General features: G+C 34.9%; 41 protein-coding genes and 2 pseudogenes (1 of these 43 running past the window's edge). 28 read left to right on the forward strand and 15 right to left on the reverse strand.

Annotated elements, in window-relative coordinates; genetic code table 11:
- Positions 1-467: 467 nt before the first annotated feature.
- The 9 genes from PQO00_RS16905 to PQO00_RS16945 all read right to left on the reverse strand — a co-directional run bounded on the left by PQO00_RS16905 (position 468) and on the right by PQO00_RS16945 (position 4971).
- Positions 468-734, reverse strand: coding sequence for a hypothetical protein (locus PQO00_RS16905; RefSeq protein WP_274186041.1), 267 nt, complete (start codon positions 732-734; stop codon positions 468-470).
- Positions 735-1124 carry a nuclear transport factor 2 family protein gene (locus tag PQO00_RS16910; RefSeq protein WP_274186042.1) on the reverse strand — a complete coding sequence of 130 codons (390 nt, stop codon included), beginning with the start codon at positions 1122-1124 and terminating at the stop codon, positions 735-737.
- A 12-nt stretch (positions 1125-1136) separates the two neighbouring features.
- Positions 1137-1550, reverse strand: coding sequence for an SRPBCC family protein (locus PQO00_RS16915; protein WP_274186043.1), 414 nt, complete (start codon positions 1548-1550; stop codon positions 1137-1139).
- 8 nt (positions 1551-1558) lie between these two features.
- A complete protein-coding gene (locus PQO00_RS16920) occupies positions 1559-1978 on the reverse strand; it encodes a VOC family protein (RefSeq protein ID WP_274186044.1) in 420 nt (139 codons plus the stop codon).
- A 129-nt stretch (positions 1979-2107) separates the two neighbouring features.
- Entirely contained in the window at positions 2108-2482 is a 375-nt protein-coding gene (locus PQO00_RS16925; RefSeq protein WP_274186045.1) for a DoxX family protein, read from the reverse strand.
- Between the two features lie 212 nt (positions 2483-2694).
- Entirely contained in the window at positions 2695-3075 is a 381-nt protein-coding gene (locus tag PQO00_RS16930) for a hypothetical protein (RefSeq protein ID WP_274186046.1), read from the reverse strand.
- Between the two features lie 34 nt (positions 3076-3109).
- Positions 3110-3559, reverse strand: coding sequence for an SRPBCC family protein (locus PQO00_RS16935; RefSeq protein ID WP_274186047.1), 450 nt, complete (start codon positions 3557-3559; stop codon positions 3110-3112).
- Positions 3560-3630: 71 nt separating this feature from the next.
- Complete coding sequence (locus PQO00_RS16940) at positions 3631-4506, reverse strand: alpha/beta fold hydrolase (RefSeq protein WP_274186048.1); 876 nt, start codon at positions 4504-4506, stop codon at positions 3631-3633.
- 48 nt (positions 4507-4554) lie between these two features.
- Positions 4555-4971: a VOC family protein gene (locus PQO00_RS16945; protein ID WP_274186049.1), complete on the reverse strand. Its 417-nt coding sequence runs from the start codon at positions 4969-4971 to the stop codon at positions 4555-4557.
- Between the two features lie 110 nt (positions 4972-5081).
- On the opposite strand from PQO00_RS16945, the gene PQO00_RS16950 reads away from it, so the two are divergent.
- From PQO00_RS16950 to PQO00_RS17070, 25 genes are all read left to right on the forward strand, one after another.
- A complete protein-coding gene (locus tag PQO00_RS16950) occupies positions 5082-6053 on the forward strand; it encodes a GlxA family transcriptional regulator (RefSeq protein ID WP_274186050.1) in 972 nt (323 codons plus the stop codon).
- 38 nt (positions 6054-6091) lie between these two features.
- Complete coding sequence (locus PQO00_RS16955) at positions 6092-8908, forward strand: substrate-binding domain-containing protein (RefSeq protein ID WP_274186051.1); 2817 nt, start codon at positions 6092-6094, stop codon at positions 8906-8908.
- A gap of 360 nt (positions 8909-9268) precedes the next feature.
- Positions 9269-10594, forward strand: coding sequence for a sugar porter family MFS transporter (locus PQO00_RS16960; RefSeq protein ID WP_274186052.1), 1326 nt, complete (start codon positions 9269-9271; stop codon positions 10592-10594).
- Positions 10594-12192, forward strand: coding sequence for a glycoside hydrolase family 32 protein (locus PQO00_RS16965; RefSeq protein ID WP_274186053.1), 1599 nt, complete (start codon positions 10594-10596; stop codon positions 12190-12192). Before PQO00_RS16960 ends, PQO00_RS16965 begins: the two co-directional genes overlap by 1 nt.
- Positions 12193-12203: 11 nt before the next feature.
- A complete protein-coding gene (locus tag PQO00_RS16970) occupies positions 12204-15359 on the forward strand; it encodes a TonB-dependent receptor (RefSeq protein WP_274186054.1) in 3156 nt (1051 codons plus the stop codon).
- Positions 15360-15371: 12 nt separating this feature from the next.
- Positions 15372-17120, forward strand: coding sequence for a RagB/SusD family nutrient uptake outer membrane protein (locus tag PQO00_RS16975; RefSeq protein ID WP_274186055.1), 1749 nt, complete (start codon positions 15372-15374; stop codon positions 17118-17120).
- Positions 17121-17351: 231 nt separating this feature from the next.
- Entirely contained in the window at positions 17352-18236 is an 885-nt protein-coding gene (locus tag PQO00_RS16980) for a carbohydrate kinase family protein (protein ID WP_274186056.1), read from the forward strand.
- A gap of 771 nt (positions 18237-19007) precedes the next feature.
- Positions 19008-21521, forward strand: coding sequence for a nitrite reductase large subunit NirB (nirB, locus tag PQO00_RS16985; protein WP_274186057.1), 2514 nt, complete (start codon positions 19008-19010; stop codon positions 21519-21521).
- 204 nt (positions 21522-21725) lie between these two features.
- The gene (nirD, locus tag PQO00_RS16990; RefSeq protein ID WP_274186058.1) at positions 21726-22103 is read left to right on the forward strand and encodes a nitrite reductase small subunit NirD; all 378 of its coding nucleotides are present in this window, start codon (positions 21726-21728) and stop codon (positions 22101-22103) included.
- Between the two features lie 14 nt (positions 22104-22117).
- Positions 22118-22702 carry a DUF4202 domain-containing protein gene (locus PQO00_RS16995; RefSeq protein ID WP_274186059.1) on the forward strand — a complete coding sequence of 195 codons (585 nt, stop codon included), beginning with the start codon at positions 22118-22120 and terminating at the stop codon, positions 22700-22702.
- A 14-nt stretch (positions 22703-22716) separates the two neighbouring features.
- Complete coding sequence (locus PQO00_RS17000; RefSeq protein WP_274186060.1) at positions 22717-24522, forward strand: ATP-binding protein; 1806 nt, start codon at positions 22717-22719, stop codon at positions 24520-24522.
- A gap of 277 nt (positions 24523-24799) precedes the next feature.
- Positions 24800-25465: a response regulator transcription factor gene (locus PQO00_RS17005; RefSeq protein WP_274186105.1), complete on the forward strand. Its 666-nt coding sequence runs from the start codon at positions 24800-24802 to the stop codon at positions 25463-25465.
- Positions 25466-26638: 1173 nt separating this feature from the next.
- Complete coding sequence (locus tag PQO00_RS17010) at positions 26639-28066, forward strand: MFS transporter (protein ID WP_274186061.1); 1428 nt, start codon at positions 26639-26641, stop codon at positions 28064-28066.
- A gap of 227 nt (positions 28067-28293) precedes the next feature.
- Positions 28294-31815: a nitrate reductase gene (locus PQO00_RS17015; RefSeq protein ID WP_274186062.1), complete on the forward strand. Its 3522-nt coding sequence runs from the start codon at positions 28294-28296 to the stop codon at positions 31813-31815.
- Positions 31812-33254, forward strand: coding sequence for a rubredoxin domain-containing protein (locus PQO00_RS17020; protein WP_274186063.1), 1443 nt, complete (start codon positions 31812-31814; stop codon positions 33252-33254). Before PQO00_RS17015 ends, PQO00_RS17020 begins: the two co-directional genes overlap by 4 nt.
- 154 nt (positions 33255-33408) lie before the next feature.
- A complete protein-coding gene (locus PQO00_RS17025; RefSeq protein ID WP_274186064.1) occupies positions 33409-34050 on the forward strand; it encodes a Crp/Fnr family transcriptional regulator in 642 nt (213 codons plus the stop codon).
- 262 nt (positions 34051-34312) lie between these two features.
- Positions 34313-35707, forward strand: coding sequence for a CmpA/NrtA family ABC transporter substrate-binding protein (locus tag PQO00_RS17030; RefSeq protein WP_274186065.1), 1395 nt, complete (start codon positions 34313-34315; stop codon positions 35705-35707).
- 27 nt (positions 35708-35734) lie between these two features.
- Positions 35735-36844 (forward strand): ABC transporter permease, encoded by a 1110-nt coding sequence (locus PQO00_RS17035; protein WP_274186066.1) that lies wholly within the window; start codon positions 35735-35737, stop codon positions 36842-36844.
- 185 nt (positions 36845-37029) lie between these two features.
- Positions 37030-37881, forward strand: coding sequence for an ABC transporter ATP-binding protein (locus PQO00_RS17040; protein ID WP_274186067.1), 852 nt, complete (start codon positions 37030-37032; stop codon positions 37879-37881).
- A gap of 6 nt (positions 37882-37887) precedes the next feature.
- A complete protein-coding gene (locus tag PQO00_RS17045; protein WP_274186068.1) occupies positions 37888-38718 on the forward strand; it encodes an ABC transporter ATP-binding protein in 831 nt (276 codons plus the stop codon).
- 315 nt (positions 38719-39033) lie between these two features.
- Positions 39034-40311 carry an alginate export family protein gene (locus tag PQO00_RS17050; protein WP_274186069.1) on the forward strand — a complete coding sequence of 426 codons (1278 nt, stop codon included), beginning with the start codon at positions 39034-39036 and terminating at the stop codon, positions 40309-40311.
- A gap of 183 nt (positions 40312-40494) precedes the next feature.
- Positions 40495-40683, forward strand: coding sequence for a hypothetical protein (locus tag PQO00_RS17055; protein WP_274186070.1), 189 nt, complete (start codon positions 40495-40497; stop codon positions 40681-40683).
- 1199 nt (positions 40684-41882) lie between these two features.
- Positions 41883-42011 (forward strand): AraC family transcriptional regulator, encoded by a 129-nt coding sequence (locus tag PQO00_RS17060; RefSeq protein WP_274186071.1) that lies wholly within the window; start codon positions 41883-41885, stop codon positions 42009-42011.
- A gap of 17 nt (positions 42012-42028) precedes the next feature.
- Positions 42029-42475 (forward strand): response regulator, encoded by a 447-nt coding sequence (locus tag PQO00_RS17065; protein ID WP_274186072.1) that lies wholly within the window; start codon positions 42029-42031, stop codon positions 42473-42475.
- A gap of 65 nt (positions 42476-42540) precedes the next feature.
- Positions 42541-42717, forward strand: a complete 177-nt coding sequence (locus tag PQO00_RS17070) for a hypothetical protein (protein WP_274186073.1) — start codon at positions 42541-42543, stop codon at positions 42715-42717.
- A 268-nt stretch (positions 42718-42985) separates the two neighbouring features.
- Here PQO00_RS17070 and PQO00_RS17075 read toward each other — a convergent pair whose 3' ends face one another.
- The 4 genes from PQO00_RS17075 to PQO00_RS17090 are packed head-to-tail and all read right to left on the reverse strand — an operon-like array spanning position 42986 to position 50665.
- Complete coding sequence (locus PQO00_RS17075; protein WP_274186074.1) at positions 42986-44413, reverse strand: DUF4998 domain-containing protein; 1428 nt, start codon at positions 44411-44413, stop codon at positions 42986-42988.
- A 15-nt stretch (positions 44414-44428) separates the two neighbouring features.
- A complete protein-coding gene (locus PQO00_RS17080) occupies positions 44429-45610 on the reverse strand; it encodes a DUF5000 domain-containing lipoprotein (protein ID WP_274186075.1) in 1182 nt (393 codons plus the stop codon).
- A gap of 21 nt (positions 45611-45631) precedes the next feature.
- Complete coding sequence (locus PQO00_RS17085; protein ID WP_274186076.1) at positions 45632-47524, reverse strand: RagB/SusD family nutrient uptake outer membrane protein; 1893 nt, start codon at positions 47522-47524, stop codon at positions 45632-45634.
- 12 nt (positions 47525-47536) lie between these two features.
- Positions 47537-50665: a TonB-dependent receptor gene (locus PQO00_RS17090; RefSeq protein ID WP_274186077.1), complete on the reverse strand. Its 3129-nt coding sequence runs from the start codon at positions 50663-50665 to the stop codon at positions 47537-47539.
- A gap of 704 nt (positions 50666-51369) precedes the next feature.
- On the opposite strand from PQO00_RS17090, the pseudogene PQO00_RS17095 reads away from it, so the two are divergent.
- A pseudogene (locus PQO00_RS17095) lies at positions 51370-51590 on the forward strand (hypothetical protein); the annotation flags it as partial.
- Positions 51591-52122: 532 nt separating this feature from the next.
- Positions 52123-54900: a glycoside hydrolase family 2 TIM barrel-domain containing protein gene (locus PQO00_RS17100; protein WP_274186078.1), complete on the forward strand. Its 2778-nt coding sequence runs from the start codon at positions 52123-52125 to the stop codon at positions 54898-54900.
- A 373-nt stretch (positions 54901-55273) separates the two neighbouring features.
- On the opposite strand, the gene PQO00_RS17105 is transcribed toward PQO00_RS17100, so the two are convergent.
- Together PQO00_RS17105 and PQO00_RS17110 are read right to left on the reverse strand one after the other, a co-directional pair.
- The gene (locus tag PQO00_RS17105) at positions 55274-55417 is read right to left on the reverse strand and encodes a hypothetical protein (protein WP_274186079.1); all 144 of its coding nucleotides are present in this window, start codon (positions 55415-55417) and stop codon (positions 55274-55276) included.
- A 615-nt stretch (positions 55418-56032) separates the two neighbouring features.
- A complete protein-coding gene (locus PQO00_RS17110; RefSeq protein WP_274186080.1) occupies positions 56033-57394 on the reverse strand; it encodes an NAD-dependent succinate-semialdehyde dehydrogenase in 1362 nt (453 codons plus the stop codon).
- 189 nt (positions 57395-57583) lie between these two features.
- On the opposite strand from PQO00_RS17110, the pseudogene PQO00_RS17115 reads away from it, so the two are divergent.
- Positions 57584-57671 (forward strand): annotated as a pseudogene (locus PQO00_RS17115) (DUF4202 family protein); its annotated part runs 56 nt beyond the window's last position; the annotation flags it as partial.

Genomic DNA, 57671 nt, shown 5'->3' on the forward strand with positions numbered 1-57671 from the left:
ATTATCGAATTCTTTTAGAATTTTGGCAATCTGGGTGGGTGAAAATTTACTTGTCTTCATAATTACTGTTTAAAGTTAAAACTATTTTTCTACTTTTAAACAGTTCGCTTTTAAGGGAAGCTTACACCGGCACTACCGTGTGTACACAAATATTTCATAATAAAAAGATTTGGACACGAATGGCACAAATTTTCACTAATCATTCTGTCTATCGACAGACTTCATACCTATAAAGGCTAGTGAATTCATATTCATGTCGAGTCCAATCTATACCACAAAATAATAGATTCGTGTGAATTTGTGCCATTCGTGTCTTTTTTATAGATGTGTACACACGGTAGCTGCCAGCAGGCAGGTTCGCTAGGCTCTGAATGACAAAAATATCATTATGTATGATTACGGGCATTCAGAAAAATAATAATAGATTTCTAAATAATGTAAAAGATAATTAACAATAATTAAAATCATTATGAATGTAATTTAAACTTTTTCCTTGACTTTTTTTGTTTAGGTATTTCGTTGGGTAGTATCTCAATTTTAAACCCATAGCTTTTGATAAGCATCATGATTGGTTTAATGTCAAAGACCTCGTTTTCCGTTTCCAAACGCAGAATGTTGTCACAATCCTCTAAATCTAAATTGATTTTGTAATCAGGAAAAGTTTTTTTGAGTTTTTTCTGAATTAAATCTGCTTTGCTTTCAGTATCTATATTTGTTCGGAATACTTCTACCATTTATCCAGATACTTTTTCAGTTTCCAGAATATACGATTGTATTTCCTTTATAACATTGCCTTTGGAGCCAGTAAACCGGTACACATCGCAAAAGGCATAGACCTTACCTGACATCCTGATTTCACCATTGGCCGAGGCTGTGCGTCCGTGGGTAATGATGTTGTGCAGTACCATTTCATCTGCAACATATTTCTTCATACTATGGACTTCCTTGGCAAAGGCATCCTTTCCCGCCAGTTTTTTGTTCCCATATATCAACCAGACAATGTCCTCACTAACGTGGTCAATGATAAATTCAGCATTGCCTTTTGCAAAAGCAGTATGGAACTCCTTTAAAAAAGTCTGCCGGGGGGAATTGCCACAACCTTCAGGTATCGTGATTTTGGACATTGATCTTTAGTTTTAATTTTCGACGTACTTTTTAAAATTGTTGATGATGGCCTGCCAACCCCCTTTTTGCATTTCGATGGGATTTGATTGTTCTGCATCAAAGGTGGTCGAGATTTTGGTCTTGCCATCCACATCCTCAAAAGTGGTGATGGCTTTTCTGCCATCTGCCATCGTATATACCATTTTTTCTTGGTCAAAGACTTCGTCATAAACCGCTTCAAAGTCAAACCCCATACTGCCGTCTTTGGCCTCCATTCGCGATTTTAGCGTTCCACCTACCTTGAGGTCATTTTGGGCTTTGGGACAATGCCAACTTGGATCTGCGAAATTCCATTTGGTAATGTGTTCGGGCTTATTCCAATAGTCCCAGACTTTTCCGCGATTAGCACTAATTGTAGTGCCCACTGTGATTTTTGTTGTTTCCATTTTCTTTGTTACTGTTCGTTATAATTGATCATCCATTTAACACCGAACTTATCGGTAAAGCTGCCAAAATAATCGCCCCAAAACTGGTCTTGCATGGGCATCTCGATTTCACCTTCTTTAGAAAGGCCATTAAACAGACGGTCGGCCTCCTCACGGCTCTCGGGATGCAGCGAAATATAATTATTGTTTCCTTGGTTTAATGTGTGACCCATAGATGGAACAATGTCCGAAGCCATTAGGATGGTGTCTTTACCAATAGGGAGACTGATGTGCATGGTACGGTTTTTTTCATCTTCGGGAAGGTTTTCTGTTCCGGGTGCGCCGCTCATCTTAAGGTTGGCAGTAAATTCGCCACCAAAAACCGATTTGTAAAAGTTGAACGCTTCCTCTGTGTTTCCGTCAAAGTTTAGATATGGATTTATTTTCATGATATTTATTTTTTATTGCGTTTGATGTCAATCGACAAAATAGTTTATGCATTCTTTTGTATAACGAACGATTTATTCTTTTTTCTATTCTAAACAAATTATATGGGTTGTTTTGAGTAATAATTGGTATTAGTCATTGGCTTTGATTTTAAGATTGTATGTGTACGAAAAGGCAAGAATGGCACCGATTACGATAGGCATTACCATGTATCCAATATGACCGTCCACTACAGCATGACTGATAAATGCGAATATCAAGTTGAACGTTAAACCTGCATACGCCCATTCCTTGACTTTTGGGTTCAGTTTGGGTATAATCAAGGCCGTTGCACCTAAGATTTTACATATAATCAAAGCATATGCAAAGTAGTCGGGATACCCTAATGCTTTGGTTCCTACTGTAGTATATTCAGGTGCAAACAGTAAAGTACCTAAAGGCATCATTCCTTCAAACAGGAAGATGATACCTGTTGCTATCCAAAAGATGATTTTGTTTTTTTTCATAATAAGTTCATTTAATATGGTTGTTATTTTTCATTTTTTTCAACCTCAAAAAACCAAGATTTGATTCATTTTAAATAGAACAAATCCGACACGGATTATTAAGGAGGTGTTGTCTATATAATACAAAGCTAGAAGAATATTTTTTAAGAAAAGGGTATGAAAACGGCAGTTGTAAGGGGCACTTACGTCATTTATTTTGGGTGGTTGCTATCTCACTTACATAGGGCACCTCTAATTTTCTTAATCTTTTGGATAAGCGCTTCCTTTTCATGAGAGACAGAGCGTGGTTCAAGTGATGGGTCGGCCTTAAACTTTAGGTCAAAATTAAGAAATAGCTCTTTTATAGGTTTCACTTTTTCATCATAAGGCCGATTGGTTTCGGTGGTTTGGGAATCTGGGATGCCGTTTCCGCAAATTATGATGTGCTCGGCTGCTTGTCCTGCCGTCCAACTTCTTTCAAAAGGAACTGCATTCAAGGTTTCTGCCCCAAATTTGCTTAGTTCCGTGATAAGGAGGTTGAAGGTCATTTCAATGTCGTTTACAAGAAGTTCATATTTCCTATGTTTTAAATTATTAAATCTATAGCGGTTCATTGTTTAGATTATTTATAGGATAGCAATAAAGTGCTTATGCATCGGGAATCTCAGGTTCTACTAATTTCTTCAATTTTTCCAAGGATTCCTGCCAACCTAGGTAGCACATTTCCAGTGGGATAACTTCGGGGATTCCTTCCTGTACGATATGTAGTTCCGTACCGCAAGAGACTTGTTTTAGTCGAATGGCGGTTGTCATATCTCCTGGCAGGTTCGGGTCGTCAAATCGGCTGGTATGTACAATCAGCTCATTGGGTTTAATTTCTTTGTATTCACCTCCAAAGGAATGGCCGTTGCCCGTTGAGAAATTGACAAACGACATTTTATAGCCACCCCCTTTACGGAACGCCATTTGGTGTACTATGCCTAGAAAGCCATAAGGTGGCAACCAATTACTGTAGGCATCACTATTAGAAAAGGCTTTGAATACTTTGTCTGGCGACGTGGCCAGAACGCGATGTAAGGTTACTGTGTTTTTTGACATGATGTTTTAATTTTAAATGAATAAATGTTTTCTCTTGTATCGCTATATGCTTTGATGATCCATAATTATTATTAAAAAGTAGGTGGTGCTGCGCTCAGGTCGGCATCCAAAAAATCTGTCACCATAGGGATCAGCAAATCTGTCTTTTGCATCATCCCGATATGTGTCGTGCTGGGCAGAATGGCCAATCGTGATTTGGGTAAACCATGTATATCACCCATCTTTCCACCACCTTTGGCACGGAACAGGTCTAGGGCATGTTCATACCGTACGCCATCAGCATCGCCAATGACCATAAAAATCGGTGCTTTAATATTTTTTACTTCGTTTGACCAGTCATAGGGAACAAGGTCGATACTAATGACCTTTTTTACAAAATCAGGGAAACGTTCAGGGGCGTTTCCAAAGCTGAGATATTGTTCCTCTATTGGTGTGCCCTTGAACATTTCTGGCGTGAAAGTTGGATACATAGCCTCTACATCGGGCCACCATCCATCATGAGCGTAAGTGCCAGAAAGCACTACTAGCCTTCGTAATTGCTTGGGATGGCGAATAGCTATTTGGAAGGCGACACCACCACCCATACTATAGCCCAAAATATCGGCTTTCTTAATTTTAAGGTGTTTGAGCAGGCCCGACACATCATCGGCCATATTTTCGTAACTAAACTTTCGTTCTGTGTCTTTTGTACGACCATGACCTTGCATTTCTACAACAACTACTTTTCGGTCTTTCACCAATAACGGGACGATATGCGACCAATTTAGGGGTATGTTCATATAGGAGCCATGTATCAGTACAATGGGCTTGCCTTTCCCATAGACCTCATAATATAGTTGAAGTCCATTTACAGGAGCATAACCAGATTCGATAGGTTTTACCTTTTTCTGGGTAAAACCAAGTTGCATAGTGAATAGTATGAGAATTGATAAAAGTGTTTGTTTCATGATTTCTTATTTTTACTTTTAAATAGATAGAACAAATCCGACAATGAATTACATGCTTCCTTGTTTTTTACAATGGAACAACCATTGATGGCCATATTGGTCCGTAAGCCCTCCAAAGAGTTCGTTCCAATGGTTTTTTTTTAAAGGGTGGGTAGCCGTACCGTCTCTTTCCAGTTTTTTGTAATAGTCCCTGATTTGATCCTCATCTGTACTATCAATCAAAATGGAAACAGTGTTGCCTGTTACTAAATCTCCATCCCTCAAATCAGTTCCCATTAAAAGGATATGGTCCTTTTTTAAACTTGCATTAACCACAAGCTTTTCGAAATTATTGGGGAATTTGTCGCCTTCTGGGGTTTCCGATACTGTTTGTACCTCTAGTTCACCTCCAAGACACTTTTGGTAAAATTCCATTGCTTCCTTGCAGTTACCATTAAATGTTAGATATGTAATGATTTGATTCATTCCTTCATTTTGTCTGGTACAAAGATGAGAAGGAAATCAATAATTATTAGGTTGTAAAAACGGCTATTAAAGGGGTTGATTCCGCCAAACAAATTCACTAAGTTTACAGGATGAAAACGATTTATACTTTAGTACCCGAAACGGCAGTCCCTTCAGGAGTCACCGGACCACGCTATCTGTTTATCACCGCTAACCGTTTTTTGCAAGCCGTTGGCAAAGACCCCTTGTTCCATGTACAGCTTGTGGGAGAAAAAAGAGAAGTGAGGCTGCAGGATGGCGTTTATTCCGTTACTACCGATTTGTTATTGAACGAAGCTGGGCAGGCCGATTTGGTTATCATACCACCCATATTTGGCGATATGCAAGAAGCCGTGCAACGGAACGAAACAACGCTTCCCTGGATTGTTAATCAATATAAGAACGGTGCTGAGGTGGCCTCCCTTTGTGTAGGTGCCTTTTTGTTAGCTTCTACGGGTTTGTTGAACGGTAAAAAATGTTCTACCCATTGGGCGTATTACAATGAGTTCAAGGAACGATTCGCTGAAGTTGAAGTCGTAGACGGAGGCGTTATTACCGAGGAAAACGGCATTTATTCAAGTGGTGGAGCTAACTCGTTCTGGAACTTATTACTTTATATTTTGGAGAAATATACGGATAGGGATACGGCAATTTTGGCTTCAAAATATTTTGCCATTGACATCGATAGGGAAAGCCAGGCAGCCTTTATGATGTTCACTGGTCAGAAAGACCATAGTGATGAGGAAGTGAAACGGGCCCAAAAATATATTGAGGAAAACTATCAGGAAAAGATAACGGTGAACGACCTGACCAAAATGGTAGCCGTTAGTCGAAGGAGCTTTGAAAGACGTTTTAAACAGGCTACCAACAATACTGTAATTGAATACCTGCAACGCGTAAAGATAGAAGTTGCCAAACGCAGTTTTGAATCGACACGAAAGAACATTTCCGAGGTCATGTTCGATGTTGGTTACTCGGACTCCAAGGCTTTTCGTAACGTGTTCAAAAAAATTACGGGATTGACCCCGATAGAATACCGAAATAAGTATAACAAAGGCACATAGAAGATTCTATATGTATCTTCATTAATCACAACAGTAAAATGCAAAAAACATTTGAAACTCATTATTTATTTAAAAATTTATACTTTAGAAAACAATACTATAATATAAAAATGATGAATATTCGCCTGTCCAATACCTCAAAACCTTTTATTTTATTAGGTTTATTTTTTGTTTTTGGATGTGTTAATGATTCTGAAACCAAAAAGTACAAAATAGGTTTTTCACAAACAGGTATTAATGATGAATGGCGGAAATCCATGAATCAGGCCATGGAAATTCAAGTAGGTTTTTATCCAGAATTGGAACTTAAAATTCTGGATAGCGATGATAATATAGACAATCAAGTAAAAGACATAGAGCAACTAATTGCTGAAAAAATTGATATATTGATAGTATCGCCTATAAAGTCCAAGCCTATTACACCAATTGTTGAAAAAGCTTTTAAAAGTGGTATCCCAGTTTTAATTGTTGATAGAAAAACCGATGGCGATAATTATACCGCTTATTTAGGTGGCGATAATTATGAAGTAGGAACAAATGCTGCCAACTATTTAGCATCATTAGCAAATAAAAATAAAAAAATAATTGAAATTAAAGGACTTGCAGGGTCTTCACCAGCCTTAGAACGTAGTTTAGGTTTTAATGATGTTGTTAATGCAACCAAAAATTTAGAAGTTGTTAAAACTATTGAAGGAAACTGGGAAAGTTATTCAATAAAAGATAGTTTACGAAACGTATTGGAAAGTATAAAAGGCATTGATTATATATTTGTACATAACGACAGAATGGCTTTAGGTGCTTGGGAAATTGTAAAGGAAAAAAAACTTCAAGACCATATAAAAATAATAGGTGTTGATGGTTTAAATGGACCAAACGGAGGGATACAATTGGTTAAAGAAGGAAAATTATTGGCTACCATATTATATCCAACAGGAGGTGATGAGGCCATTCAGTTAGTGTTAAAAATATTGAGTGGTGAGCGAGTTGCAAAAAACAATATTTTAAGTACTACGGTCATAGATTCTCGTAATGCTGATATTATGAGCAAACAATTTGATAAAATATACCAACAGCAACAAAACATAGACCACCAACATATAAAAATAAGTAATCAAGAAAAAAGGTTTACCACCCAAAAACAAGCGCTACAGTTACTCTTGGCACTATTAATTATTAGTGTTGTTTTAGGAACATACAGTATTTATTCAACATACAACATCAAAAAGAAAAAGCGCGAATTGGAAATACGTAATAAAAAAATCACTATTCAACGAAACCAAATTAAAAAGATAGCAGAAGAGGTTAAAATTAGCAATGAAGCCAAGGTTAATTTTTTTACAGGATTATCGCATGAGTTTAAAACACCTATTACATTAATTTTATCTTCAACAGAATCATTAACAGAAAATAAAATAATACGCGATAATAAACTTTTAAGTGAAGTAGGATTAATATATAACAACTCAAAACGGTTGTTACGATTGATTAATCAATTATTGGATTTTAGAAAAATAGAAGACCGTAAGTTTGTTTTAAAAGCTTCAAAAACAAATTTATATCAATTCTCTAATTTAGTTTTTAAAGATTTTGAACGCGAAGCACAAAGGCGGAACATTAATTTTACAATCAGTACCAATAATGAAGATTTACCGGTTTTTATAGATAGAAATTTAATGGATAAAGTGTATTTTAATTTACTATCAAATGCTTTTAAATTCACTCCTAATAATGGTACTATTTCAATAGAAATAAAAGATAAATTTGATAGTAATTTTGTAAAAATACATTTTAAGGATTCTGGGATAGGCATTCCAAAAAAAGAAATGAACCATGTTTTTCAAGCCTTTTTTCAAGGATCAAATAATAATAAAACGAGCTCTGGTATAGGTTTGCACTTGTCTAAAGAATTTATTGAATTACATAAAGGCACTATTGAAGTCATTTCCAAGCATGGAACCGAATTTATTATTACTCTATATAAAGATAATGTGCATTTAGATTCCGATGAAATTATTTATGAGGTTGATATTGTTGATAGTTTGCTTCTAAGTTCAAATTTTGATTACGAAGACGACAGTATCACCGAACAATTAGTTTTGAATGATGAAGATCATTATTCCATTTTAATTATTGAAGACAATCTCGATTTGGTAAAATATTTGAAAGGAAAATTATCCTTAGAATATAGTGTGTCCGTTTCTGATGGTACCGACGGTATTGAAAAGGCATTAGAGCTTATACCAGATATTATTTTATGTGATGTTAGTTTACCAGGAAAAAGTGGCTTTGATATTTGTAAAATTTTGAAAAAAGATTTAAGAACGTCTCACATTCCTACCATAATTTTAACAGCATTAAATAATAAAGAATCCTATATTAAAGGACTGGAGTCTGGAGCAGATCTATACCTTACTAAACCATTTAGTTTTTCAATTTTAGCAGAATCGATAAAAACACTTATTTATAATCGCGAAAAACTTAGGTACTATTTTCTTAATAACGTTTATAATATAGATGCCTCAAGCAGTTTTGGGTCTATGGAGCAAGAATTTATTTTGAAACTGAATAAAATAATAGATAATAATATGGACAATTCTAAATTTTCTGTCGAAAATTTAGCCAACGATCTAAATATATCCCGAATTCAGCTTTATAGAAAAATGAAAGCCATTATGGGGGTAAACGTTAGCGACTATATTCAAAATATACGATTAGAAAAAGCAAAGAAAATGCTACGGGATACGTCATTAACAATATCTGAAATAGCATATGCTACCGGATTTTCTACTCCGAATTATTTTTCCACAAGCTTTAAAAATAAATTTAATAAATCTCCAAAAGCTTTTAGAGAATAATAATTAATGTACTTTTTTCATTTTTTGTATTGTTATTATGGTAATAATTCAATTGTTTATTTGTCATTTTCTTGTTTAAATAATTAAAAAACATATTAATTATTACTTTTGGTGCTGTTTTTTAAGAAATTGATATCTGTTCCAAATTCATATAGGTAACAATTTTGAACAAATAATGTAACATTTTTGAAACTCCAAATTTTATTCTGAAAATAATTTATATACAAAACACTTATAATGAATCGTTTATGTGTATTTTAACAGTTGCTTAACAATTTCATAATATTTTGATACATATGTAAAATACAGAAATAGTCTTTCAATGTACTTTGGTGAACACTAAACTAAATACACCGCTACATGAACAGAAAGATACTAATCTGGTCCATCACTGCTGCTTTGGCAGGTTTCTTATTTGGCTTTGATACGGTAGTCATATCAGGCGCAGAAAAAAAATTACAATTATTATGGGGTTCTTCAGATATGTTTCATGGCGTAGTTGTTATAGGCATGGCATTGTGGGGAACCGTAGTGGGTGCTTTTTTTGGCGGTATACCTACAAATAAGATAGGACGAAAAAATACTTTAATATGGATAGGGGTTTTATACACGATATCTGCTATTGGTTCAGGTTTAGCGAACGATCCCTGGACATTTGCAGTTTTTAGATTTATAGGAGGCTTAGGGGTAGGCGCATCAACTGTTGCGGCACCTGCTTATATATCAGAAATTGCACCTGCTAAAGATAGGGGCAAGTTAGTGGGGCTATATCAGTTCAACATTGTATTTGGTATTCTGGTGGCATTTTTATCAAATTACTTATTAAATAATATAGGTGAAAACGCATGGCGCTGGATGGTAGGAGTAGAAGCCTTTCCTGCTGCTATTTACACCGTATTTGCATTTACTATACCAAAAAGTCCGCGATGGTTATTAACTAAATTTAGAAATAGTGAAGCCATTGGTGTCCTTCAGGTTATTGATCCAGATCAAGATCCAGAAAAACTAATGATGGAGATAAAGGACGAGATGGAAAACACGGTACCTAATGAAAATATCTTCCTAAAAAAATATAGGTTTCCATTAATTCTAGCATTTTTAATAGCTTTTTTCAATCAGTTATCAGGAATTAACGCCTTGCTTTATTATGCTCCTAGAATTTTATCAGAAGCTGGGTTGGCCGAAAGTTCAGCACTTTTAAGCAGTATAGGAGTAGGTGTTACAAACTTGATTTTTACACTTTTAGGTGTTTTTCTAATAGACAGGTTAGGGAGGAAACAATTGATGTATATCTGTTCTTTTGGTTATATCATATCATTATCATTAGTTTCGGCAGCATTTTTCCTTCATTGGGAAGGTCGCTCAATGCCTATATTTTTATTCATGTTTATTGCAGCACATGCTATTGGACAGGGTACGGTTATTTGGGTGTTTATTTCAGAAATTTTCCCTAATCATTTAAGAGGCTCGGGGCAATCGTTTGGTAGCTCGGTGCATTGGGTATTAGCAGCTGTGGTGCCTTCTTTGGTTCCTGTATTGTTTTCTACAATAGGTGCAGGTATGGTTTTTCTGTTCTTTGCCGTTATGATGGGATTTCAATTGCTATTTGTGATTTTTATGATGCCAGAAACGAAAGGCATTTCCTTAGAATATTTAAGTAAAAAATTAATTAAAAAAAGTAAATAATGAAACGTACCTATTATGTAAATCTGGTTTTAATGATATTGTTTTTCTCATTGATTAATGGTTGTAAAAAGACATCTAAAGAAAACAAATTTGGAGATGAAATGACTTATTCAGAAGAAGACCTATACCGTCCTAACTTTCATTTTACTCCTAAAAAAGCATGGATGAACGATCCTAATGGTATGTTTTTTTACAACGGATATTATCATCTATACTTTCAGTACCACCCCGAAAGTAATGTTTGGGGGCCTATGCATTGGGGGCATGCTATAAGCACCGATATGATTACTTGGACTGAGCAGCCCATTGCCATTTATCCAGATGAATTAGGAACTATTTTTTCTGGAAGTGCAGTAGTTGATATTAGTAACAGTTCTGGTTTTGGCGAGGTGAGCAATGCTGTTCCTATAGTAGCTATGTATACAAGCTCTAAAAAACTGGATGAAGGAGATCATTGGAAACAAACTCAAAGTATTGCATATAGTAACGACGAAGGAATGACTTTTACTAAATATGATAACAATCCGGTTATAGATAATAACAAAATTAAAGACTTTAGAGATCCTAAAGTGTCGTGGGACGAAGAACATAACAAATGGGTTATGGTACTCGCTGCTGGCGATAAAATAATGTTTTATGATTCTAAAGACTTAAAAAAATGGAATTTACTTTCAGATTTCGGACAAGGTATTGGCGAACATGGAGGAGTATGGGAGTGTCCAGATTTTTTTCAATTACCCGTTATAGGAACCGATAAATCTAAATGGGTCCTTTTTGTGAGTATTAACCCTGGCGGGCCAAATAACGGCTCTGCAACCCAATATTTTATTGGCGATTTTGATGGAGAAAAATTCACGATCGACAAAGAATTTGAAGAAAGCCTAACTAAAGAGCACAATTACTGGATAGATTTTGGAAGAGATAATTATGCAGGCGTATCATGGTCTAATGCTACAAGAAGAGATGGCAGCAAACTCATGCTAGGTTGGATGTCTAATTGGGATTATGCTCAAGTTGTTCCTACTGAAATTTGGAGAAGTGCCATGACTATTGCTAGAAAAGTACAGCTTCAAAAAAACAATAATGGTTATAGGTTACTGATTAATCCTGTAGAAGAACTTACTAACTACAGGAGCACAAAATATAAAAAGGAAAATATAGTAATCAAGGAAGAGACAAAAATTATAGATGCTGATGCTATTGATTTGGCTAGTGCAGAAATTCAATTTAATATTTCAAACTTAAAAAAAACTATATACACGTTTAAATTATCAAACAAGCTAGGAGATGAATTGTTATTTGGCTATGATAATACAAAAAAGAAGTTTTTTATAGATCGCAGGAATTCTGGCAAAACAAGCTTTTCTGAAAACTTTGCAAATAAAGTTTCTACGGCTTCAAGAACATCAACCAATAAAAACCTTTCCGGCACAATTATTCTCGATAAAACATCTATAGAGCTATTTTTTGATAATGGCGAAACAGTAATGACAGAAATATTTTTTCCGAACTCCCCATTCGATAAACTAAGTATGGAGTCTAAAGGTCAGGAGTTTACTCTTGGCAATATTGAAATTCATAAACTAACTTTTAACTAAACTAATTTATTATGAAATTAAAACAACTTTTATTTCTGCCCGTATTTACTTTTGTAGGTATTTGGGTACAAGCGCAGGTAAAAGGAACTATTACTTCCCAAGAGGACGGTATGCCTTTACCAGGTGTATCTGTTGTAGTAGTAGGAACAACTCAAGGGACCGCAACAGATTTTGACGGTAATTATGTATTAGAGCATGTAGATTCTAATGCTGCATTGGTTTTTAGCTATGTAGGTTACAAATCGCAACAAGTACAAATCAATGGACGCTCTGTAATTGATATTGTATTGGTAGTAGATGCGGCATCGCTTGATGAAATTGTAGTAACGGGGTATTCTAGAGAACGTAAAGTAGACGTTACTGGTGCAATTACTGTGGTAGATCTTGGTCCAACAAAAGGAACAAGCTTGAGTTCAGGTAGTGCCATACAAGGATTACAGGGGCAAGTGCCAGGTCTGTTTATCGAAAAAAATGGGGATCCAACCGGTACTAGTAATAATGTTTTAATTCGTGGTGCAACAACATTAGGAAATAACGCCCCACTTTATGTAATAGACGGTGTACCAACCGTAAGACAAGAGGTTTTTGCAAGTTTAAATCCTAGTACTGTCGAATCTGTTCAAGTATTAAAAGATGCATCTGCGTCTTCTCTGTATGGAGCACGAGCAGGGAATGGTGTTATTATCGTTACAACAAAAAACAGTGCCAAAGCAGCAGCAGGAGAAAAATTCAGTGTAAGTATAAACTCTAATATATCGATGTTGTCTGAGAAAAAGCAACGTTATGACATGCTAAATGCACAGCAGCGTGGTGAAGCATTATGGCAGGCGTCGGTTAATGATGGTGCAGATCCTAATGGAGGCTACGGTGAACTATATAATTTTGATTGGAATGGTGATTTTAATAACCCCGTGTTGAATAGTGTCACGGTACAGCCATTTGTAGGTGGAGATACCTCTGTACCTGCAGGAGATACCGATTGGCAAGATGAACTTTATCAAACAGGTTATGTTTACAATAATGAAATCTCAGTTTCTGGAGGTACCGATAATTCGTTTCATTTATTAAATATTGGACATTTAAGAAATACGGGGATTTTAAAATTTACAGGATATGAAAGAATTTCAGCAAAATTAAATTCTAATTTCAATTTGTTTGAGAATAAGTTACGTATTGGTATTAATACCCAATTTTCTACATCCGATGAAACATTGGCATCAAATGATGTTGGTAGCGCGCCTACCCCGTCTCTTGGTATTAATTTAGCACCTACTTTGCCTGTATATGATGCTAATGGAGATTACGCAGGTCCTTTAGGAGCTGGGTATTCTGATAGAAATAATCCGCTTTTAATGCAGGATTTGAATAAATGGGATAATACAGATAGAATCATCATGTTCGGAAATGTCTATGCAGAGTTCGATCTCATGGAAAATTTAACATTTAGAACAAGTTTAGGTCTTGATTTTGGAGATTACAAAAAAAGAGATATAGAAAGAAGGGTTTTTAATGGCTTTATAACCCGAAGTGATAATAGGCTTATAGAATCTACTAATAAATTTACAAGTGTTGTATTTACCAATACATTGAATTATCAATTAGAAATTGGTGAAGATCATAAAATTGGTGTTTTGTTAGGTGCAGAATCAATAAAAGATGATTTTGCAAGTGTTAGCGCTTCGGCAAATACTTTTGCAGTAGAGACAGAGTCATTCTTTCAGCTAAATGCAGCAACAGGAGCTCGCACCAATACAGGTTCATCAACAGGAAGTAGATTATTATCACAATTTGGTAAAATAAACTATGCGTTTCAAGACAGATATTTGGCGTCTTTTACGTTGCGTAGAGATGGGTCGTCAAGATTTGGTGCCGAAAATAGATACGGTATTTTTCCAGCAGGTACTTTAGGTTGGAGAATAAGTAACGAAGATTTTTGGAAGGATAATGATATTGTTAATACTTTAAAATTAAGAGCAGGTTACGGAGAAGTTGGTAACCAGACTATTGGAGATGTGGCTCGTTTTGGTTTGTTTGAATCTAGATATGGAGCAAATCAAAATCAATTTGTACCAGATTTTTTTAATATTTATTATAACGTAGGTACTGCCTATGATTTGAATGGAAGTAATGGTGGTACACTGCCATCAGGCTTTGTGTCTATACAAGCGGCAAACCCTGCCTTAAAATGGGAAACAACTAAAGAAATAAATGTTGGGATTGATTTTTCCATGTTTAGTAATAACATAACAGGTTCGTTTGATTACTTTACAAGAAAAACAAGTGATATCTTAACAACGCCTCCAATCGCTTCGGTTATTGGTGAAGGGCAACTAAGAGTATTAAATGGAGCAACAACCAAAACAAAAGGTTGGGAATTAGCCCTTGCATATTCGAAAAAATTAAATAATGGCTTGTCTTTTGGAATATCTACAAATTTAGGAGCATTTAAAGATGAAATAACAGAGTTGCCAGACGAAGTAGTGTCTTCTTATCCTGGAACTACAGAGAACTCTATAATAGGACATTCACAATTTTCAATTTTTGGATATAAAACGGCAGGATTATTTCAAGGTCAAGCAGATATAGACTCTAGCCCTACCCAAGTAGGCGCTAGACCAGGAGGTTTAAAATTTCAAGATTTAGATGGTAATGGAAGTATTGGCGCAGAGGATAGAGACTTTTTGGGTACCACATTACCAGATTTAGAATATGGTGTTCGAATTGATTTAAGCTATAAAAATTTCGACCTATCTATCTTCGGATCTGGAGTTACAGGAAGAATCGGTCAAGACCCATATATTTTCTGGAATAACTTTGTACAAGGTAGAGAGAATGCCGGTTTAGGAGTGTTAGATGCGTGGACACCAACTAATACAGATACTTCAATTCCTTCTTTATCATTAGCATTTAATGATCAAAGAACTTCGGATTATTTATTCAGAAAGAATTCCTATTTCAAATTAAGAAACCTTCAATTTGGTTATTCTTTGCCAGAAGACATAATAAGTAAATGGGCTGGAATGACAGGTTTAAGAATTTACTTTCAAGGCGAGAACTTATTTTGGATAACACCTAACAATTATATTGGTTCGGATCCAGAACGTACAGACGTGGGAAATATTCCTGTTCCTACAATACTCTCATTAGGTCTTAACATAAACTTTTAAAAATTGGTAAACATGAAAAATATAAAAAAGTTATTAATAGGAGCTTTAGCTGCATTTTTGATAGTGGCCTGTTCCAAAGATTTTTTAGAATACGAACCCGAAGGTGTTTTGTCTAACGAGAATGTTGCTACAGCAGAAAATGCAGAAGCTTTAGTTGTTGCTGCTTATGCAGGAATAGCCAATGATGAAATGGTAGGGCCATTAACACATATGTGGGTATTTGGTAGTGTCCGTTCTGATGATGCTTATAAAGGTGGCGGTGGTCGTGCTGACGTTGATATTATTGACCGCTATGAACAATACAACTTAACTATTGCCGATGACCCTTCAGATTGGATGGGACCAAGAACTTGGACAAATTATTACAAAGCCATTTCAAGAGCAAATTTCGCTTTATCTGTAATTAATGACATTCCAGATGCTGATTATGCAAACAAAACGTTAAGACAAGCAGAGTTGCGCTTTTTAAGAGCACACTCTCACTTCATGCTTAAATTATTGTTTAAGAAAATTCCATACATCACCGAAGGTTTATCACAAGAAGAACTTTTGCAAATTTCAAATGATGTTGATAATGATGCTTTATGGAATACTATTGCCGATGATTTCTTGTTTGCTTACAATAATTTACCACAAGCTCAAGACCAAGTTGGTAGAGCTGATAAAAATGCAGCGGCAGCATATTTAGCTAAACTACGTTTGTATCAAGCCTATGAGCAAAGTGATACCCATCAAATAACTAATATTAATACAGCAAGATTACAAGAAGTTATTGATTATGCTGATGATGTAACGGCTGCTTTAGAAGCAGATTATGGTAATAATTATTTAGACGGATTTGATAATGGGCCAGAATCTATTTGGGCTGCACAATTTTCAATAAATGACGGTACAACAGTTAGTAGGGTAAGTTTTGTTACGGGGTTAAACTCGCCACATGGTACAGGGTTGTACGGTTGTTGTGGTTTTCATTTAGCAAGTCAAAATATGGTAAATGCGTTTCAAACCGATGCTGTTACTGGATTGCCTTTATTAGATACGTTTAATAATACCAATATTTTTAATGTAGTAGATGGTAATGGTGAAACACCATTAACTCCCGGGATTACTTTAGACCCAAGGATTGACCATACGGTTGGTATTCCTGGTCGTCCGTTTAAATATCGTCATACCGTTACTGTTACTGGGGATATGTTGTACAACTTTAGTTGGGCTAGAGACCCAGGTGTATATGGTTATTTTGGTAATATGAAAGAGCAACAAGCACCAGATTGTTCATGCTATGTAAAAGAAGGACCATTTATTGGAACTTCTAAAAATGTGGATTTTATACGTTATGCCGATGTGTTATTGTTTAAAGCAGAAGCATTAATTCAATTAAATCAAGTTGATGCGGGTGTAACTATTATTAATCAAATTAGAGCACGTGCAGCAGCAAGTACTCAAAGACCAATTGATGCTGGAGCATCTAATGTATATAATGTAGGCTATTATCTCATGGGAATGTCTAAGGAAGATGCCTTTAAAGCGTTAATGTTTGAAAGGCGTTTAGAGTTTGGTATGGAAGGACCAAGATTCTTCGATTTAGTAAGATGGGGCATGGCAGAACCAGTACTTAACGCGTATTTAGCTGTTGAAAAAACAAGAAAAGATTTTCTTGCTAATGCTCAGTTTACTGCAGGACGTGATGAATATTATCCCATACCACAAAGAGAAATTGATTTTACTGGAGGTCTATATGTTCAAAATCCAGGATATTAAAAGTTAAGTGCTATTTATGATGTTTAGTTTTTAATTCCAGAGGGCCTTTAAACTATAAAGACCTCTGGAATATTTTAAAAAAACAGACTTGTAATCTTATATTCTTGATGAAATTTTCAAAAATGTTTATTCGACTTATAAGTTTGCTAACAACCTTAAATGTTACCACTTGATTTGATTGAAGAAATTGATTGAGTTTTTATAACTAATTGAATATTAAAAGAAAAATATATGCCTAAAATTACATGTTTTGGTGAAGTGTTATGGGATGTGTTCCCGACACATAGAAAAATAGGGGGAGCACCCTTAAATGTGGCTAACAGATTGCAAACTTTTGGCAATGATGTTACCATGATTAGTGCTATTGGAAAAGGTGAAAATGGTACTAAAATACTTAAATACCTTGAAGATAGTGGTGTTGATACGAATTGTATTCAAGTAGACAATGAGTACAAAACTGGAAAAGTAAAAGTCATGCTAAACGAAAAAGGGTCGGCGTCTTATGATATAAAATATCCGAGAGCTTGGGACAAAATTAGGTTAACAGAAATAAATAAAAGTGTCGTTAAAAATTCTGATGCTCTTGTTTTTGGAAGTCTTGCCGCAAGAGATGACAGTTCTAGGAACACGTTGTTTAAGCTTGTAGAACTTGCCAAATATAAAATCTTTGATCTTAACTTAAGACCTCCATATTACACGAAAGATCTTTTAATTAGATTAATGAACGAAGCCGATTTTATTAAGTTTAATGATGATGAACTCTATGAAGTATGTGGGTATTTAGACTCTAAATACCACTCTATGGAGCAGAATATTCGGTTTATTTCCGAAAAAACAAATACTAAGCATATCTGTGTTACAAAAGGACGTCATGGGGCTGTTTTACTGTATGAAGATACATTTTATTATAATAGTGGTTACCTTATAAAAGTGATTGATACCGTTGGCGCAGGCGATTCGTTTTTAGGTTCTTTGATAAGTCGATTACTAAATAAAGTGAATCCACAAGAAGCTGTAGATTTTGCCTGTGCTGTTGGTGCCATGGTCGCTCAAAGTGAAGGGCCTAACCCAGTTTTGTTGAAGTCTGATATAGATGCTTTTATAAACCCTTATTAAATAATTTACTGAATGTCCGTAATCATGCATAATGATATTTTTGTCATTCAGAGCCTAGCGAACCTACCTGCCGGCAGGCTACCGTGAGTACACATCATAATTAATAGCATTGACATTCCTGCGAAGGCAGGAATCCACTCGATATCTAAAACACAATAAGAATAAAATAAAACAACAATAACACCTCTATAATTTAACTAAAGTCAATAGGAAAGAAGCATCAAAACATTAGACTTATTTACTTGACTAGAGGATTCCTGCCTTCGCAGGAATGACAAACAGTATATTTTCAAACACTTAAATCTATTCTGACTTACTATTATTAATTGAACTTAGACTCTAAATCTTTAACCTTTTTTTGCTATTTCTTTTATTACTATTTTTTCCATTCATTATCAATATTTGTGTACACACGGTAGTGCCGGCAGGCAGGGAATCTGTTGATAATCAACGAGGTCCCTCGTTGCCTCGGGATGACAAAAACAATATATTTTTAGGTTTGTGACAAATTACGGACAATCAAAAATAATTTTTTATAGTAGTCTTTTTTAATTTTTGGAAAAGGTAATTTCGAGGTCTATATAATTCTTCAGACAATCTTTAATATTTCATTAACCATAGCCTTTTAATCAATCAAAATTTGCTTAATATCTAATTATAAGTATATCAATTTGAGAAATTGATAATAATGGCTGTTCTACGTAAATATCTTAATTAAATGCTATTAATAATACGTATAAATACTTAGTTTTGTATTTAAAATACGTAGTTATGAAAAAAATAATTGTTGTTGGAAATGGCATGGTGGGATACAAATTCTGTGAAAAGTTTGTAGCTCAAGAAAATAGCAAGAATTTTAAAATCACTGTATTTGGTGAAGAACCAAGACCTGCATACGACAGGGTACATTTAAGTGAGTTTTTTGAAAACCAGAATGCGAAAGCCTTAGAAATGGCTCCAGCAGCATGGTATGCCGATAATAATATTGATTTAATTACTGGCGAACGTGTTGCTGAGATCCATAGAACATCTAAAAAAATAATGACCGCTAAAGACCGCCAGTTTTCTTATGATTACTTGATTTTGGCAACTGGTTCTTCTCCTTTTGTGCCGCCTATAAAAGGCGTTGAAAAAGATGGCGTTTTTGTATACAGAACTATCGAAGATTTGGAAAGCATGCTCGCCTACGCTGCTAAGCTTAAAGCTAAAAAACCAGATGCCAGAGCAGCGGTTCTTGGAGGAGGATTACTTGGTTTGGAAGCTGGTAAAGCTGTTATGGATATGGGCTTAGAGCCTCATATTGTTGAGTTTGCTCCTAAGTTAATGCCTAGACAACTAGATTCCAGAAGTAGTCAGGTTTTAAAATTGAAATTAGAATCCATTGGTTTAAATATTCATTTAAGTAAGGCTACCAATCAAATTTTAGGGAACGGCGCCATTACAGGATTGGAGTTTGGTGAAGATGATATGCTGGATGTAGATATGTTGATCATTTCTGCAGGAATACGTCCGAGAGATGAATTGGGAAGAGCAAGTGGTTTGGAAGTTGGCGTTCGTGGAGGTATTGTTGTAGACAATAAAATGAAAACTTCAGACGAACATATTTATGCCATTGGAGAGATTGCCTTATATAACCAAATGATATATGGTTTGGTTGCCCCAGGTTATGAAATGGCTGAGGTTGCTGTAAATCAGATTATTGGAAATGAAGAGGTGGTTATGGCTGCAGACATAGATATGTCTACCAAACTAAAATTAATTGGTGTGGACGTAGCTAGCTTTGGAGAACCTTTTATGCCAGCCTCTAAAGGACATTCAATCATATTTGAAAATAAAACACAGCATTTGTATAAAAGAATTAATGTGAGTCTTGATGGTAAATCATTACTAGGTGGGATTTTAGTAGGGGATGCTGCAGATTATAATATGTTGCATCAAGTCTATTTAAACGGAATGGTCATTCCTGAAGATCCATCGCAATTAATCTTGCCTGCAAGTGAAGGAGGTTCGTCATTTGGAAGTGTTTTGGATTTACCGGATACTGCTCAAGTGTGTTCTTGTGAGAGTGTTTCTAAAGGCGATATTTGTTGTTCGATTACAAATGGTGAATCTCATAATTTAGGTGATGTTATTGCTAAAACCAAGGCAGCTACAGGCTGTGGAGGTTGTAAGCCTATGGTGGTCGATTTAGTAAATGAAACTCTTAAATCTTTGGGAAAAGAAGTTAAGGAAACTATTTGCGAACACTTTGATTTTAGCAGGCAGGAATTGTATGATTTGATTAAAATAAATAAAGTGGCAGATTATGAAGAAACACTAAACCTATTTGGAGAAGGGCATGGGTGTGAGGTTTGTAAGCCTTTAATAGCGTCTATTTTTGCAACCATTACCATGGAAACTGCAAACAGGCAGCCAACAATACAAGATACTAATGACAGGTTTTTAGCCAATATTCAACGAAACGGAACCTATTCGGTCGTACCAAGAGTTGCTGGTGGGGAAATTACACCAGACCAACTAATCACTATTGGGGCGGTGGCCAAGAAATACGATTTATATACAAAAATAACTGGCGGACAACGTATTGATTTATTCGGTGCGCAAATTCATGAATTGCCATTAATCTGGAAAGAGTTGATCGACGCGGGTTTTGAAAGCGGGCATGCTTATGGGAAATCCCTAAGAACTGTAAAAAGCTGTGTAGGATCTACCTGGTGTCGTTACGGTATGCATGAGAGCGTGACCTTTGCCATTGATATAGAAAATAGATACAGGGGTTTACGTTCACCACATAAATTAAAAGGTGGGGTTTCAGGTTGTATTCGTGAGTGTGCAGAGGCTAGAGGAAAGGATTTTGGGTTAATTGCCGTTGATGGTGGATGGAATTTATATGTATGCGGAAACGGTGGTGCTACACCAAAACATGCTGTTTTATTAGCGGAACAATTAGATGACGAAACCGTTGTGAAATATTTAGATAGATTCTTGATGTATTATATACGAACTGCTGGACCTTTAGTTAGAACAGCCCCTTGGTTAGATAAACTTGAAGGCGGTATAGATTATTTGAAGCAGGTGGTCATTGAAGATTCTTTAGGAATAGCTGAAGAGTTAGAGAACGAAATGCAGGGATTAGTAAATAAATATGAGTGTGAATGGAAACAAGCCATTGAAGACCCAGAAATGATGAAACGCTTTAGGCACTTTGTGAATTCGGATGATACGGATGATAATTTGGTGTTTGTGCCAATGCGCGAGCAGAAGATGCCTAAACAATGGACTTAAATATAGAAGAAATTAAGGGATCGGGCTTTCCACTATATGCTTTTTTGCAGAAAAAGCAGAAAAGGAAGCCACTGCAGTCCCTAACGCGAATAAGTTTGCAAAAGACAAATGAATAACTATAAAAGATAATAATTTACACTTCCCACAAGAGTAAGTGTCCTCCTCCTTTGGAGGAGCTAGGGGGAGGCTTTTAATCATTGAATAATGGAGAATATATTAGAACAGTACAGATCGGTTACGAAAAAAGAGGCGAAAACTTGGTTTAAAGTAGGTGTGACTGCTGATTTTCCGGAGAATAGTGGTGCGTGTATTAAGTACAAAACCAAACAGATTGCGGTGTATAATTTTACGCGAACGGGGAAGTGGTATGCAACACAAAATTTGTGTCCGCATAAAATGGAAATGGTGTTGTCATTAGGAATGATAGGAGATAAGGATGGGATTCCGAAGGTGGCTTGCCCGATGCATAAGAAAAATTTTTCGTTGGAGGATGGTACAAATCTTGCTGGTGATGATTTGAAAATTGCGACGTATCCTGTTAAGATTGAAAATGGAAATGTGTATATTGGCTTTTCGGATTAATATTTTGAAAACTTATGAAGCCTACACGATTTGAAACTGCTATTGCATTAATTGATAAAGCCAATTCTGAAGACGTAAACACGTATAAAGTTGCTGGTATAGAGTACCCTAAGGAGTTGTTGTACTCCCAACGAATGACGAGAAAATTGTTACAATTTAAACCTAATGCCTCTAAGGCATTACAAATCGCAGCTAGAGCACAGCACATTTGTAGGTGGAAAATTGCACGTGATGAATACCCCATGGACCGTGTTGGCTACTTAAAATGGCGAGAAACTTTGAAAAAGATGCATGCCGACTTAACTTCCGATATTTTAAAGCAGGTGGGGTATGATGATGCGTTTGTAAATAGAATTAGATCGATCATTCTTAAAAAACTAATTAAGAAGAATGAGGAATCCCAGGCTTTAGAAGATACCATTTGCTTGGTATTTTTAGATTATTATTTTGAGGAATTTGCTGCAAAACATCCAGATGAAAAGGTGATCGATATTCTTCAGAAAACATGGGTGAAAATGTCTGATGGGGGACAGCAAGAAGCTTTGAAACTAAACTTCTCTGAGAAATCTTTATCCTTAGTGAAACAGGCTTTGGCTTAAAATATTTAAATGATATGACTAAAAACGGTAACTCATTAGACCAACGCACTTTTGATAAATTACGCCGTTTATACATTATTGCATTGAGTACTATTGCAGTTTCTGTAATTGTAAGTCAGATTTTAATACGTACGCACCTTAGCGGACAAGAAAGCGATTCTACCGTAATAAATATTGCGGGTAGACAGCGTATGTTGAGTCAAAAACTAACAAAAGATATTTTGTCGCTTTCATCGTCTTCCTCTTCAGAAAAAAAACAACTTATTAAGGATGATATAAAGCGTACTTTAAATCTTTGGGAATTATCACATCATGCACTTCAAAAAGGTAATGACAGTTTGGGTTTGCCAAAAAAAAATAGCGCAGATATTAGCGCAAAATTTAATATTATAAATCCTATTTTTGATACCATTGTTAGCGCATCAAGGTCCATAATTAAACAGGTTGAAAGCCATACTGATGGCTCATTGGAAAAAGATGTTGATAAAGTAAAAGCCAACGAAAATCAGTTTTTGATGTTGATGGACGATATTGTGAATCAATATGATGTAGAAGCCGATGAAAAAGTAGACTGGTTACGCAAACTCGAATTTCTATTAACGGCTTTAACACTGCTTATTTTATTAGGTGAGTTTTTATTCATTTTTTGGCCAGCAGCAAAGTCGGTTAAGATTACACTTGCCGAATTATTATTTGCAGAAAAACGTGCCAAAAAAATGGCTTTTGATGCTGATGAATTAAGTAAATCCAAAGAAAGATCTATTAAGGAATTGCGTGCTTTAAGCCGTGCTATGGATGACACCTTGTTGTTTGCGCGCATATTGCCCAATGGACGAGTCGTACACATGGGGAATAAGTTTTCGCGTTTATTTAAATATTCTAAATTTAATGAAACGGCTCTATTTTGGGATGTGCTTACCGTTGATGAAAAAGAAAAGGAATCCATTGAGAACCTTATACAGAAATTTAAAAAAACGGGATGGCAAGGCGAGTTTAAAGCCACTACTAAAGATAATGAGGCTGTTTGGTTGGAAATGGCTATAATTCCTTACAGTCCTAAAGATGAAAAAACAGAATTGCTCATCATAGCTTCTGATGTTACGGAACGTAAAATAGCGCAACTTGAAATTGGTAGACTTACCGAAAAGAGCTTTCAGGATAAGATGAGTCAGCAAAAAATTATTTCCAGTAAGATTATTGAAAACCAAGAAAAGGAGCAAAATCGAATAGCAAAGGATGTTCATGATGGGATAGGGCAAATGCTTACAGGTTTAAAATATAATTTAGAGAGTATAGACCCTAAGGATGTTGAAAAAGCAACCATTAAAATTGAACATCTAAAAGAATTAACCACCAATATTATAAAAGGTGTAAGAACAGCGACTTTTAACTTAACGCCACCAGAATTGACCGATCATGGTATTGTGCCGGCCATTACAAAACTAACTCAAGAACTTTCAAGGCTTACGGGTAAAGAAATTGTGATGTTCAATAAAACATCATTTAACCAACGTTTAGATTCACTTTCTGAAATTAATATTTATCGCATTACGCAAGAGGCTATAAATAATGCCATTAAATATGCGGAATCTACACATATAATGGTATCTCTATCACATAGTAAAGATATATTGAGTATTGTTATTGATGATAATGGTAAAGGTTTTGACCCCGATAAAGTGAAGCATGTTAAAACTGGTGATGGTGGCATGGGGATGACGTTTATGCGAGAGCGCATTAAATATATTGATGGTCGTTTATTTTTAAATTCCGAAAAAGGGAAAGGAACACGGGTGACGTTGAATATTCCTTTAGGTTAATATAAATTCTGAATGTCCGTAATCACACATAATGATTTTTTTGTCATTCAGAGCCTAGCGAACCTGCCGGCAGGCAGGGAATCTGTTAATAATCTATGAGATCCCTCGAGATCCCTCGTTGCCTCGGGATGACAAAATCAATATGTTTTTAGGTTTATGACATATTACGGTCAATCAATATAAATTAAAATGAAGCTTGAAATTCAAGTCACAGCATGAAAAGATTAGAATACGTAGTATTACTTAATTTTACTACTTTTGTATTTATAAGAAGATAATAAATATGATTGACGTAGTTCTTGCAGACGACCATGTTTTAGTTAGAGATGGTATTAAAGCACTTTTAGAAGATCAAGATGGTATTGCTGTTATTGATGAAGCATCTAACGGAAAAGAAGCTTTAGAAGTAATTGCTCGAAACAAACCCCATGTATTGATTGTAGATATCAGAATGCCAGAAATGAATGGTATTGAAGTAGTTGGAGAAATTAGTAAAAGGCATAAAGATGTAAGAACATTGGTACTGTCTATGCATGATTCTGAAGAATATGTCGTGCAAGCTATTCAAGCTGGAGCTGATGGTTATTTGTTGAAGGGAGCCAGTAAAGAGGAATTTATAAAAGCGTTGAATAAAGTAGCTTCTGGAGGTAAGTATTTTACAGGTGATGTATCTGCTATTATTATGAATAACTTTGTGAATGGAAATACCAATGCAGTAGTTGCTCCTAAACTAGAATCAAAAGCATTACCATTTAACCTTACCAAACGCGAGAAGCAGATTTTAGGTTTGGTATTAGAGTTAAAGAACAATAAGGATATCGCGGAAGAACTTCAAATTAGTAAGCGCACTGCCGAAGTGCATCGTTTCAATCTCATGAAAAAACTAGAGGTTAAAAATTTAATGGAGTTGAATAATAAGGCTAAGGAGTTTGGGTTGGTATAATATGATGTTTTAAAAAAGCTTAAAGATTTTGTCATTAGAACTCATCTTGACTTTTTATTATCAAGTTAAAGGTTAAACCCTTACAATTTCATTGCAGTTACTTTAGTTTCTATAAAATTTTAAGAGTATTTTGTCATTTCGAACGCAGAGAGAAATCACATCATAAAATTAAAATGATGAGATTCCTCGTCGCTTTGCTCTGTCGGAATGACACTATACTAAAAATAGAATTTCATTCTTGTTTAAAACTATGGATTTCCAATCCATAGTGGTTTATTTTTAACCGAAATCGAAGATTCACGAACACCTATTTATCAAATAAGATCAGTGAGCTAAATCGAAGATTCATGAACTCCTATTTATTAAATAAGATCTGTGAGCTAAAAAGTAAGTAAAAAAACTTTTAGCTCATATACCGAAAAAGATGTGGGTACACCGTAGCTACCGCAGCTACAGTGTACCCACAAATCATGATCATCTGTCGCAGCCACAGATAAAAGAACTTGCTCTATGTCCCTTGCTTTCTGTATAGGTTTGCCGTACCAGCCTCGCAGACCGCTTTTTATAGAGCGCTCAGGTCTCTCTGCTAGCTGTTGGAAAAATACCATAAGGCTGTTCCCGACCTTTCGGAAGGATAGGGCACAAAAGCTTCGAGGAACAGGAGCATTGGCGTTGGACATTGCGGTGGGGCGACGCGAAGTTTTGGGCCCGGTTCTTCTCTGGCGACAGCATGAGAAGAAATCCCTCTCGAAAGGGCGTCTTTTCTTTTGTTACTTTTCTTTGGACGAGCAAAGAAATCGAAGATTCACGAACACCTATTTATCAAATAAGATCAGTGAGCTAAATCGAAGATTCACGAACACCTATTTATCAAATAAAATCAGTGAGCTAAAAGTAAGTAAAAAGGGAAATAAGCTTTGTTCTTTATATTGAAAAAAGATGTGGGTACACCGTAGCTACCGGCAGGTTTTAGGAAATAGAAAAAGTAAAGGAGTTCGATACATGATTCATTAATAAGGTTCTTAAAATCACATCATCTTTAAGGATACTTTTTACCAAATTCTCAAAACCTACATTCCAAAATTATCAACCTCATAATTCTTTTGTAATACGTATTTTATTTTTAAATAATTAAGTAAAAATACTTAGTTTTGAATATTAAAAATACGTATTATGCTCAATATTCAAGCTCAAAAATCGACAACGTTACAATTATTCAATCTTAAAAACGTCTCTATACGTACATTCTGGATTACAGCTATATCATTCTTCATGTGTTTCTTCGCATGGTTCGGTATCGTACCTTTTATGCCAGGTGTGGTTAAGGATTTAGGTTTAACGCCGGACCAAAAATGGAACTCCATCATTTTAGCAGTTTCGGGTACCGTGTTTGCTCGCTTGCTTATTGGGAAATTATGCGATAAATATGGTCCTAGACTATGCTATACATGGTTATTAACTTTAGGCGCCATTCCTGTTATTTTATGCGGATTGGTGCAAACACCAGCACAATTTTTAGTTTGTAGATTATTTATTGGTTTTATAGGGGCATCGTTTGTAATTACACAAGTACATACCTCTTTAATGTTTGCGCCCAATATTGTGGGAACAGCAAATGCAACATCTGCTGGTTGGGGAAATCTTGGTGGTGGTGCTAACCGTTTAGGGATGCCATTAATAGCTGCGGCAGTAGTTGGTTTTGGAGTCCCAGAAGGAGAGGCTTGGAGATATGCTATGGTCATCGCTGGAATAATTTGTTTTTTAATGGGCATGGTTTATTTTTTCTTTACAAAGGATACCCCACAAGGAAATTTCAAAGATTTGAGAGCTGCTGGTGAAATGGTATCCACAAAAAAGGACCAGGTTGGTTTTTTAACCGTACTTAAAGATTACAGAACTTGGATTTTATTTGTCGTGTATGCCGCTTGTTTTGGTATAGAACTTACGGTTTATGGTACTATGGACGATTATCTTCAAAATACCTTTCAGTTGGAGCGTGTAACAGCTGGAAACATGGTATTATCGTTCGCATTAATGAACATTTTTGCAAGAACATTAGGTGGTTTCTTTGGTGATAAATTCGGAAAATTAAAAGGTTTAAGGGGGCGCGTATTATTCCTATCATTTATTCTCGCTACTCAAGGCATCATGCTTGTAACGTTTTCAATGACAACTAGTATCATCGTTGGTGTGCTGTTTTTGATATGTTTTAGTTTATCGGTTCAAATGGCGGAAGGTGCCACTTTTTCTGTAGTGCCATTTATAAATAAAAAAGCTATTGGTTCGGTCTCGGGTATTGTTGGTGCAGGTGGAAATGTTGGCGCGTTTTTGGCGGCCATGTTACTAAAATCGAAATCGGCAGTAGCAGAAAAGGCGGCAATAATTGCCAATGAAGGGATGGGGGCAGAAGTTATAAGTTCGGCACAATCGGCAGCAGCATCAAGTGCGGTTTCTAGTGGTTATTTTTTAATCGGGTGTGTTGTCGTTGTAACATCTATAGTGGCCCTAACCATTAAATTTTCAGCAGAAGATGAAAAAGTTGCCAATGCTGTTATAAAAAATTCAGCAGATGCGCTTATACCTGTTAAAGTAAAAAGTTAATGGTAAAAGGACGCCTTGAAATTTTCAAGGTTTCAGCTGAATTTGTCATTCCCGAGAAATCGGGAATCTAAATAATAAATTTGTGAAACGAATTTAGTTATTTGCACGATGGATTTTTGTCAATTTTTGAATAAAAACTAAGTTAATTACAGTATTCAAAATAATGATGGCTCACTATTGTTTCATAAAATAATAATCTTTTAATTAGTATAAAACCCTGCCTATAAATGATTAAGAACGAAATAAAAACAACGTGCTCCTATTGTGGTGTTGGCTGTGGGATTATTGTTAAAAAAGATACTAACGATAAAGTTTTTGTTGAGGGTGATAAAGAGCATCCTGTAAATAAGGGCATGCTGTGTTCTAAAGGGATGAATTTACATTACGTAGCTAATGATACTTCCGATAGAATTTTATACCCTGAAATGCGTTGGAGCCGTTCACATCCCAGGGAACGGGTAAGTTGGGATGATGCTTTAGATAGAGCTGCGAGTGTTTTTAAGGCCATTATAAAAAAACATGGTCCAGATAGTGTTGGTTTTTATGTCTCTGGACAAAGTTTAACCGAAGAATATTACATTGCCAATAAACTTACAAAAGGCTTTTTAGGAACAAATAATATCGACACCAATTCAAGACTCTGTATGAGTTCTGCTGTAGTAGGCTATAAGAAAACGTTTGGAGAAGATAGTGTTCCCATTTCTTATGAAGATATTGAATTGGCAGATACATTTTTAGTTACAGGTGCTAATCCGGCATGGTGCCATCCTATTTTATTCCGCCGTTTGGAAAAGCGAAAAGAAGACAACCCGGATGTGAAAATCATCGTTGTCGATCCAAGAAAAACAGACACCGCTAATTTTGCAGATATTCATTTACAAATATTACCGGGAACCGATGTGATTTTATACAACGCCATTGGAAGATGCTTGTATAAACGTGGTTTGATTGATGATGCATTTATAAAAAACCATACAGAAGGTTTTCAAGAGTACAAAGACTTAATTTTTAAAACGTCTTTGGAGCAAGCTTCAAAATTATGTGGAGTTCCCAAAAAAGATATCCAAAAAACAGCCGATATTATTGGGCTTTCCAAAGGTTTTATAAGTATGTGGGCCATGGGGCTTAACCAAAGTGTGGTGGGGACGGATAAAAACATTTCATTGTTAAATCTTTCACTAATAACGGGTCAGGTAGGGAAACCTGGTGCAGGCCCTTTTTCATTAACAGGCCAACCTAATGCTATGGGCGGACGTGAAGTAGGAGGCATGGCAAACCTATTGGCGGTTCATAAAGATTTGATGAATGAGGAACATCGTCGTGAAGTGGCGCAGTTTTGGGGAGTAGACAAAATTAATCCCAAACCAGGATGGACCGCTACCGAAATGTTTGATGCTTTGGAAAGTGGTAAAATGAAAGCCGTTTGGATAGCATGTACTAATCCTTTGGTGAGTTTGCCAAATTTGAATCGTATTGAAAAAGCCTTGAAAAACGCGAAGTTTGTTGTGGTTCAGGAGATTTCGCATAAATCTGATACGGTAGATTTTGCAGATTTGGTATTACCAGCAGCTGGATGGTTAGAGAAGGAAGGCACCATGACGAACTCAGAACGTCGTATTTCATATTTGCCTAAAGAAATTGAAGCCCCGGGAGAAGCAAGGCCTGATGTTGAAATTTTCTGTGATTTTGCACAACGTATGGGCTTTAGGGGGTTTAATTATAATAGCGCAAGCGACATTTATGACGAGTATGCGTTAATGACCAAAGGGACAAACATGGATGTGTCTTTTCTAAATTACGATAGATTAAAAACCGAAGGCACGTTTCAATGGCCAGTACCAGAACATAGACACCAAGGGACTTCAAGGTTATTTGAGGATAAAAAGTTTTATACACCAACGCAAAAGGCCCAGTTTAATATTCCAGCTTCAATAGTCAATACATCCGTTCAGCCAAATGCTGAATTTCCTTTAATCCTAACAACAGGACGTGTGCGCGATCAATGGCATACCATGACCAAAACAGGAAAGGTATCACGTTTAAAAACACACTATCCGACCCCCGTTTTAGAAATCCACCCCGTAGATGCTTTTTTAAACAAAATTAAAAACGGCGATATTACAGAAATAAAAGGCGAAAATGGTCTTGTTAGAATGCGTGCAAAAGTAACCGATACCATAAAAAAGGGGGTTGTATTTATGCCCATGCATTGGGGAAAACAATTGCAAAGTAATTTAAATAGAGCTAACAATTTAACCAATACGCATTTAGACCCAATATCTAAAGAACCAGATTTTAAATTCACACGGGTTTCCGTTTCAAGATATAAAAAATCTGTTGAAAAAATTATAATAGCTGGGGCTGGAGCGGCAGCATTTCGATTTGTTCAAAATTATAGGGAGTATAATGAAACAGATGAAATTCATGTGTTCTCAAAAGAGTCTAACCTGTTTTACAATAGAGTGTTGTTGCCTGAATATATCACCGAGGAATTAACTTGGGAGCAGCTTCTTAAAATAAAGAAGTTAGAGCTGAATAAACTCAATATTAAGTTGCATCCAGAAATTCATATATCTAAAATAGATAAAGACCAAAAAGTGGTAACAGATAGTCATGGGGAAACCCACAGCTTCGATAAATTAATACTGGCAACCGGTAGTCGCGCTTTTGTGCCAAAGGATGTGCAAATAGACTTGCCAGGGCGTTTTACCATGCGAAATAAAAATGATGCCGATAGATTTAAGACCTATTTAGAAGCCACTGGTTTACCTCCAGAAGAACAACATGTGGTGATCGTTGGCGGGGGATTGCTCGGATTGGAATTGGCAGCGGCCATGAAGCATAAAAATGTTGAAATCACGATCGTGCAACGTGGTTCTCGTTTAATGGAGCGCCAGTTGGATAAAGTATCCAGTAAATTATTGGCACTGGATGTTCAGGAACGTGGGATTCAAATTTATTTTGATAATGAAGTAAGCACCGTGTTTGATGATGAAGATACAGGCGAATTAAACATCACGCTTAAGAGTGGAAAATTTATAACAGCCAATGCTATTGTATATACCATTGGCACCATTCCCAATGTGGAGATAGCAAGAGAAAATGGTATAAGTTGTGCCAGGGGTGTTAAGGTAGATCAACATTTACAATCGTCGCATCCAGATATTTTCGCTATAGGGGAAATAGCCGAATTTAATAATCAGCTATTTGGAATTACTTCAGCTGCTGAAGAACAAGCTGCCATTTTAGCCAATTATATAGCTGGAGATATTAGTTGTTCTTATAGTGGTTCGGTCTTAATGAACATTTTAAAATTTAATGATTTGAACCTTTGCAGTATAGGGGAAATTAATGTTCCAGAACATGATGACAGCTATGAGGAAATCATATTTACCGACATCAAAAAGCGCTATTATAAAAAATGCATTGTAAAGGATGATTTATTAATTGGTGCCATTTTAATGGGGGATAAGAATGAGTTTGCCGAATTTAAAACGATGATTGAGAGTAAGATTGAAATGGCAGATAAGCGAGACACATTGCTTAGGGGATCTTCAAACGATGTACCTGTTTTAGGAAAATTGGTTTGCTCATGTAGTCAAGTAGGGGCCGGTAATATTGAAGAAACCATTGCACAAGGATGTACGGATTTTACAGCATTATGTAATAAAACAGGCGCAGGCTTAGGTTGTGGGAGTTGTAAAACTGAAGTTCGGGAAATATTAAACAATTCAAAAGTATTGGCATGATGGACGAACGATATAGATTGATGATAAATGGTGGTGTATTATCGCCTGGGGAATTAAAATATATTTGTGAAGTGGCCGAGGGTTTAGGTCTGGATGCCATTTCTTTTGGTTCTCGACAGGATATTATTTTTCCTGAAAGAATAGATGAAAGCAAGTTTAGCCAATTCGATAAAGTTCAGTTTGTAAAACCCAAACGGGATGGTATTGAAAATATAGCATCGTCCTACGTGTCTGCCGAAATTTTACCAAGTACCTCGTGGCTTACTTCCGATAGGTATTTGTATGTTTTAGAACAATTCAAGCACCATCCGCAACTTCGTATTAATGTTACCGATCCAAAACAGCGTTTGGTGCCCTTATTTACCGGTAACGTCAATTTCATAGCTTCCGAGCATGAAGATTATTGGTATTTATATCTCAGGCTTCCAGGTTGGAAAAAAACTCAAATGTATCCCGCACTTATCTATAGTTGGGATATGGACAAGATTGAATTGACCATAGAAAATATTTTACAAGAAGAACCAGAAACCATAGAAACCGTTTTTGATTTGGTAAGTGATGCTATTGATACCAATAACAGAACCGTCGATGAGCCTTTGGAAGTGCCTTTTTATCCTTTTCCATATTATGAAGGGATGAACAGGATAGGAACAGATCGCTATTGGTTGGGCTTATATTGGAGAAATAACAGATACGACTTAAAGTTTCTGAAAGTTATGTGCGAGTTATGTTCAGAAAATAAAATTGGTAAAATCTCTATCACGCCATGGAAATCTTTTATTGTTAAGGGGATTCCATTACATTCAAAATTAAAATGGGAAAAACTTCTGGGTAAATTCGGTATCAATGTACGACACTCCATGTTAGAGATGAACTGGCATTTGCCAGTAAACGATAAAGAAGCATTAAGCTTAAAAAAGTATTTGGTTACCAATTTTGACCAAAATGATATTAGTACCTACGGATTAACTTTTGGAATCACGAATTATGATAGTGATACATACAACTTTACTTCAATTGTAATAGAAAAAAATAGACAGCCAGGACCCATAGGCGGTTTCAAAATAAGAGACACTTACAATCTGTTGTATGCCAAAAACTTCGACCCAAATACAAGAGAATACATCATGCATGTTCAAGATGTAGACAAGGTAGAACTACCTGGTTTGTTAATGGAACTAAGTCAGTTATATTTTGAACAATTAGGAACAGAACGCGAAGAGGAAAATGGTGCCGTTTCTAATAAGGAAACGGTAGAGGAAGAGGTGTACCAGTGTTCAGAATGTATGACCGTTTATAATGAAATTTACGGAGATATGACTCAAGGCATACCTCCAAACACATCTTTTGAAAGTTTGCCAACAGACTATGAATGTTCACTTTGCGAAGCACCAAAAAGTAGTTTAATAAAAAAAACAATAGTAAAAACAATCATTTAAATAATGACGTTTAGTACCGATAAAAGATAAAATTGATAGTATAAATTTGGTTTCGAAACCCTTACATATAAAGTTTAAAAATCAATCAACTTTTAATAGTAGCTGTGGGTTATGTTTAAATAACGCTTGCTTAATTAAAAGAAATTTAAAAGCTTTGGAGCGTTCTGAAATAGTAAACTTAAAAAGTACACTGCCCTGCAAAAAAGGGCAACAGTTTATTATTGAAGGAGCACCGGTAAACGGCTTGTTTTTTATTTTAAAAGGTACCGTTAAAGTCTTTAGAACAGGGATTAATGGACGTGAACAAATTGTTCGTTTTGCTAAAGAAGGTGAAATTATTGGCCATCGTGGTTTTGGTACAGAAGAGTATTATTCTATAGGCGCCATAGCTTTGCAGGATGCTGTTCTGTGTTATTTTTCAAAAGAAAATTTGCAGGACACTTTATTGGAAAACCCTAAGTTTGCTTATGATATGATGTTATTTTACGCTAATGAACTTAATAGAAGCGAAAATAAAGTGAAGTCTATTTCACAAATGACAGTGCGTGAGCGCGTTATTGATACCTTATTATATATACATAGAAAGTTTGGGGATTTACGGGGTTTTTTAAACCTGCCATTAAGCCGAAAAGAATATGCCGATTATGCAGGTACTACTGAAGAGCAAGTGATTCGAATTTTTTCAAGCTTAAAGAAAGAAGGCCTCATTAAAGCTAGGGGGAAAAAGATTGCTATTACTGATGTTCAATTACTTAAAAAAGAAATCAGTGAACACCATTATTTCTTAGATACATAAAATCTTCTAGAGGGCTTTTTTGCCCTAATATTCAAAATTATTTACGGCATTTTATAATTTACGTAGCTTCACTTGTTATCTACGTATTTTGTTAATTTATTAAAAATCAATTAATTATGTTTTTAACCTGTTTTTTAATAGGTTTTTTTGTGTTCTAAAAAGAGGTTTTAATATGTGTATTCTCATAAGGTGAAATAAAAACTACGTATATATTTGTCTAAAAATAAGTATTAATACTTAAAAATTATTTAAAACGACAAAAATGAAAACTCTATTAACAAAAGCAACTTGGATTTTTTCGCTTACAGTATTACTCTTTTCTTGCGGAGGAGGAGATAAAAAGAAAGATACAACAGCAGAATTAATATCGGAAACATCAAAAACAAAAACATTGGATATTGAAAAACCACAATTAACATTTGGTTTTATCAAACTAACAGATATGGCGCCTTTAGCTATTGCCAAAGAAAAAGGATTCTTTGAAGATGAAGGATTATTTGTTTCTGTTGAAGCGCAGTCAAACTGGAAAAACGTATTGGACCGTGTTATTGATGGTCAGTTGGATGGTTCACATATGTTGGCAGGACAACCAATAGCTGCAGGAGCAGGGTTTGGACGTCAAGCAGAATTGGTAACGCCATTTTCAATGGATTTAAATGGTAACGGTATTACGGTATCTAACGATGTTTGGTCTAAAATGAAACCAAATGTACCAAAGGATGCAGATGGAAAACCTGTTCATCCTATTAAAGCAGATGCCCTTAAGCCTGTTATCACTGAATATAAGAATTCTGGTAAAGCCTTTAAAATGGGAATGGTATTTCCGGTTTCTACACATAACTATGAAATTAGATATTGGTTAGCAGCGGCAGGCATTCACCCGGGCATGTATACCGCTGAAAATGTACAGGGTCAAATTGATGCCGAAGTTTTATTATCTGTAACACCTCCACCACAAATGCCAGCAACTCTTGAAGCAGGTACTATTTATGGTTACTGTGTAGGTGAGCCATGGAACCAACAGGCCGTTTTTAAAGGTATTGGTGTGCCTGTAACAACAAACTTTGACATCTGGAAAAATAACCCAGAAAAAGTATTTGTAATGACAAAGAAGTTTGTTGAGGATTATCCTAATACCGCAGTGGCTGTCACTAAAGCATTAATTAGAGCGGGTAAATGGTTAGATGACCCTAAAAACAGACCAGAAGCAGTAAAAATATTGGCTATGTCCCAATATGTTGGTGCTCCTGAAGAAGTATTGGCAAACTCTATGACCGGTACTTTTGAATTTGAAAAAGGCGATAAACGTGAGATGCCAGATTTCAATGTGTTTTACAAATACAATGCAACATATCCTTTCTATTCTGATGGTATCTGGTTTTTAACCCAAATGAGACGTTGGGGACAAATTCCTGAAGCCAAAACGGCAGAATGGTACGGTGAAACTATTAAAGATATATACAGACCGGATATTTGGACAAAAGCTGCTAAACTTTTAGTAGAGGAAGGAAACATTCCAGCCGGAGATATTCCAACAACAGATGGTTATAAGCCAGCTACTGCAGATTTTATAGATGGAACAACCTACGATGCCAAAGACCCTATTTCATACATCAATAGTTTTAAAATTGGTAACAAAGATAAGGCTGTACAATAATTAGTAAAGTAAATTAATAAGACAAAGATGAAGCAAAGTATAACATTAGGAAAAGTAACCAAATTGATGGGCTTAGGATTTTTAAGCACAATTAAAGATTTATTTACTGGGAAGCTAGAAAAGGAAGATTTTAAAAATTTCCTACGTAAAGTGGTCGTACCAATTGCTTCCATTTTATTATTTATAGGTCTGTGGCATATGGGCTCTAAGACTTTGTACAACATAGAAGCAGATTTTAGAATTAATAAGGCATTAGAAGAGCAAGGTCAAGCAGCGGCAGATGCTGTTGCTGCTTGTATAGCTCTGGGAGAGGATTCTAGTTGTAAGCCAAATACGTTGCCATCACCAGCACAGGTGTGGGAATCTTATCGATCCTTATTGAGGGACCACAATATAATTAGTGCAGATAAAGCGGCATTTATAGAAAAAACAGCTGCTTTAAATGAAAAGCGACTTGCAGAAGGAAAAGATGCGATTACCTATACGGGAAGACCATCGTTCGTAGATCAAATATTTAGAAGTTTAAAAACTGTGTTTGCCGGATTTTTACTGGCACTATTTATTGCTGTACCGCTAGGCATATTCATTGGGTTGAGCCCTACTTTAAAGAGTGCTTTCAATTGGTTTATTCAAATTTTTAAACCTGTTTCTCCAGTGGTTTGGTACTTGTTGGTATTCATGATCGTAAAGACATTATTGATTGATTCCAATGAGGATAGCTCATTTACCATTTCGTTTATAAGTGTAGGATTGTGTTCTATGTGGGCCACTTTGGTAAATACGGCCATGGGGGTATCGAGTGTGGATAAAGATTATATAAATGTGGCGAAAGTATTGAAGCTAGGGAATTTCCAAAAAATATTTAAGGTGGTTCTACCATCGTCTTTACCATTAATTTTTACGGGTTTAAAAATTACCTTATCAGTAGCGTGGATGGTTCTAATTGCTATTGAATTATTGGCACAAAGTCCTGGCTTAGGATTGTTTGTTTGGGAGGAATTCCAAAATGGCGCAAATGACTCAAACGCAAAAATTATTGTTGCGATGTTCGTGATTGGAATTATTGGTTTCTTATTAGATCGATTGATGTTGACCATACAAAACTGGGTGAGTTTTGATAAAACTGATGCGATTTGAAGGGAGTTGGAAGTTAGAAGTTGGAAGTTGGGAGTAGGGAGTTTGAAGTGCGAAGTAGGGAGTAGGGAGTTGGAAGTTTAGCTTGTTTATGGATAAGTATTTACTGAAGACTGAGGACCAACGCCCAAAATAAAAGGATGAGTAAGTATAAATAACTAAACAGGTAAACGAAAGAACATTTTAAAATGGCATACTTAGAATTAAATAACATTTACAAGACTTACGGACAGGGAGAGAACGAAACCGAGGTGCTTTCGAATATTAATTTATCGATTGAAGAAGGGGAGTTTGTTGCGATTGTGGGGTTTACAGGAAGTGGGAAAACGACTTTAGTAAACTTGATCAATGGCCTTATTGAACCAACAAAAGGAGCCGTTTTGTTTAAGGGAGCACCTGTACAGGGTACGAGCCATGAACGCGGGGTGATTTTTCAGAATTACTCGCTATTGCCTTGGTTAACCGTAGGACAGAATGTGTATATGGCGGTTAAAGAGGCCTTCCCAAAGCATAGTAAAACCGAGTTGAGCGCTATTGTTGCCGATTATGTGGAAATGGTAGGGTTAACACCTGCGATTAATAAACGCCCAAAAGAATTATCGGGAGGAATGCGCCAACGAGTGGCAGTTGCAAGAGCTTTAGCCATGAAACCTGAGATGATTATTATGGATGAGCCACTTGGTGCTTTGGATGCCTTGACACGTGGTAATTTACAAGATGAAATTTTAAATATTTGGGAAAAAGATAAGCGTACGGCATTGTTGATTACTAATGATGTGGATGAAAGCATTTATATGGCAGATCGTATTATTCCGCTGCGCCCGGGACCAAATGCTACGCTTGGGCCAGAGTTTAAAATTGATATTGATCGCCCACGCGATAAGACTGAAATGAACGATAATGCAAATTTTAAGAAAACCAGAAACGCCATTATCGAATATCTAATGGATATAGGTAACGAGCGTAAAACGGAGACACAGGATTTGATTGAACTACCCGATTTGAGTCCGAAGGATTTTGTTAATCAATTTAAATATTAAAATGAGATGAGTACTATAATTGAGCATAAAAAAACCAAGGTTATTACTGATAATGGGCTTTTTCCTTCGAGTGAAGTGATGTTGGATTTGAAAAACCTTAAGAAAGTGTATCCAACCCCAAAAGGTGATTATGTGGTTTTGGAAAATTTGAATCTTCAAATAAAAAAAGAAGAATTCGTAACCATTATCGGGCATTCTGGATGTGGTAAAACAACGATGCTTTCTATGATTGCCGGATTGAATCCAATTTCTGGAGGTCATATTTCAGTTTTAGGAAAACATATAAAAGGCCCAGGACCAGATAGAGGAGTCATTTTTCAAGCCCCTAGTTTAATGTCTTGGATGACGTCACTTCAAAATGTACTATTGGGTGTGAACAACGTTTTTCCGCATGCTACAAAAGCACAGCGTAACGATATTGCTAAATACTATTTACAGAAAGTAGGTTTGGAGGACGCTTTTAATAAGAAGGCTTCAGAATTATCCCAAGGGATGCAACAACGTGTTGGTATTGCCAGAGCATTTGCCATAAAACCTAAAGTTTTATTATTGGATGAACCTTTTGGGATGTTGGATTCTTTAACTAGAGGAGAACTTCAGGATATACTTATTGAAATCTGGAATAAAGAAAAAATTACAGCGGTTATGATTACGCACGATGTGGATGAAGCGATTTTTTTAGCAGATAGGGTAGTGATGATGACCAGCGGACCAAAAGCGAAAATCGGGGATGTTTTAAATATAGATTTTGAAAGACCAAGGACACGAAAGGCTGTTTTAGAACACGACGATTATTACAAATATAGAAAACATTTAATAGATTTTCTAGAGCATTAAATAAGCAGAAAACAAAAGACTTATTTTGGTATTTTAGAAATTGTGAAATAGATGGGAATTTCATCATAATAGGATAACTACGGTCATAAACAAACAAATTTTTAAAAAAGTAATACCAATTATGAATTAAAATGAGCTACAGAAAGCGACATAGCTTATTTGTTTTAGCCAGCTGTGAGTTATTTGCATAGCCTAAGCTATGGAAATGATGAGAAAAGAGAAAAAACGAATTAATGAATGAGTTTGAATGGCGTATTTTAATTCATAATTGGCATAAGTAACAAACAAAAACTTAAAACTTAAAACCAAGGAAACATGAGAAAACAATATGTATTAATAGGCTTAATGGCATTGATAGTTCAATTTGCACAAGCACAGTTTACTTTAGATGGTGAATTTAGACCACGAGCAGAGTACCGTAATGGATTTGGTACTTTAATAGCAGATGATGCCGATGCAGGATTCGGAATTTCAACCAGGGCACGTTTAAATGCTGGATATAAAACCGAAGCTTATAAATTTTATTTTAGTATCCAAGATGTTATGGTTTGGGGAGAGAACAGGCAAATTCTACCTTATGACCAAAATAATTCTTTCGCAATATTTCAAGCATGGGCAGAAATTAATTTAGGTTCAGGATGGTCTACTAAATTAGGACGTCAAGTATTATCTTACGATGATCAACGTATTTTAGGCGGTTTGGATTGGGCGCAGCAAGGTCGTAATCATGATGCAGCATTAATTAAATACAAAAAGGGTAAATTTATATTGGATGTTGCTTTAGCTTTTAATCAAGATTATTCAAACCCAACTGGATTTATAAATACAGGAACTGCTTATAATACAACAGGCTTCTTTTCATATAAAACCATGCAGTATGCCTATTTAAATAAGACTTGGGAAAACTTTACAGGAAGCTTATTATTAATGAATAATGGTTTTCAAGAATTTGATACTAACAGCGACGCAGATGGCGTAAGTAATCTACAAACTTTGGGAACGCACTTAAACTACAAAAAAGGAAGTTTTGGAGCTGCACTCAATGCTTATATCCAAACAGGAAAACGCCAGGGTGAAGTTGATGTAAAAGGCGCTCATTTATTAGGACTAGAGTTTACCTATAAGGCCGCTCCTAAAGTTGGTTTAGGTGCTGGTATAGAAATTATTAGCGGAAATGATGGCGATGCAGGAGAAACAGGTGCTTTCTTCCCGTTATATGGAACTAACCACAAATTTAATGGCTTTATGGATTATTTCTATGTAGGTAATCATGCAAACTCGATTGGTTTAGTCGATATTCACGTAAGTGCAAACTTTAAACTAAGCGAAACGTCTAGCTTGATGGTAAAAGCTTTAAACTTTAGTGGAGAGCAAGATCTACCAAGCGGAGAAAATGCTTTGGGAACAGAAGTTGACATCGTATTTAAGAAAGCGTTTAAAGGTTATACTTTAGTAGCGGGTTATTCGCAAATGTTTGCAAGCGATGGCATGTATGAGCTTAAGGGCATTACTGAAGATGCAGCAGCTAGTGGTCAAAACTGGGCTTGGGCCATGTTAGTAATTAAGCCAAAATTTTTAAATCCTAGCAAGTGAATATAAAAGGTTATAGTATTAGCTATGGGCAATCATTGGACTGAGTACAGACCAAGTACTTTTAAAAAAGCAGCGAAAACCTTTTTTAACAAAAGGAAGAGGCAGTCAGAAAAGTAATAAAATTTGTCATTCAGAACGAAGTGAAGAATCTCACAGCGAAAAATCTCATCATGATAGGATCGAATGAAAACAAAAGATAATTTTGTTTATGTACTAGCCAAAGGAACTAAAGAGAGTTTTAGATTCTTCAGTCGTGCCTCCCTGTCTGCCGACACTACGGTGAGTACCCAAATATTGATAAAGAATGGAAAAAATAGTAAAAAAAGAAATAGCAAAAAAAAGGTTAAAGAATTAGAGTCTAAGATCAATTAATAATAGAAAGTCAGAATAGATTTAAGAGTTTGAAAAAATACTGTTTGTCATTCCTGCGAAGGCAGGAATCCACTAGACAAGTAAAAAAGTCTAATGTTTAGAAGCATCTTTCCAATAGACATTAGTTAAAAAATAGAGGAGATAAAGAAGAATTATAAAATACATAAAGAGTTTTAGATAACGAGTGGATTCCTGCCTTCGCAGGAATGACAAAGCAATTAATTAAGATGTGTACTCACGGTAGGGTATTTCATATAAATTTATAAATAATCCTGTGTTGTATTTACTTTACAGAAATTGGTTTACCGTTTTTTATTAAATTTCAAATACAATAGCTTACTTTATTAATGAATACGACTCTTTCTTCGTCGTTACATAATAAATGATTTTTATATCTATTCCTATGTTCAATAATATTCATACCCACACCAGGATAAATAACGTGTACAGCTTGTTGGTATAAAATCTCATTAAAATAACTAAATGTTTCGCTAGTGTGCATAAAGTTAACATACGAAATATGGCGTTCAGCAATCGTTTGTTCAATTTCGGCAGGAGCATTATTGGAAAATATTAAATTTTTATAAAGAAGTCGATTCAAATCGAAAGATAGGTGGTTTATGGTATCAGGGATTTTGGATTAATTAACATTAGTGTCCGACTAAAGACGTAAGACCGCTTCGCTATTAGAACCAAGAACAAAGACATGATTTTAACTAACAGACAAACAGAGACACCACTATTGTATTACATCCAGAAACCTAAATATTTTTTGATAGATTTAACTGGTATTAAAAGCAAGGCGTCTAATCTGTAATGCTTTTACTTATACTATTATTGATGGGCTTCAAATAATAGTCAATAGTTTTAATCGGACAACAATAATTAATTAACTAAAAATCATCTTTTTAAATGAAAATTGGTATAAACCGAGCTTTTCACCAATATGGATTAAAAAAAAGCAGAATAGTGTCAAACGGCATTTTAAATATATACTATTTTAGCACCGTATAAGAATTCTTATATAATTTAGATAAAAAACATTCATTTAATTTTCAAAAACACGTTTACAAGTTAAATGACATATTATACAATCTTTGCTTTATTTTGTATAATTCGACACTTAAACCCTATCTGTTGAGCAATTTTTGATTCTAAAAAAAATAGATCATGTAAAAGATTTATTGACAGAAGGATAATTGAGTTTAAATGAAATCGCCTATAAGCTAAACTACAGTAGTAGTTCGCATCTCTCGAAACAATTTAAAAAAACGACAGGATTTACTCCTTCTTACTTTGTAAGACTAAAAAGGAGGTTGAATCCTTAATATAACTAATAAGTTAAATGACAACGAAATTATTAAATATTATATTGGCAGATGATGATGCCGATGACAGGGAGCTTTTCAAAGAAGCCATCAAGGAATCTGGATTGGAAGCCAACATAACCATGTTTGAGAACGGATCAAACTTAATAAAGCACCTGCGTAAACCTGGCGTATTACTGCCCGATATCCTTTTTTTGGATCTTAATATGCCATGTATGAGTGGCGTAGATTGTTTAAATCATTTAAAGAAGGAGTCAGAGCTTAAAGATATTGCGATTGTAATATATTCTACATTTTCATCTGACAGGGATATTGAGACCACTTTTTTGGCAGGAGCAAGCATTTACTTAAATAAACCTAACAATTTTCAAACCTTAAAAAACATTCTCAAGAAAGTATTGCAACTTGATTGGCAATATCAAACTTCTATTTTAAACAGAAATAATTTCTTGTTTAGACTGTAATGAGATTAATGTATTGTTGTATCGAATTAATATTTTATTGAAGACATTTTTTAAATACACAGAAAATGAATTTTTCTATGTTAGATACGACAAGGAGTTTTTGGATATTCCCAATAGGTGGTTCCGCAGGTGGTTTTAGAGCAGTAAAAACAATACTCTCCAACATACCAAAAGGGCTTATACCAAATGAATTTCAAAATAACCGTAAATATTTTGAATTATTTTTAGATCAGATGAAATAGAAAATCTAAGCATAGCATTCGTTACGGTTATATACCCAGTCAAGCTGAGCACATGTTTTATATAGAAATAAGAGCTAAAAAGAAATCGAAGATTCATGAACACCTATTTTTAAAATGAAAGATAGTGAACTAAACAAACATTATAGGTTGTTTTGATGTTTATTTGGTATTACTTCCTATTTTGTGGTATTTATGTTATAAAGAACAAAAAAGAGGGGACGGTTATTAAAAACCTCAATCCCCTCTTTTTTACATATTAAAACAATTTTTAGTTGCCATAAATACTAATTTCTGCCAGATGAGTAAAATTATTTGGACCTTCTATAGCAATATACTTTACATACCTTCCTTTAGTAAATGCAGCAGCCGTAGCAGTATAGGCATTGTCATTTTCTAATTTAGCATTAAGTGCTGCTACCATATTAAAGGATATGCCATCGCTACTCACCCAAAATTCATGAACAGTAGCTCCGCGATCATCACCCCCTCTTCTATATATGTCAAAATGAGCAATATCCCTTTCCTCACCTAAATCTATAGTGAAGTGATGTGGGTAACCAGGTGAGGCACCGTCCCATTGAGAATGCCAAAATGTACCTGTATCTCCGTCAATAACTGCCGAAACATGCCCATTAACAGGGCCTTCACCATTTGCTTCTTCAGAAGAAAAATCAACAATTGACCAAGAGGATTTATCAAGCTCCATAATAGGCAGTGGCGTTACCTCAAAATATAAGCTTTTGAAAGCACCGAATAAATTCCCTATTGATATTTTAATGTTTTGAGTGCCTCCTTCCATGCCTCCTAAAACAAAACTATCAACCGATTCACTTGAAGTTACAGTATTAGATACAGGGTTGCCTCCAACCATTTTTTCAAAAGTTAAATTTATTTCAACATGGGTTGCGTTTTCCCAACTTACAAGTAGACCGCCTAATATGGGTTCGATAGACATGCTTTCAAATACGGCGTCAATGTTACTTGGAAAAACAAATGTTTCCCAATCTGAATCAAATTCATCTATAGTGGTTTCATGACCTTCATCATCGGCTGCTATGGGCACATAAAATGTTCTATACATAATTGGAGCTGTCATATCAACCTGTTCTAAGACTGTTTCAGATTCATTATTTAAAACAGTATTCACTATCTCGGTTCCACTAAGATTCGTGTATTTAATTTCTGTAGCTCGTGTTAATTCTGAGGCTATATTAAAATTCACCGTAGCGTTGTCATTTTCATCAACATTAAAACTATTTATTAATCTTGCTTCTAAATTTGATCTGTAATTTTCTCCATATACAGTTCCAAACACAGTTACTCTAATAGAATTATTACCATTAGAGTCACTTGTATATATTTCAAATTCATAAGATTTCTCTTCAAGATTTTCAACGATTAATTCAATCATATCAATATCCTCTTCAGATTTAGAATAAGAAAAAACTTGATTATTAGCTTTATTGTCCCAATAAACAGTTATGGTTTCAACATCGAATGCGTTTGATAAATAACCAGATAATTTAATTCTATTATTACCTGGTAAAGTTTTAACCGAATCTATTTTTGTGGCATATAAAGTTTCTCCTTCACTAATATATTTTTGATGAAACTCATAAGTATCGTTACAGGAATTTAGCAAACAAATAAATACAGGTAATATCAATATTGCTATATAATATTTAATTTTTTTCATAATTTGTTTTTTTATTTAATTAACAATACTTCCCCAGAAAGTTATTTCTGCAAAATCTACATATGTAGCACCATCCCAAGTCTCTGTTACAGAAAATCGGAAGTATCGTATTTCATTTGGTTCATCAAAAGTATATTCATCACCAGCTTCAAAATGAGCTATATCTTCATCGGTATTGGTGCCAATTGGTAACCCTGATGGTTTTATAGATTCACATGCTCTTAAAAACATCCAATTGTCAAAGTAGCCATCATTACCAGGAAACTCTTTTGCACCATACAAATTATATTTTTTTGGATTTCCATGGTCATATGGCCAACCTCGTCTCATATTAACAACGATTCTGCTCAAAATAACATTTTGACCTAAGTCTACAGAAAAAGTTTGTGGAAAAGGTTCACCTCCTAAGGTATGTACAATAGTATTTACATCGTCATCATATAAGTGTTCATATCTACCTTCCCATTCGCTCCAATTGTTATCATTGTTCAAAACAATTTTTACAAACTTGGTTTTGTCTATACGCTCTTCAAATAATGGGGTCAATAATTTATCTGGGGTGTTTGCATAAATAGTGTCCGAAAAATTATCGTATCTATCTCGTATCACGGCAGCAAATAAGGTTGGTACAGGTTCATACCCTCTTATGGATGTAGATATTGTTTCTGCCTCAGTATATTGTGTTTTAACAATTGTTAATTCCCCATTAGCATCTTCGCCCAGTAATTCTATAGCTACAGGTGTTTTTAATTCGTTAACCCAAGAAAATTTTGCACCTCCAAAATCTTCTTTTACCTCCATTGTTTCTTGAATGATATAAATGGGAGGTGTTAAAGGGGATCCTTTAACGGTAACAGGGTCGGATAAATTTTCAGATCTATCACCAGAATAAAGTTGAATAGTTTTTTCAGATGTATCACCCAGCCCTAAAATTTGAATTTTATTACCAAATTTAGAAGCTTTTACTTCAGCTTCAATACCTTGCGAATTTGTATATACTGCCTTAACAAATAAAAGATCATTATCGTTTGGTATGTCGTACGATATGTCAAACCCTCCATTAATAGGAGTTAAAACTATATTCTCTGGTGGAGATGGTTTTGTGCCATCAGAAGATAATGGTACATGTTCATGTTCTTCGCATGCAAATAATAACGTTAATATTGCTAGCGGTAGTACTAATAATTTAAATTTCATAATCTTAATTTTTTTAGTTAATTACCATCCTGGATTTTGGATTATACTAGGTGTTCTTATTATTTCATTTTCTGGTATTGGCCATAAATAATCTCTTTCGGAATATGTTGGGTTATATAACGTAATAGGGGTATAATAGTCTATTGCTAAATTTTCGCGAACATTCCATCCTCTTATGGGCTTGTTCATGTATTCTTTTGTTAGCTTCCACCTTCTTAAATCCCAAAATCTGGCACCTTCAAAAGATAATTCTATCATTCTCTCTTGTTGTATTATTTCCCTCATGCCCGATTTAGTCAAAGGTTTTGTTGGATTATTACAAAAAGAAGCGCTCCAGCTGTCTAAAACTGATTGAAGTCCAGCTCTTTCACGAATTAAATCGATATATTCATAAACTTCCGCATCTGGTGTTGCCTTTACTTCATTTAAAGCTTCTGCATAATATAAATATAAATCTGCTAAACGAATAATAGGGAAAGAATATCTTACTTGTGAAAAGTTGTTTCCTCCTGTAACTTGGGTTTCGATATTTACCAGTTTTTTTGCCCAATACCCAGTTACAGAGTATTGATTCGGGTTAAATATAGATGCAAACTCTCCATATCGGCCATGTATATACCAAGGGTCTTCATCTGTTCCGTCTTTGCCGTTTCCAAACCAAACACCTCTATCAAATGCCAAATCAGCATAAAAACGAGTTTCTCTATCAAAATTTAAAATGGCGGTTTCCTCACCTATTTCGATAAGATATTTATCATCATTATCTGCTGTTCTTACCTTAAATCTATTAGAATAATCATAAGTAACATCTTCATTAATTGGAATTCCATTTTTTGAGTAATACAATTCAGCCATTCTTATGGTAGGAGCGTGACGTGAGTTTGTAGGGCTATTTACATAACTGTACAATCGTGGTATTGATGTGTTTTGAATACCCCATGTATCGTTAGTGCTACCCCAAATAATCTCTGGATTCCATTTATCTGTCACTCTACCTCTTAACGTTGCTTTTAACAGTGTTACATCCGATTGTGGGAAAGGGTTGGCATAATCAGATTTTTGATATAACCTCATGCCTGCTTGATGGCATAAATCAATGGCTTCTTTTGTAGCTGTAGCTGCTGTTTGCCATTTCTCTGCATCATAAGTTTGTGGAAAGAAAGGTTCACCATTTTCATTTAAAAAATTGGCATAGACTGAATTGCCATTAAAAAGAGGGCTAGCTTGAGCCATTAAAATCCTCGCTTTTATTGATGCTGCAATAGGTTTTGTAACTCTTCCCAATTCTTCCGATTCATTTTGTAAAAGTAAAGGCAAGTCTTCCATGGCTTCATCAATTAAATCTACAATAAAAGTAAATGTTTCATCTATTTTATCTCTTCTTGGTGCTGGAGCATCTGGTATATCCTGAATAGGTTCTAGTTCATTATTGATTACTATTGGTCCATACATTTGCAATAGATAAAAATGGTAATAAGCCTTTAAGAACTTAACTTCAGCACGCCACTGATTCTTTTCATATTCGTCCATGCCTTGAACTTTTCCAATATTTTCCAAGAAAATATTACTATTTCTAATGGCCACGTATAAATCTCCAGTACCTCTACCTTCCCATTTATTATAAGCTGGAGAAGTCACGCTTTGAAATCCTTGCGCAATTATTGGTCCAGGTCTCCAATCTTCAGATTCAGGCCACCAAACCTCATCTATTGCAGATATAGCAGGGTTGTTCTCATCGCCTGGAGCAGGTATAGCCCTATAAACAGTATATAAAAATTTTTGTGCATTAAACCTATCAGAGAAAGCATTATCAAGTACTGCCACATTATCGGGAACGACATCTAGATAATCATTTTCGCATGATAAGAGTATACTTGAAATTATAATTACAGATATACATATATATTTTTTCATAGTTTTAATTTTTTAAAGTGAAACATTTACACCTAAGTTAAATACTCGTTGATTAGGGTACTCCAACCCATTACCTGCCAATTCGGGATCCCATAATTTAAATTTGCTTAAAACAAATAAATTTGTACCAGAAGCATAAAATCTAACCTTATTCATTCTCCATTTAGAAACTATTTTATCGGAAAGGCTATAGCCGATTTCTGCTTGTTTTAACCTTAAAAAAGCACCATCTTGCATAAACCATGTATTGCGAACAAAATTATTTTCTAAACGCTCTGGAGAAAGTCTTGGCCATAAAGCATAACTGTTTCTGTTTGTTTCTGACCAATAATCATCTGCGATTGCCTTTAAAAGCTGACGTTGTTGCCAAAATGGAATGATATAATCGTTAGGGTCTGAGTTTGCAATTCCATTAGAAGTATTGAGCCAAAAAGTAGAGTTTGCTGCACCTTGGAAAAAGCATGATATATCGAAACCCTTAAATCCTGCAGATATTCCTATACCATATACAATCTCTGGGCGTGAAGGATTCCCAATTGGTACTTGGTCTAATCCAGTAATACGTCCATCGCCGTTAATATCTTTATATTTTATATCACCTCCGGAGTATTCTCCAAACTGTTCGGGTGAATTATTTACTTCGTTTTGATCAATAAACAATCGTTCTGCTATATAGCCCCATTGTTGATCTATAGGTTGGCCAATACGAGATAACCAGGGTGTTTCTGAATAATCTGGTTCATCAATTTTTGTGATCTTATTTGTTGCATACGTATAGTTTCCTCTTGCCTGAATCCAAGCCCCACTGCTAAATGCTTTTGTATACACTATCGATCCATCAATACCACTACTTTTAGCCTCTCCTATATTTGCTTTTACTCCAGACTGTAACCCTAATGTTGAAGGTAGAACGCGATCCCATAAAATATCTGCTCTTTTTTCACTAAAAATATCTACATTAATGTCTAAATCATTAAATAAACCTAATTCAATACCAAAATTGAATTTTTTAGCTGTTTCCCATGTTATTTGATCATTTCCATAACGCCGAATTTCAACACCATTTTGAGAGTTATCAAAATCTTCGCCAAATGTATAACCATCTGCATTCATCTCCACTCTTGATAAATAAAAGAATCTGTCATCTGCACTGCCAATTTGATCGTTTCCAACCAATCCATAAGAGGTTTTAAGCTTTAAATTTGTAATAATGTTTTCGGTTCCTTTCATAAATTTTTCATCAGAGACCATCCAACCTATTGCAAGTGATGGGAAGAAGCCCCAACGTTCATTTTTTGCAAACCTTTCGGAACCATTATATCCAAAGTTCCATTCGAAAAAATACTTTTGATCGTATGCATAAGTCAGACGACCCGACAAACCCATATTTCTATAAGGTAATGATTTTTCTAAATTTCTGGAATCATTTTCCGGTAAGGAAGCTAACCTGTTATTTAAAGTAAATACCGCTAAACCGGATATTGTATTTTTTTCGTCAAAATCTTTAAAATAAGTTAATCTCGACTCAGCATATGTAGTTGAAGCACTATATCTATCTCTTTGGTTAAAGTCTAAATACTCCGTACCACTTTCTTCATTTAAAGGTGTTAATGCAATCCCTCCATTAATTAAATCTTCACGTGCTGAATAAAAGTAAGGATTGTAGGCCCTATCGACTTGATAAGATGATTCTTTTGTTGTGTTAAACATAAATTGAAAATCCAACCCATTAGTTAAAAAATCCAAATCTTGGGAAATTTGTACTTGAGCAATAAGTTTTGTGCGTGTTCCTTCTGTATATCCAGCCACCATGTCTGCATACGGATTTAAATAAGATGGACCACCATCTGCGCTATCGCTATAATTTCCAAATAAAACATGATTAGTAAATTCGTACTCGCCTTCATTAGCATAATACGGCCTAAATAAAACAGGGTTAGCTCGCATCACGCGTTTATACGTTTCTGTTCCACCTTGTCTAGGACCATTGAAATCGTCAGAATTAAGATTGAAACTCAATTTCAATTCAGTTGTTTCGGTTAAATCTAAATTAATATTAGAGCGTACATTATATTGCTTGTACTTAATATTATTATTAAATTCATTATCGTCAGGTACTTTTAAGATACCATTATCTTGACTACCTGCTAAAGAGACATAATAACGCGCTTTTTGACCACCACCATTCATACTAAAATTAAAACGGTTATTTACTGTATAATCTTTAAATAACGTGTTATACCAGTCTGTAGTTGGGTATAAAATAGGATCGGCTCCAGCTTCAGTTTTAGCTATTTTTTCTAAAGAATATGGTAATATTGCTAACGGATCACGTGTTCTAACAGCTTCATTACCCATTTTCATATAGGTAATAGGGTCTGCCAATTCAATGTCTTTTGTTGGCATAGAAAATGAAGTTTCAAATCTTCCTGAAAATTTCACCTTGCCTTGTGTACCTTCTTTTGTGGTAACATAAATGACGCCATTGGCACCTCTTGCACCATATAAAGCTGTTGCAGAGGCATCCTTCATAATTGAGAAAGAATCGATATCATCAGGTTGGAGTCTTCTAAGATCATCAATGGTTAATTCAACGCCATCAATAAGAATCAATGGGCTTGAACCATAACCAAATGTGGCAACACCCCTTACAAAGAACTCTGCATTATCATTTCCTGGCTCACCCCCTCTTTGGTAAGAGATTAAACCAGGTATTCTACCTGCAAGTGCTGTGGTTAAATTACTTGAAGGAATTTTGAGTTCAGATGGTTTCACGGTGCTAATTGAAGAAATCACACTCTTTTTTGTTTGTTCACCAAAACTTACCAAAACAATTTCATCCAAGCTATTTAGGTCAACTTCTAAAGTAATATTGATTGTAGTTTGATCTCCAATAGTTAACTCTTTGTCTTTGTAGCCAACATAGGAAATCACTAAAATGTCAGTACTTTTTGCTGTTATGGTATAATTGCCATCAAAATCAGCAGCTTGTCCGTTGGTAGTACCTTTAACAATAATAGAGGCTCCGGGTAAAGGCAGGCCATTCTCGTCTGAAATAGTTCCTGTGACGATTTTTTTTTGCGTTTGGGCATGAGCTAGCCCAAATACAAAAATTAATAAACAGATTGTAACTTTTCTCATAAATTTAGTTTTAGTTAGTTTAATTAGTTTTTATTCTCCTCTTTGGAAATATGAGAGGTCGTCCAGTTTACTTAGAATGAGTAAGTACACTTAATTTAAGAGAAGAAGATTGTTGTTGAAATAGAAATTATACCAATTAAGAATTAAAATACGCAATTCAAACTCATTTATTAATTCGTTTTATCACTTTGCTCATCATTTCCATAGCTTAGGCTATGCAAATAACACGCAGCTGGCAAAAACAAATAAGCAATGTCGTTTTCTGTAGCTCATTTTAATTCATAATTGGTATTACTTTGGAAAAACATAGTTTTACCTAAAGAGACAAAAGCAGTTATTCCTTTGGTTTAATAGAGTAGTTTTTTCATAAATGTCTTAAAAGTTAGTTAGTTAGTTGTAGTTTATACAAATCTAGTAAAACGTTTTAGTTAATAAAAAAAAATTAATGCTTTTTTATAAAAGTATTTATAAATCATACAGATTGAATGAGAGAAAAACCGTATGCGGTTTTTCTGTTTTAATTATTTGAAGTAAAAAAATATTAATTATACCTTTGTTAAGATTCTGATATTAAGGGTTTTAAAATTTTATAACAACCAATATCTATGTCAAATATTTTGAAAAATTATTTTAGAGTTTTAGACGTTATAAATTCTTTAAATTGTAAATTAGAGAATAAATTGGATGTTGGTAAAAAATAAAAAATGTCTGATCCAGAAGTAGTTGTATTAAGTCTAATAGCTGAATTTATGTCTATTGATAGTGAAAACTTCTTATTTAAAGAGAGTAACAAGCAACAAATCCCTAATTTAATTTAAGCGAAGTCAGTTCAATAAAAGAAGAAGATATTACAAAAGCAGAAGTTCACGACGTTTATTTTTTGAAAAACATAAAACAACAAATATTTGATTGCGTGTTACTTGGGGTAGATGTTGCTTATTGCAAAGCATTACTTATCATTTCCTAAAACTATTTTTTAGAAATTCAAAACCATTAGTGTCCGACTAAAGACGTAAGACCGCTTCGCTATTGGAACCAAGAACAAGGACTTGATTGTAACTAACTGACAAACAGATACACCACTATTGTTTTACTTCCTGAAACCTAAATATTTATTGATTGTTTTTACTTGTATTAAAAGCAAGGCGTCTAATCTGTAATGCTTTTACAAATACTATTATAGATGGGCTTCAAATAAAAGCCAATAGCTTTAATCGGACAACAATAATTTTAAATAAAGTCTAGTTATTTCCAGTTTGGTTTTAAGTCATATTTTAAATATAATTTTTAGCATAAATCGATTTAATTAATAATATTAGCAGAATTTATTAAAGAAATAAAAAACTAGAACGTCTCTATAAGTCGTTTCAAAAAAGATGCTTGTTCTTTTTTTATGAGCCCAACCATTGATTCTAAAGTAATTCGAGTTTAAATATAAACGACATAAAATTTAAAACATGAAGCATACCATTTGTCTTATTTTACTTCTTACAAGTTTTGTATTACATTGTCAAGAAACCAAAAAATTAATGCTTTCGGGCAACAGCGCTCAAGACAACATTGAATGGGATTTTTACTGTACGTCAGGAAGGAAAAGTGGTGAATGGACAAAGATAAGGGTACCTTCATGTTGGGAAACTGAGGGGTTTGGAGAATATGACTATGGCCATTCTAGAAATAAATCTTCAGAAAAAGGATTATACCGTACTTCTTTTTCTGTTCCTAAATCTTGGAAAGATAAGCGCATTTTTATTGTTTTTGATGGTGCGATGACCGATACTAAAATTCAAATAAATGGAGAACAGGCAGGAGATATTCATCAGGGATCGTTTTATCGGTTTAAGCGAGAAATAACTGATCTAATCAATATGACTTCTAAAAATAAGCTGGAAGTTGAAGTCAGTAAGATGTCTTCAAATTCTTCGGTCAATACTGCAGAACGTAATGCAGATTTTTGGATTTTTGGAGGTATTTACCGCCCTGTATATTTAGAAGCTGTTCCTAAAACCTTTATTGAATATTCAGGTATTGATGCCAAACATGATGGCTCTTTTAACATGGAATTGTTTTTAGATAAATCTATATCTAATGCTACAGTTGATGTTGAAATACATGAAACTAACTCTGGAAAAAAAGTAGGCAGGTTTCAAGCAACAGTTTCAGATAATACCAAAAAAATAACTGTTTCCTCAAAAATATCTAGTATCAAGCCTTGGTCTGCAGAAACACCTAACCTATACAATGCTGTTATTTCTGTAAGTCAAAAAGGAAAGAAGCTACACACAGTTACAGAACGTTTTGGGTTCCGCACTATCGAAGTACGTGAAAGGGACGGTGTTTATATCAATAACAAAAAAATAAGGTTTAAAGGGGTTAACAGGCATTGTTTTTGGCCAAATACGGGGCGTACCGTGAGCAAAGCACAAAGTTTGGAGGATATAAAACTGATAAAAGGAATGAATATGAACGCTGTTCGTATGTCCCATTATCCTCCAGATAAACACTTTCTAGAGCTTTGTGATTCATTGGGGCTTTATATTATCAATGAGCTTTGTGCATGGCAACACCCCCCATACGATACAAAAGTAGGAACCATTCTTGTGAATGAAATGGTTAAAAGGGATTTAAATAATCCTTCTGTTATTTTTTGGGCAAATGGAAACGAGGGCGGGTTCAATCATGACTTTGATCCTTTATTTAAGCAGTTGGATATTCAAAAACGACCCGTATTACATCCTTATGGACTTCATGATGGCATAAATACCGTTCATTATATTTCTTATGGTTCTGGGATAAAAAACATGTTCAATGGGCGTGATATTTTTATGCCTACCGAATTATTGCATGGTTTGTATGATGGTGGCCACGGTGCTGGTTTGGACGATTTTTGGAATTTAATGCTGTCAAACCCGCTTTCTGCTGGTTTGTTTTTATGGGATTTAGCCGATGAAGGTATTGTGCGAACCGATAAAGGAGGGGTGCTTGATACTGATAAATCCCACGGTGCTGATGGAATACTAGGGCCATATCGCGAAAAGGAAGGTAGTTTTTATACTATAAAAGAAATATGGTCGCCCATTTTCGTGAAAAAAAAATATATTACCCCACAATGGCATGGAAACCTTACCATAGAAAACCGATATGACTTTACAAATACAAACGCATGTAGTTTTCATTTTAGCCTTACCAGGTTTAATTCGCTCGACGGTGATAACGACGTGCAAAAAGTTAAGATAGAAGCGCCTTCAATCGCGCCGGGAGACCAAGGAGAACTTAAACTAGACCTACCCAAAAACTGGAGCGATTTTGATGTGTTAAATCTTACGGCTATGGATAAAGATGGAAATGAAATACATACTTGGAGTTATGAGTTAAATGCGCCTTCTTTTTTTGCTGAAAGGGTACTAAACATTGAACCGTCTCAAAACACTAAAGTTAATAAAGCTGAAAATGATTCACTTTATATTTTATCCACACCAGATATTACTGTAAAGATTAGCAAAGCTACAGGTTTGCTCAAAGAAGTTAAAAATGCAAGTGGCATTATTCCATTATCCGATGGACCTATTTTTATAACTGACAGAGCTATAAAACTTAAAAAAATATCCTCAGGTTTTAAAGATGGAATGTTCAAAATTGATGTTGAATATTCATACCCAAATGGATGGAATGCCTACAGGTTCTCATGGACGATGCAAAAAAACAGTATTCTGCAATTGGATTATGATTATAGACCAAGGGATAAAACCGTGATGACTGGAATAACATTTAACTTTCCTGAAAAGGACATTGAAGGAGTTAAATTATTTGCAAATGGTCCGTACCGAGTTTACAACAATAGGCTTAAAGGTGGGACATTGAATATTTGGGATAAAAAGTACAATGATGCCATAACTGGAGAAGTATGGGAATATCCTGAATTTAAAGGTTATTATTCATTGTTTTATGGTATGAAGCTTAATTGTCCTACGCCGTTTGAAGTATACAGTACATCCGAAGATATATTCCTGCATTTGTTCACACCACGTATTCAAAGTAATTATGATGTAAAAAATAATCATACATTTCCGCCATATCCATCGGGTAATATTTCATTTATGGATGCCATACCTCCAGTAGGAACAAAGTTCCAATCTGCTGAATATTTTGGACCTCAATCTCAAATACATCGTTTTAAAGGATTTAGCGCGTCGCCCAATATGAAAAACAGGCTGCTCTTTAAATTTCAAAAATAGTTATGATGAAAAGGCCATTTATGGTGCTTCATCCGTTTGTAGGTTTTTTTGATAGGTTTTAATGCTTGATCTTCTCCCTAGGATGCTAGCGTCAATGTCATTAAGTTAAGGAAATTTGTTCCTTTTTGTCACATTTTTGTCACATTGAGTACTTCGTCTATAGTTTATGCTGAGTACTTTGACTACGTATAAACTAAAAGTCAAAAAGGCTCAGCATAAACTAAAGTAGCCATAGCAGATAATAAAGAATATGGTGGTACCTGTGCTATTAGAGGCAGCGATCCTAAAAAAAAGTTTTAGGACCAACGGAAGTTCTTGAACTTGCTGATGGCTTGACTGGAAAAGGGATCTCTTTAAAAGACATGTATATGAATCATTTTTTGTTTTGTTGTTCCTTTATGGTTTTTTTATCAATATCAAATTGGTTTGTATTTTGATTTACATTTCCAGTTGGGTTTGTTGGATTTGTTTGTTCTTTAGTGCGTTTAAACTTCTTTTTATCTCTTATTATTCCCATAATTTTTTTTGTTTTTAGGATTATTAATTTTTAGTATCAAGTATTAGTAATACTTGTTCTACCGTTAAATTAACCATCTTTTGTAAAAACGATTAACGCTAAAAAAAATAGGATTGACTCAAATGATAGAAAGGTGTTAATTGATTGATTGTTATGTGTTAGTAGGTTGATTAAATTGTTTTATCGCTAATAAGTTTAGCTATGGAGCAAAGAAAAGAGAGCTTACAGTTATTGCTTTCTTGATCTCAAGAATGGTTAATATGTACTATAGTGCACTTCGCTTTAGCTACTAAAAACACCAAGTTTTGTTTTATGTCATAACAAAGAGTTGTTATACGTTTCATAATTATGATCTCTGCCTACAAAAGCTATGGGGTTCCAATTAAATGACGCCTTTAATTATATATAGCTAAATCAATATAAAATAACATGAACCTTCAGAGTAAAAAACCGAATTTCTTCGTTAAAAACACTCGCCGTAACTAGGCTATGCCTACGCTTTTTGCCTTGAACCTCAATTTTTTATTTCTAAATATTCTATGCCATTTTATAGCGACTTAGCTATAGCTATTATGGTCGTGGTTTTTAGTTTTCTTCGAAAATAGGGTAGTGGAACTATTTAATATAAACTGTTTTTTTATTAGTGAAGGCCAAAATACCTTCTTTTGAAAGTTCGCGTCCGTAGCCTGAATGCTTAGTGCCTCCAAAAGGTAGTCTGGGATCAGACTTTACCATTTCATTTATAAAAAACGCACCATCTTCAATGTCAATAATACGTTGTTTTGCATCTTTTGTGTCTTCTGTAAAAATCATGGTGCCTAAACCAAACTTGGTATCATTAACCATCTTATAAGCTTCTTCCTTAGTAGATGCTTTTATAATTGCAGCTACTGGACCAAAAGTTTCTTCGGTAAACACGGGCATGTCTTTGGTAACTCCCGTTAAAATTGTGGGCTGATAGTAGGTCTTGTCTCTTTTATTACCGTAATGCACATGCGCGCCTTTCTCCATGGATTTATTAACTTGATCCTCTAAAATGTCTGCTAAATCCTCTCGTGCCAAAGTGCCTATTTCGGTATCATCTAAAATTGGATCTCCAAAAGTTAAGGCTTCAATTTTTTTGGTGAACTTTTCTAAAAATTCATCATAGATGCCAACTTCTACAATAAAGCGTTTTGCAGCAATGCAACTTTGCCCCGTATTTTGCATTCTGGCTTTAACGATAGTATCTATATGTTTTTCTAAATGAGCATCGTTAAGAATTACACAAGCGTTGTTTCCGCCCAATTCTAGCACTAATTTTTTTAATTGTGCTCCTGCAATTTCTGCAATTTTGCGTCCTGATTTTTCGCTCCCGGTTAACGATATGGCTTTTATTATATCATTTTTTATAATAGTTTCGATAGTATCATGACCGGTTAGTAAAGTTGTAAAACATCCTTTTGGGTATCCCGAACTCTCGAAAATTTCTTGAATGGCCAAAGCACATCCAGTAACATTCGAGGCATGTTTTAAAATAACGGTATTACCTGCAGTTAATGTTGGGACGGCAAACCTAAGGACTTGCCAAAATGGGAAATTCCAAGGCATGATACCCAAAATACATCCAAGTGGATCGTAAGAAATAAAACTTTCTTGTGCATTAGTTTCAATAATTTCATCTGATAATAAGCGTGCAGCATTTTCAATGTAAAAATCACATAAATAAATACATTTATCAATTTCGGCAAAACTTTCGGTAATTGGTTTCCCCATTTCCATAGTTATAAGCCGGCAGTATTTCTCTTTATTTAAGGATAAGTTTTCTGCAACATTTTTTAGCAATGTGGTTTTATTAGAAAGACTTTCGGTTTTCCAGGATTGAAATGTTTTATTGGCTAGATTTAATGCTTTAGAGATGTCTTCATCAGTGAAATAATCATAAGTTTTCAAGACTTTGTTTGTGTATGGGTTTTTAGTTGTTATCTGCGTTTTCATTATCAAAAAATTTAAACTTAAATGTAACTTATTTAATAGGCCGTTTTTAACGGGAATAATAAAAATATGAACGTTTTCGAGATTTTTAAACAAGTTTAGGATGTGTTAAATTAATAAAGTTCTCACTATTAAAGGATAGTTGTACAACTAAAAATGGTATAACAAAGTAAAAGTTCTTATAATTTAAAATTTGCCGAAAAGCATGAAGATGAAAAGATCGTAGATATTCTTCAAAAAACCTGGGTAAAAATGTCTGAAGATGGGCATAAGGAAGCCT

It is taken from the genome of Flavivirga sp. 57AJ16, from assembly GCF_028736925.1.
Lineage (GTDB): Bacteria > Bacteroidota > Bacteroidia > Flavobacteriales > Flavobacteriaceae > Flavivirga.

Coding starts and splice junctions, on each gene's coding strand:
- PQO00_RS16905 (WP_274186041.1), bottom strand. CDS start 734: ATGGTAGAAGTATTCCGAACAAATATAGATACTGAAAGCAAAGCAGAT.
- PQO00_RS16910 (WP_274186042.1), bottom strand. CDS start 1,124: ATGTCCAAAATCACGATACCTGAAGGTTGTGGCAATTCCCCCCGGCAG.
- PQO00_RS16915 (WP_274186043.1), bottom strand. CDS start 1,550: ATGGAAACAACAAAAATCACAGTGGGCACTACAATTAGTGCTAATCGC.
- PQO00_RS16920 (WP_274186044.1), bottom strand. CDS start 1,978: ATGAAAATAAATCCATATCTAAACTTTGACGGAAACACAGAGGAAGCG.
- PQO00_RS16925 (WP_274186045.1), bottom strand. CDS start 2,482: ATGAAAAAAAACAAAATCATCTTTTGGATAGCAACAGGTATCATCTTC.
- PQO00_RS16930 (WP_274186046.1), bottom strand. CDS start 3,075: ATGAACCGCTATAGATTTAATAATTTAAAACATAGGAAATATGAACTT.
- PQO00_RS16935 (WP_274186047.1), bottom strand. CDS start 3,559: ATGTCAAAAAACACAGTAACCTTACATCGCGTTCTGGCCACGTCGCCA.
- PQO00_RS16940 (WP_274186048.1), bottom strand. CDS start 4,506: ATGAAACAAACACTTTTATCAATTCTCATACTATTCACTATGCAACTT.
- PQO00_RS16945 (WP_274186049.1), bottom strand. CDS start 4,971: ATGAATCAAATCATTACATATCTAACATTTAATGGTAACTGCAAGGAA.
- PQO00_RS16950 (WP_274186050.1), top strand. CDS start 5,082: ATGAAAACGATTTATACTTTAGTACCCGAAACGGCAGTCCCTTCAGGA.
- PQO00_RS16955 (WP_274186051.1), top strand. CDS start 6,092: ATGCAAAAAACATTTGAAACTCATTATTTATTTAAAAATTTATACTTT.
- PQO00_RS16960 (WP_274186052.1), top strand. CDS start 9,269: ATGAACAGAAAGATACTAATCTGGTCCATCACTGCTGCTTTGGCAGGT.
- PQO00_RS16965 (WP_274186053.1), top strand. CDS start 10,594: ATGAAACGTACCTATTATGTAAATCTGGTTTTAATGATATTGTTTTTC.
- PQO00_RS16970 (WP_274186054.1), top strand. CDS start 12,204: ATGAAATTAAAACAACTTTTATTTCTGCCCGTATTTACTTTTGTAGGT.
- PQO00_RS16975 (WP_274186055.1), top strand. CDS start 15,372: ATGAAAAATATAAAAAAGTTATTAATAGGAGCTTTAGCTGCATTTTTG.
- PQO00_RS16980 (WP_274186056.1), top strand. CDS start 17,352: ATGCCTAAAATTACATGTTTTGGTGAAGTGTTATGGGATGTGTTCCCG.
- nirB (WP_274186057.1), top strand. CDS start 19,008: ATGAAAAAAATAATTGTTGTTGGAAATGGCATGGTGGGATACAAATTC.
- nirD (WP_274186058.1), top strand. CDS start 21,726: ATGGAGAATATATTAGAACAGTACAGATCGGTTACGAAAAAAGAGGCG.
- PQO00_RS16995 (WP_274186059.1), top strand. CDS start 22,118: ATGAAGCCTACACGATTTGAAACTGCTATTGCATTAATTGATAAAGCC.
- PQO00_RS17000 (WP_274186060.1), top strand. CDS start 22,717: ATGACTAAAAACGGTAACTCATTAGACCAACGCACTTTTGATAAATTA.
- PQO00_RS17010 (WP_274186061.1), top strand. CDS start 26,639: ATGCTCAATATTCAAGCTCAAAAATCGACAACGTTACAATTATTCAAT.
- PQO00_RS17015 (WP_274186062.1), top strand. CDS start 28,294: ATGATTAAGAACGAAATAAAAACAACGTGCTCCTATTGTGGTGTTGGC.
- PQO00_RS17020 (WP_274186063.1), top strand. CDS start 31,812: ATGATGGACGAACGATATAGATTGATGATAAATGGTGGTGTATTATCG.
- PQO00_RS17030 (WP_274186065.1), top strand. CDS start 34,313: ATGAAAACTCTATTAACAAAAGCAACTTGGATTTTTTCGCTTACAGTA.
- PQO00_RS17035 (WP_274186066.1), top strand. CDS start 35,735: ATGAAGCAAAGTATAACATTAGGAAAAGTAACCAAATTGATGGGCTTA.
- PQO00_RS17040 (WP_274186067.1), top strand. CDS start 37,030: ATGGCATACTTAGAATTAAATAACATTTACAAGACTTACGGACAGGGA.
- PQO00_RS17045 (WP_274186068.1), top strand. CDS start 37,888: ATGAGTACTATAATTGAGCATAAAAAAACCAAGGTTATTACTGATAAT.
- PQO00_RS17050 (WP_274186069.1), top strand. CDS start 39,034: ATGAGAAAACAATATGTATTAATAGGCTTAATGGCATTGATAGTTCAA.
- PQO00_RS17055 (WP_274186070.1), top strand. CDS start 40,495: ATGAAAACAAAAGATAATTTTGTTTATGTACTAGCCAAAGGAACTAAA.
- PQO00_RS17065 (WP_274186072.1), top strand. CDS start 42,029: ATGACAACGAAATTATTAAATATTATATTGGCAGATGATGATGCCGAT.
- PQO00_RS17070 (WP_274186073.1), top strand. CDS start 42,541: ATGAATTTTTCTATGTTAGATACGACAAGGAGTTTTTGGATATTCCCA.
- PQO00_RS17075 (WP_274186074.1), bottom strand. CDS start 44,413: ATGAAAAAAATTAAATATTATATAGCAATATTGATATTACCTGTATTT.
- PQO00_RS17080 (WP_274186075.1), bottom strand. CDS start 45,610: ATGAAATTTAAATTATTAGTACTACCGCTAGCAATATTAACGTTATTA.
- PQO00_RS17085 (WP_274186076.1), bottom strand. CDS start 47,524: ATGAAAAAATATATATGTATATCTGTAATTATAATTTCAAGTATACTC.
- PQO00_RS17090 (WP_274186077.1), bottom strand. CDS start 50,665: ATGAGAAAAGTTACAATCTGTTTATTAATTTTTGTATTTGGGCTAGCT.
- PQO00_RS17100 (WP_274186078.1), top strand. CDS start 52,123: ATGAAGCATACCATTTGTCTTATTTTACTTCTTACAAGTTTTGTATTA.
- PQO00_RS17105 (WP_274186079.1), bottom strand. CDS start 55,417: ATGGGAATAATAAGAGATAAAAAGAAGTTTAAACGCACTAAAGAACAA.
- PQO00_RS17110 (WP_274186080.1), bottom strand. CDS start 57,394: ATGAAAACGCAGATAACAACTAAAAACCCATACACAAACAAAGTCTTG.